Origin of the sequence: Stenotrophomonas sp. TWI273, from assembly GCF_039674765.1 — a bacterium.
In the GTDB taxonomy this organism is placed as follows: domain Bacteria; phylum Pseudomonadota; class Gammaproteobacteria; order Xanthomonadales; family Xanthomonadaceae; genus Stenotrophomonas.
Window position 1 is genome coordinate 1 of record NZ_JBDJOA010000009.1, and the last position, 57289, is coordinate 57289.

At 65.7% G+C, this 57289-nt stretch carries 51 protein-coding genes and 2 tRNA genes (1 of these 53 cut by a window edge); 32 read left to right on the plus strand and 21 right to left on the minus strand.

The features are described 5' to 3' along the window. Nucleotides 1-78 precede the first annotated feature (78 nt). Nucleotides 79-954 (minus strand): plasmid replication/partition related protein, encoded by an 876-nt coding sequence (locus tag ABE571_RS12920; RefSeq protein ID WP_070426982.1) that lies wholly within the window; start codon nt 952-954, stop codon nt 79-81. 79 nt (nt 955-1033) lie between these two features. Continuing rightward, on the minus strand, nt 1034-2386 hold the full coding sequence (locus ABE571_RS12925) for an aspartate aminotransferase family protein (protein WP_346493805.1): 1353 nt from the start codon (nt 2384-2386) through the stop codon (nt 1034-1036). Nucleotides 2387-2500: 114 nt separating this feature from the next. Between ABE571_RS12925 and ABE571_RS12930 the strand changes: the two genes are divergently transcribed. Continuing rightward, entirely contained in the window at nt 2501-4003 is a 1503-nt protein-coding gene (locus tag ABE571_RS12930; RefSeq protein WP_346464573.1) for an aldehyde dehydrogenase, read from the plus strand. Nucleotides 4004-4009: 6 nt separating this feature from the next. Here the strand turns inward: ABE571_RS12930 and ABE571_RS12935 are convergent, their stop codons facing one another. Continuing rightward, the gene (locus ABE571_RS12935; protein WP_346493806.1) at nt 4010-4387 is read right to left on the minus strand and encodes a hypothetical protein; all 378 of its coding nucleotides are present in this window, start codon (nt 4385-4387) and stop codon (nt 4010-4012) included. Nucleotides 4388-4812: 425 nt separating this feature from the next. Here ABE571_RS12935 and ABE571_RS12940 point away from each other — a divergent pair, with 425 nt between their 5' ends. Further along, nucleotides 4813-6090 (plus strand): MFS transporter, encoded by a 1278-nt coding sequence (locus ABE571_RS12940; protein WP_313217782.1) that lies wholly within the window; start codon nt 4813-4815, stop codon nt 6088-6090. On the opposite strand, the gene ABE571_RS12945 is transcribed toward ABE571_RS12940, so the two are convergent. Both ABE571_RS12945 and ABE571_RS12950 read right to left on the minus strand, forming a co-directional pair. Next, nucleotides 6091-6552 (minus strand): bacteriohemerythrin, encoded by a 462-nt coding sequence (locus ABE571_RS12945; RefSeq protein WP_313211262.1) that lies wholly within the window; start codon nt 6550-6552, stop codon nt 6091-6093. Nucleotides 6553-6622: 70 nt separating this feature from the next. After that, on the minus strand, nt 6623-7969 hold the full coding sequence (locus ABE571_RS12950) for a diguanylate cyclase (RefSeq protein ID WP_346493807.1): 1347 nt from the start codon (nt 7967-7969) through the stop codon (nt 6623-6625). Nucleotides 7970-8188: 219 nt separating this feature from the next. Between ABE571_RS12950 and ABE571_RS12955 the strand changes: the two genes are divergently transcribed. Next, nucleotides 8189-8626 carry a hypothetical protein gene (locus tag ABE571_RS12955; protein WP_346493808.1) on the plus strand — a complete coding sequence of 146 codons (438 nt, stop codon included), beginning with the start codon at nt 8189-8191 and terminating at the stop codon, nt 8624-8626. Between the two features lie 213 nt (nt 8627-8839). Here ABE571_RS12955 and ABE571_RS12960 read toward each other — a convergent pair whose 3' ends face one another. Continuing rightward, nucleotides 8840-10417, minus strand: a complete 1578-nt coding sequence (locus ABE571_RS12960) for an MASE1 domain-containing protein (protein ID WP_346493809.1) — start codon at nt 10415-10417, stop codon at nt 8840-8842. Nucleotides 10418-10918: 501 nt separating this feature from the next. Continuing rightward, nucleotides 10919-12205 (minus strand): FAD-binding oxidoreductase, encoded by a 1287-nt coding sequence (locus ABE571_RS12965; protein ID WP_346493810.1) that lies wholly within the window; start codon nt 12203-12205, stop codon nt 10919-10921. A gap of 197 nt (nt 12206-12402) precedes the next feature. On the opposite strand from ABE571_RS12965, the gene ABE571_RS12970 reads away from it, so the two are divergent. From ABE571_RS12970 to ABE571_RS13000, 7 genes are all read left to right on the plus strand, one after another. Beyond that, nucleotides 12403-13161, plus strand: a complete 759-nt coding sequence (locus tag ABE571_RS12970; protein WP_346464569.1) for a gamma-glutamyl-gamma-aminobutyrate hydrolase family protein — start codon at nt 12403-12405, stop codon at nt 13159-13161. After that, on the plus strand, nt 13158-14555 hold the full coding sequence (locus ABE571_RS12975) for a glutamine synthetase family protein (protein ID WP_123728825.1): 1398 nt from the start codon (nt 13158-13160) through the stop codon (nt 14553-14555). The genes ABE571_RS12970 and ABE571_RS12975 overlap by 4 nt, the downstream gene beginning before the upstream one ends. A gap of 131 nt (nt 14556-14686) precedes the next feature. After that, nucleotides 14687-15793, plus strand: coding sequence for a polyamine ABC transporter substrate-binding protein (locus tag ABE571_RS12980; RefSeq protein WP_346465454.1), 1107 nt, complete (start codon nt 14687-14689; stop codon nt 15791-15793). A 123-nt stretch (nt 15794-15916) separates the two neighbouring features. Continuing rightward, nucleotides 15917-17050, plus strand: a complete 1134-nt coding sequence (gene potA / locus ABE571_RS12985) for a polyamine ABC transporter ATP-binding protein (RefSeq protein ID WP_070426989.1) — start codon at nt 15917-15919, stop codon at nt 17048-17050. Next, nucleotides 17047-17958, plus strand: a complete 912-nt coding sequence (locus ABE571_RS12990; RefSeq protein ID WP_259260210.1) for an ABC transporter permease subunit — start codon at nt 17047-17049, stop codon at nt 17956-17958. The genes potA and ABE571_RS12990 overlap by 4 nt, the downstream gene beginning before the upstream one ends. After that, on the plus strand, nt 17955-18800 hold the full coding sequence (locus ABE571_RS12995; protein ID WP_313211255.1) for an ABC transporter permease subunit: 846 nt from the start codon (nt 17955-17957) through the stop codon (nt 18798-18800). The genes ABE571_RS12990 and ABE571_RS12995 overlap by 4 nt, the downstream gene beginning before the upstream one ends. A 75-nt stretch (nt 18801-18875) precedes the next feature. Then, entirely contained in the window at nt 18876-20240 is a 1365-nt protein-coding gene (locus tag ABE571_RS13000) for an NAD-dependent succinate-semialdehyde dehydrogenase (RefSeq protein WP_346482137.1), read from the plus strand. 152 nt (nt 20241-20392) lie between these two features. Here the strand turns inward: ABE571_RS13000 and ABE571_RS13005 are convergent, their stop codons facing one another. The 8 genes from ABE571_RS13005 to miaB all read right to left on the minus strand — a co-directional run bounded on the left by ABE571_RS13005 (nt 20393) and on the right by miaB (nt 28206). Beyond that, entirely contained in the window at nt 20393-21391 is a 999-nt protein-coding gene (locus ABE571_RS13005; protein WP_346493811.1) for a magnesium and cobalt transport protein CorA, read from the minus strand. Nucleotides 21392-21406: 15 nt separating this feature from the next. Then, nucleotides 21407-22663: a DUF4105 domain-containing protein gene (locus ABE571_RS13010; RefSeq protein WP_313211252.1), complete on the minus strand. Its 1257-nt coding sequence runs from the start codon at nt 22661-22663 to the stop codon at nt 21407-21409. A gap of 8 nt (nt 22664-22671) precedes the next feature. Then, the gene (locus tag ABE571_RS13015) at nt 22672-23553 is read right to left on the minus strand and encodes a transporter associated domain-containing protein (protein ID WP_313217798.1); all 882 of its coding nucleotides are present in this window, start codon (nt 23551-23553) and stop codon (nt 22672-22674) included. A 65-nt stretch (nt 23554-23618) separates the two neighbouring features. Further along, complete coding sequence (locus ABE571_RS13020; RefSeq protein WP_346493812.1) at nt 23619-24212, minus strand: hypothetical protein; 594 nt, start codon at nt 24210-24212, stop codon at nt 23619-23621. 82 nt (nt 24213-24294) lie between these two features. Further along, a complete protein-coding gene (locus tag ABE571_RS13025; protein ID WP_346493813.1) occupies nt 24295-24981 on the minus strand; it encodes a hypothetical protein in 687 nt (228 codons plus the stop codon). Between the two features lie 55 nt (nt 24982-25036). Continuing rightward, nucleotides 25037-25522: an rRNA maturation RNase YbeY gene (gene ybeY / locus ABE571_RS13030; protein WP_121041647.1), complete on the minus strand. Its 486-nt coding sequence runs from the start codon at nt 25520-25522 to the stop codon at nt 25037-25039. Continuing rightward, entirely contained in the window at nt 25519-26505 is a 987-nt protein-coding gene (locus ABE571_RS13035) for a PhoH family protein (protein ID WP_088433024.1), read from the minus strand. Before ABE571_RS13035 ends, ybeY begins: the two co-directional genes overlap by 4 nt. Before the next feature lie 237 nt (nt 26506-26742). Next, on the minus strand, nt 26743-28206 hold the full coding sequence (gene miaB / locus ABE571_RS13040) for a tRNA (N6-isopentenyl adenosine(37)-C2)-methylthiotransferase MiaB (RefSeq protein WP_346493814.1): 1464 nt from the start codon (nt 28204-28206) through the stop codon (nt 26743-26745). Nucleotides 28207-28325: 119 nt separating this feature from the next. On the opposite strand from miaB, the gene ABE571_RS13045 reads away from it, so the two are divergent. The 6 genes from ABE571_RS13045 (at nt 28326) to ABE571_RS13070 (ending at nt 33468) form a co-directional block, all read left to right on the plus strand. Beyond that, nucleotides 28326-29282 (plus strand): lytic transglycosylase domain-containing protein, encoded by a 957-nt coding sequence (locus ABE571_RS13045; protein ID WP_346482961.1) that lies wholly within the window; start codon nt 28326-28328, stop codon nt 29280-29282. 171 nt (nt 29283-29453) lie between these two features. Beyond that, a complete protein-coding gene (petA, locus tag ABE571_RS13050) occupies nt 29454-30074 on the plus strand; it encodes a ubiquinol-cytochrome c reductase iron-sulfur subunit (protein ID WP_019186259.1) in 621 nt (206 codons plus the stop codon). 2 nt (nt 30075-30076) lie between these two features. Further along, entirely contained in the window at nt 30077-31336 is a 1260-nt protein-coding gene (locus ABE571_RS13055; RefSeq protein WP_123728838.1) for a cytochrome bc complex cytochrome b subunit, read from the plus strand. Then, nucleotides 31329-32075 (plus strand): cytochrome c1, encoded by a 747-nt coding sequence (locus ABE571_RS13060; protein WP_313217808.1) that lies wholly within the window; start codon nt 31329-31331, stop codon nt 32073-32075. Before ABE571_RS13055 ends, ABE571_RS13060 begins: the two co-directional genes overlap by 8 nt. Before the next feature lie 160 nt (nt 32076-32235). Next, the gene (locus ABE571_RS13065; protein WP_019186262.1) at nt 32236-32871 is read left to right on the plus strand and encodes a glutathione S-transferase N-terminal domain-containing protein; all 636 of its coding nucleotides are present in this window, start codon (nt 32236-32238) and stop codon (nt 32869-32871) included. A 153-nt stretch (nt 32872-33024) separates the two neighbouring features. Then, nucleotides 33025-33468, plus strand: a complete 444-nt coding sequence (locus ABE571_RS13070; RefSeq protein WP_313211246.1) for a ClpXP protease specificity-enhancing factor — start codon at nt 33025-33027, stop codon at nt 33466-33468. 173 nt (nt 33469-33641) lie between these two features. Here the strand turns inward: ABE571_RS13070 and ABE571_RS13075 are convergent, their stop codons facing one another. From ABE571_RS13075 to ABE571_RS13090, 4 genes are all read right to left on the minus strand, one after another. Then, nucleotides 33642-33998 (minus strand): DUF3301 domain-containing protein, encoded by a 357-nt coding sequence (locus ABE571_RS13075; RefSeq protein WP_313211245.1) that lies wholly within the window; start codon nt 33996-33998, stop codon nt 33642-33644. An 84-nt stretch (nt 33999-34082) separates the two neighbouring features. Continuing rightward, nucleotides 34083-35210: a DUF2272 domain-containing protein gene (locus tag ABE571_RS13080; RefSeq protein ID WP_346493815.1), complete on the minus strand. Its 1128-nt coding sequence runs from the start codon at nt 35208-35210 to the stop codon at nt 34083-34085. A gap of 140 nt (nt 35211-35350) precedes the next feature. Next, on the minus strand, nt 35351-36208 hold the full coding sequence (nadC, locus tag ABE571_RS13085; RefSeq protein ID WP_313211243.1) for a carboxylating nicotinate-nucleotide diphosphorylase: 858 nt from the start codon (nt 36206-36208) through the stop codon (nt 35351-35353). Then, nucleotides 36205-36474: a Trm112 family protein gene (locus tag ABE571_RS13090; protein WP_176989579.1), complete on the minus strand. Its 270-nt coding sequence runs from the start codon at nt 36472-36474 to the stop codon at nt 36205-36207. The genes nadC and ABE571_RS13090 overlap by 4 nt, the downstream gene beginning before the upstream one ends. A gap of 59 nt (nt 36475-36533) precedes the next feature. Here ABE571_RS13090 and purE point away from each other — a divergent pair, with 59 nt between their 5' ends. Further along, nucleotides 36534-37037 (plus strand): 5-(carboxyamino)imidazole ribonucleotide mutase, encoded by a 504-nt coding sequence (purE, locus tag ABE571_RS13095; RefSeq protein WP_019186188.1) that lies wholly within the window; start codon nt 36534-36536, stop codon nt 37035-37037. Further along, the gene (locus ABE571_RS13100) at nt 37034-38182 is read left to right on the plus strand and encodes a 5-(carboxyamino)imidazole ribonucleotide synthase (protein WP_313217813.1); all 1149 of its coding nucleotides are present in this window, start codon (nt 37034-37036) and stop codon (nt 38180-38182) included. Before purE ends, ABE571_RS13100 begins: the two co-directional genes overlap by 4 nt. A 69-nt stretch (nt 38183-38251) precedes the next feature. Here ABE571_RS13100 and ABE571_RS13105 read toward each other — a convergent pair whose 3' ends face one another. Further along, complete coding sequence (locus ABE571_RS13105) at nt 38252-38833, minus strand: Fe-Mn family superoxide dismutase (RefSeq protein WP_346482963.1); 582 nt, start codon at nt 38831-38833, stop codon at nt 38252-38254. Nucleotides 38834-38995: 162 nt separating this feature from the next. Here ABE571_RS13105 and grxD point away from each other — a divergent pair, with 162 nt between their 5' ends. The 11 genes from grxD to ABE571_RS13160 all read left to right on the plus strand — a co-directional run bounded on the left by grxD (nt 38996) and on the right by ABE571_RS13160 (nt 53353). Next, nucleotides 38996-39316, plus strand: a complete 321-nt coding sequence (gene grxD, locus ABE571_RS13110) for a Grx4 family monothiol glutaredoxin (RefSeq protein ID WP_019186185.1) — start codon at nt 38996-38998, stop codon at nt 39314-39316. Then, the gene (locus ABE571_RS13115) at nt 39313-40053 is read left to right on the plus strand and encodes an SDR family NAD(P)-dependent oxidoreductase (protein WP_346481867.1); all 741 of its coding nucleotides are present in this window, start codon (nt 39313-39315) and stop codon (nt 40051-40053) included. The genes grxD and ABE571_RS13115 overlap by 4 nt, the downstream gene beginning before the upstream one ends. Before the next feature lie 301 nt (nt 40054-40354). Then, entirely contained in the window at nt 40355-43720 is a 3366-nt protein-coding gene (locus ABE571_RS13120) for a carboxypeptidase regulatory-like domain-containing protein (RefSeq protein ID WP_346482964.1), read from the plus strand. Between the two features lie 261 nt (nt 43721-43981). Beyond that, the gene (ppnN, locus tag ABE571_RS13125) at nt 43982-45370 is read left to right on the plus strand and encodes a nucleotide 5'-monophosphate nucleosidase PpnN (RefSeq protein WP_121042205.1); all 1389 of its coding nucleotides are present in this window, start codon (nt 43982-43984) and stop codon (nt 45368-45370) included. Nucleotides 45371-45532: 162 nt separating this feature from the next. Next, nucleotides 45533-46048, plus strand: a complete 516-nt coding sequence (locus ABE571_RS13130; protein ID WP_346463752.1) for a Tfp pilus assembly protein FimT/FimU — start codon at nt 45533-45535, stop codon at nt 46046-46048. Then, nucleotides 46045-46509, plus strand: coding sequence for a type IV pilus modification protein PilV (gene pilV, locus ABE571_RS13135; RefSeq protein WP_313217815.1), 465 nt, complete (start codon nt 46045-46047; stop codon nt 46507-46509). Before ABE571_RS13130 ends, pilV begins: the two co-directional genes overlap by 4 nt. 8 nt (nt 46510-46517) lie before the next feature. Next, nucleotides 46518-47699, plus strand: a complete 1182-nt coding sequence (locus ABE571_RS13140) for a PilW family protein (protein WP_346465469.1) — start codon at nt 46518-46520, stop codon at nt 47697-47699. A 7-nt stretch (nt 47700-47706) separates the two neighbouring features. Next, nucleotides 47707-48189, plus strand: a complete 483-nt coding sequence (locus tag ABE571_RS13145; protein ID WP_121041674.1) for a PilX N-terminal domain-containing pilus assembly protein — start codon at nt 47707-47709, stop codon at nt 48187-48189. Continuing rightward, nucleotides 48186-52766 carry a PilC/PilY family type IV pilus protein gene (locus tag ABE571_RS13150; protein ID WP_346482967.1) on the plus strand — a complete coding sequence of 1527 codons (4581 nt, stop codon included), beginning with the start codon at nt 48186-48188 and terminating at the stop codon, nt 52764-52766. The genes ABE571_RS13145 and ABE571_RS13150 overlap by 4 nt, the downstream gene beginning before the upstream one ends. 8 nt (nt 52767-52774) lie before the next feature. Further along, a complete protein-coding gene (locus tag ABE571_RS13155; RefSeq protein WP_313211234.1) occupies nt 52775-53206 on the plus strand; it encodes a type IV pilin protein in 432 nt (143 codons plus the stop codon). A 70-nt stretch (nt 53207-53276) separates the two neighbouring features. Beyond that, nucleotides 53277-53353: transfer RNA gene (locus tag ABE571_RS13160), tRNA-Asn, on the plus strand. 69 nt (nt 53354-53422) lie between these two features. Here ABE571_RS13160 and ABE571_RS13165 read toward each other — a convergent pair. Beyond that, nucleotides 53423-53959, minus strand: a complete 537-nt coding sequence (locus tag ABE571_RS13165) for a GspH/FimT family pseudopilin (RefSeq protein WP_346493816.1) — start codon at nt 53957-53959, stop codon at nt 53423-53425. A gap of 152 nt (nt 53960-54111) precedes the next feature. On the opposite strand from ABE571_RS13165, the gene uvrB reads away from it, so the two are divergent. From uvrB to ABE571_RS13180, 3 genes are all read left to right on the plus strand, one after another. Next, entirely contained in the window at nt 54112-56142 is a 2031-nt protein-coding gene (gene uvrB, locus ABE571_RS13170; protein WP_259260246.1) for an excinuclease ABC subunit UvrB, read from the plus strand. Between the two features lie 107 nt (nt 56143-56249). Continuing rightward, nucleotides 56250-56324 (plus strand) — tRNA-Val (locus ABE571_RS13175). 179 nt (nt 56325-56503) lie between these two features. Continuing rightward, nucleotides 56504-57289: the beginning of a DNA internalization-related competence protein ComEC/Rec2 gene (locus ABE571_RS13180; RefSeq protein WP_346493817.1), read on the plus strand. Its footprint extends 1596 nt past the window's final position; the window shows 786 of its 2382 coding nt (coding positions 1-786); it begins with the start codon at nt 56504-56506; the stop codon falls past the right edge of the window.

Consider the following 57289-nt stretch of genomic DNA (forward strand, 5'->3'; position numbering starts at 1 on the left):
GGTCGGGCGGGCGGGGGGCGGGCACCCTGGCCCCCAGCGGGACGCGGTGGGGGTGGCGGCCCCGGGGCCGGCACTACCTCAGATGTCCGCCACCTGCTTGCGCAGCGCGGCCAGCTGTTGGCGCAGGGTGTCGTTTTCCAGGGTCAGCGCGATGATGCGCTGGCGCAGCTCGGCAGGGCCTTCGCCCAGTGCGTTGAGCGCATCGGCGATCTCGGCGGCGCGGCTGGGGTCGACCTCGGCGTCGCCGTCGGCACTGTGCAGCACCTCCTGGACCGGCTTGCGCGGCTTGCGCTTGGACTCGCGCACGCGCTTGGCGGCCTGCTTGAGCTCGTCCTTGCCGGCGGCGGCCGCGGCGCGTTGTTCGTCTTCGGGCAGGTCGGCCACGGCGGCCGCGGCGCTGATCGAGATCACCCCGGTCTTGACCGCTTCCACCAGCTCCGGTGCGGCCTGCTTGTGGATGCGCTCGATCATCGTCACCTGGCTGCTGCTCAGGCGCGCTTCGCGGGCCATGTCGGCGCGGCTGACCTTCGGCGCGGCCGCCCACGGCGGGCTGTCCTCGTCACCAGCATCGGCCGGGCCGCTGATCTCGCCATCGCTTTCCTTCTGCAGCTGGGCCTGATCGGCGCGGTGGCGCTCGGCCAGGATGTCGCGCTTGCGCAGCGCCAGCACGCCACGCTGGAAATCGGAGACGCTGCGGCGCCCCAGGTGCTGTTCGATCATCCACAGGTGGACGTCATCCATCGACTGGAAGCGGGTGTTCTGGATCGTCTGGAACGGCAGGCCGTGCTTCTGGCAGATGCCGTAGCGGTTGTGGCCATCGACCAGTACCTCGCCCCACAGCACCAGCGCGTCGCGGCAGCCTTCGGCGAGGATGCTGCGCTCCAGGGCGTCGTGCTCGTCCGGGGTCAGCGGGTCGATGTAGGCCTTGAGTTCTTCTTTGACGACAATGTCCATGCAATCCGGTACGCGAGCGAAACGTGACCGACCATTGTAAGGATCGCGGCGGTCGCCGTCGTCGCCGGTGGATTCAGCCTCAGCCGGTGGCGCGGATCATCTCGCCCAGTACGTCAACGATCCGGTCGATATGGCTGCGCTCCAGGATCAGCGGGGGCGACAGGGCGATCACATCGCCAGTGCAGCGCACCAGCAACTGGCCATCGCGGAAGCAGCGCTCGAACACCTCGTAGCCACGCGCGCCGGGGGCGTCCTTGCGCGGCATCAGCTCGACAGCACCGATGAGCCCGAAATTACGGATGTCCACCACATGCGGCAGCCCGCGCAGGCTGTGCAGTCGCTCCTGCCAGTAGTCGCCCAGCGCGATGGCGCGCTCGAACAGATGCTCTTCGGCGTAGGTATCCAGCGCCGCCAGGGCCGCTGCGCAGGCCAGCGGGTGGCCGGAATAGGTGTAGCCGTGGAAGAACTCGATGGCGGCCGGTGGGCCCTGCATGAAGGCGTCGTGGATCACTTCGCTGGCCAGCACCGCGCCCATCGGCACCGCGCCGTTGGTCAGCCCCTTGGCCAAGGTCATCAGGTCCGGGGTGACCCCGAAGCGATGCGCGGCGAAGGCGTTGCCGACCCGGCCGAAACCGGTGATCACCTCATCGAACACCAGCAGGATGCCGTGCTGGTCGCAGATCTCGCGCAGGCGCTGCAGGTACCCCGGTGCGGGCAGGATCACCCCCGCCGAGCCAGCGATCGGCTCGACGAACACCGCCGCGATCGTGGATGCATCGTGCAGCGCGATCAGGCGTTCCAGGTCTTCTGCGAGTTCGGCGCCGTGGCGCGGCAAGCCGGGGCTGAAGGCATTGCGCTCCAGATCGAGCGTGTGGCGCAGGAAATCGCTGCCGGGCAACAACGGCCCGAACGTCTTGCGGTTGTTGGGCAGGCCGCCGATCGACAGGCCGCCGAAGCCGACGCCGTGATAGGCCTTCTCCCGGCCGATGAAGCGGGTGCGGTGACCCTCGCCGCGCAGGCGATGGTAGGCCAGCGCGATCTTCATCGCGGTGTCGACCGCCTCGGAGCCGGAGTTGGTGAAGAACACATGGTTCAAGCGGCCCGGTGCCAGCGCGGCCAACCGCTGGGCCAGCACGAAGGGCAAGGGGGAGGCCATCTGGAACGGTGGCGCGAAATCCAGCGTGGCCGCCTGCTGCTGGATCGCCTGCACGATCCTCGGCCGCGCATGCCCTGCGTTGCAGCACCACAGGCCGGCCGCGCCATCCAGGATCGGACGGTCGTCGATGTCGTGGTAATACATGCCCTGCGCACGCACCAGCAGGCGCGGGGCCGCCTTGAACTGGCGGTTGGCGGTGAATGGCATCCAGTAGGCATCCAGGTCTGCGGGTGCCTGGCTGGCCAGGGTCGACAACGACGAATCGGGACGAGGCATGCGGCACTCCGCAAGGGCGCGATGGTCACGACTTTATCGCACTCGCCTCACGTCATCCCGTGATGGCGACGGGTATAACCGCCTTACCCGACTGAGTGGATTAGGACGACGCCGATGACCACCGCACGCACCCGCGACGACTGGCAACGCCAGGCCGATGCACTGACCTTCCAGGGCCAGGCCTTCATCGATGGGCGCTACGTGGACGCCGCCAGTGGCGCGCGCTATGACTGCGTCAGCCCGATCGATGGCCGCGTGCTGGTGCAGGTGGCCGACGCCGACACGACGGACGTCGATCGGGCGGTCGCAGCGGCGCGGCGCAGTTTCGATGCGGGCGACTGGTCGCGGGCGGCGCCCTCTCATCGCAAGCAGGTGCTGCTGCGGCTGGCCGACCTGGTGGAACAACACGCCGATGCGCTCGCGCTGCTGGAAACCCTGGACATGGGCAAGCCGGTCCGCGACGCACGCGAGGGCGATCTGGCCGGTGTCGTGCGCTGCCTGCGCTGGACCGCCGAGGCGGTGGACAAGGTGTACGGCGAGGTTGCCCCGACCGCGCTGGATACGCTGGGCCTGATCACCCGTGAGCCGGTGGGCGTGGTGGCGGTGATCGTGCCGTGGAACTTCCCGCTACTGATGGCAACGTGGAAGATCGCGCCAGCCTTGGCGGCGGGCAATTCCGTGGTGCTCAAGCCCTCCGAGCGCTCGCCGCTGAGCGCGATCCGCCTGGCCGCGCTGGTGGCCGAGGCGGGGGTGCCTGATGGCGTGTTCAATGTGCTTCCCGGCCATGGTGAGCGGACGGGCGAACCGTTGGCGTTGCACATGGACGTGGATGCGCTGGCGTTCACCGGCTCCACCGCCGTCGGTCGGCGGTTGCTGCAATGCGCCGGGAAATCGAATCTCAAGCGCACCTGGCTGGAGTGCGGCGGCAAGAGCCCGAACCTCGTGTTCGCTGATGCGCCCGATCTGGACAAGGCCGCCCAGGCCGCTGCCACCGCGATCTTCTACAACCAGGGCGAGGTGTGCACCGCCGGCTCGCGCCTCCTGGTCCAGCGCTCGATCAAGGATGCCTTCGTGGCCCGCGTACTGGCGCATGGCCGGCATATGCAGCCGCAGCATCCCTTCGAGCCGGATGCCGCGATGGGCGCACTGGTCGATGAGGCGCATGCAGGCCGCGTGCTGGATTATGTAGCACGCGGCGAGGCCGAGGGCGCACGCCTGCTGCTGGGGGGCAAGCGGCTGGAGGTGGTGCCGGGTGGCAGCTATGTCGAGCCGACGGTGTTCGACGAGGTCGATCCGCAGCACACGATCGCCCGCGAGGAGATCTTCGGCCCGGTGCTGTCGGTGCTGACCTTCGATCATGAAGACGATGCCCTGCGCATGGCCAATGATTCGATCTACGGGCTGGCCGCCGGGGTGTGGACACGCGACCTTGGCCGTGCGCATCGGGTAGCACGCGGGCTGCGTGCGGGCAGTGTGTGGGTCAATCAATGGGATGGTGGCGACATGACCGCCCCATTCGGTGGCTACAAGCAGTCCGGCATCGGCCGCGACAAATCCCTGCACGCCTTCGACAAGTACACCGAACTCAAGGCGACCTGGATCCACCTGGGCGGCTGACGCCGCTCAGCAGTCCTGGCTGTGGCGGATCAGCGACTCGCGCAGCAGGTCGCGATCCATTTCATCCACGGCGTTGCGCAGGTAGTCGATCTGCTGCCGCGTCAGGCGGCACGGGTCCACCGTGTAGCCCGGGGGCCACGCGCCGATCAGCTGGAAGATGCCGTGCACGATCTGCTCCGGGGTCATCCCGGCCTTCATACGGAAGCGCTTGCGCTTGGGCTGGAATGCCAGGTGCACATCCCGATCCCCCAGCACGCGTGGCGCCAGCGAGGCGGCATCGATACCGCTGCCCGTCAGCGAGGCAGGCACGCGCAGCTCCAGTACGGCCGGTGGTGCTGGCGGATCCACCACCGCAGCCGGCGATGCGGTGCTGGACGTGGCCACGAGAGGTGCAGCCAGGCGCCGCGACGCAGGCGGCTGCTGTGCTGGCGGCGGGGCGGGCGAGGGTAGGGGAACTGGTGCAGGCAACGGCCGCGGCAGCCAGTACACCGCCAGGCGGGCCTCCTCCGCAGCGCCACTGGGGGCCGGAGACCGCAGCAGCACGCCCAGCATCAGCCCGTGCACAACGATCACCACCGCGATGGCGACCGGCTGCGCCCAGCGCAAGGGGGCGGCACTCTTCCGTGAGGCTGACATCCGGGACCGTCCTGGCGGGGTGACCGCGTTGAGACCCTGCGGTGCCGGGGAAGTTCCTGCCGGATGCGCAGGTCGCCGAGGCGGTCACAGGCTGACAGTCTCGTCTGCAACCATTGCGGCAGCCAGCGGAAGGCCGTGGCAGAATCCGGCAGCTGCCTTTTTCTGCGTGCCCGATGTCCACACCTGCTGTCGCCCCTGTCGTGAACTCTCCCCGCCGCATTCTGCTGGCGAGCCTGATCGGCACCACCATCGAGTTCTTCGATTTCTACATCTACGCCACCGCCGCGGTGCTGGTGTTCCCGCACCTGTTTTTCCCCGAAAGCAGCGATGGGGCGGCGATGCTGCAGTCGCTGGCGACCTTCGCGGTGGCCTTCATCGCGCGGCCGGTCGGCTCGGCGGTGTTCGGTCACTACGGTGACCGCATCGGGCGCAAGGCGACGCTGGTCGCTGCGCTGCTCACGATGGGCATCTCCACCGTGGCGATCGGCCTGCTGCCCACGCATGCCAGCATCGGGCTGGTCGCGCCGGCACTGCTCGCGCTGTGCCGCTTCGGGCAGGGACTGGGGCTGGGGGGAGAGTGGGGTGGCGCCGTGCTGCTGGCCACCGAGAATGCGCCGCCCGGCAAACGCGCCTGGTACGGCATGTTCCCGCAGTTGGGCGCACCGCTGGGCTTCCTGCTTTCGGCCGGTATCTTCCTGCTGCTGGGCCGCGCGATGAGCGAGGCCGATTTCCTGCAATGGGGCTGGCGCGTGCCGTTCCTGGCCAGTTCGCTGCTGGTCGGCATCGGCCTGTGGGTACGCCTGAACATCCACGAGACCCCGCAATTCCAGGCCGCGCTGGACCGCAACGAGCGGGTCAAGCTGCCGATGTGGACGGTGCTGCGCGAACATCCGCTGACGCTGGTGCTGGGCACCCTGGGGGCGTTCGCCACCTTCGTGCTGTTCTACCTGATGACGGTGTTCACCCTCGGCCACGGCACCACCGTGCTGGGCTACTCGCGTGAGCAGTTCCTGCTGCTGCAGATGGTCGGCATCCTGTTCTTCGCCGCCGGCATTCCCATTTCCGCGTTGTACGGCGACCGCTGGGGCACGCGCCGCACGATGATCGTGGCCAGCGGCCTGATCCTCGCCTTCGGCGTGGTGTTCGCGCCGCTGTTCCAGGCCGGCAGCCCGTGGCTGGTGTTGGGGTTCCTGGCGCTGGGCCTGTTCCTGATGGGCCTGACCTACGGCCCGTGCGGCACCTTCCTGGCCGAGATCTACCCGGTGCAGGTGCGCTATACCGGCGCCTCCTTGTCGTTCAACCTGGCCGGCATTCTCGGTGCCGCACCGGCGCCGTATGTGGCGACGTGGCTGGCCGAGCGCTATGGCCTGGTCGCGGTGGGCTATTACCTGTGCGTGACCGCATTGATCACCATCGTCGCCTTGCTGGCGATGGGGCGGCGCGGGCGCTGATCAGCGGAAGAAGCGCTTGAGCGTGCGGCCCAGCCAGCTGCCCTGCTGGTGGTCGCGCGCGAACTGGTTGAGGTGTTGTTTGACCTGCGGCGCGTACGCCTTGTCATCGCCACGGATATGGTTGAACAGCCAGCGCGACAGCATCGTGCGCAGCTCGTCGGTGATGTCCTCACCGGCCTGGAAACGCAGCCGGTACTCGCCCACGCGCTTGCCGAAGATTTCGTGCACGCGCTTGTGCGCCGCGCAGAACGGGTAGCCGGCTTCCTCCATCAGCTCTTCTTCGAAGGCGAAGTGGGACATCGTGTAGTCCACGAGTTCGTCGATGACCTCGGCCACGGCCAGCCGCTCCAGGCTCTTCTGGGCGACGTGCAGGTGGTTGAGCATCTCCACGATGCGCATGTGCTGGTGATCGATGACATCGATACCGATGTTCAGATCGTCCTGCCAGACCAGAAGTGCCATGGTGCGTTCCCCGCGCTGTTCAACTGGGGGCGACTCTAGGCAGTCGCGGCCGGGGCCGCGTTGATCTCGATCAAGGCGCCAGGGCAGGCTCGCGCTGGCGTGGGCCGGTCGCCACGGTGGCGCAATGGACGCGATTGCGGCCGCCGGCCTTGGCCAGGTACAGCTGCCGATCGGCCTCGGAAATCAGCCGGTGCAGGGAATCGCGCTGCGGCCGCAGACAGCACAGCCCGATGCTGACCGTCATGCGCAGGGTGGTGTTGCCCAGGTCGACCTCCAGCGCGGCGATGCGCTGGCGCAGTTCGTCGAAGTAGTGCACGGCCTGCTCTTCATCCATGCCCGGTACCAGCAGGCAGAACTCCTCGCCGCCGAAGCGTGCGATCAGATCGTCCTGGCGCGCATGCTGGGCGACCGCTGCGGCCACCGCGCGCAGCGCATCGTCGCCGGCCTCGTGGCCATGGGTATCGTTGATGTGCTTGAAGTGGTCGATGTCGATCATCGCGACAGCCACCTGTTCGCCATCCAGGTGCAGCTGCGGCAGCTGACGCTGACTCTGCTCCAGGAAGCAGCGACGATTCGGCAGCCCGGTCAGAAAATCGCGGGTAGCCAGGTCCTGCAGGGTGCCGATCAGCTCGAGCTGGTCCACGTTCTGCGAGACGCGGCAGAAGAACTCCTCGCGCGAGAAGGGCTTGCGCAGGAAATCGTTGGCGCCGTTCTTGAGGAAGCGCGGAATCAGCGAAGGATCGGTATTGCCGGAAATCCCGATCACGGCCAGCTTGTCGCGCGAGCGCATCGTGCGCAGGCGGCGGGTGAATTCCACGCCCTCCATGCCTGGCATCTCCTGATCGACCACCGCCAGCCGGATCGCCGGGTGCGCCTCGATGGCCTTCAGTCCCTCGGCGCCGTCAGCGGCCTCGTAGACATCGTGCCCATACATGCGCAGCAAGGAGGCGGCGTACATCCGCGCCGACATCGAGTCATCCACCACCAGCGCGGCGATGCGCCGGTTGCGCTCCAGTCGTTGCACGAGCCACACCAGATAATCGATGCTGCCCGGGGTGTTCTTGAGCACGTAATCGATGATCTGCTGCTGCAGCACGCGCTTGCGCAGATCCTCGTCATACACGCCGCTGACCACCACGGTGGGCAGCCCGCGCGACAGGAAGTAGTCCACCACGGTATCGCGGTCGCCATCGGCCAGCACCAGCCCGGTCAGGACCAGGAACCAACCCTGTTCCTCATCCAGCAGCCGCCCGGCCTCGGCCAGGCTGGTCGCCACCGAAACCGGCAGCTCCAGCCGCTGCTCGATCGCCTCACGCAGCATGCTGGTGAACGTGCGCGAGTTTTCCACCAGCAGGATCCGCTGGGGCAGGGCATCACCGGGGTCGCTGAGAACAGCGCCCTGCAACAGTGCCGGCATGAGGCGTACGCTCGGTTCCGAGTGGGTCGGGACTGGTAGCGGCGGTTTCACGCGTAACTTTAGGGAGAGGGGTGCCGCGAAATGTCGCAGCCTCCGCCTGGTTGCCGGGTGGGGCGTCGTCCTGTGCTGGCCGCTCAGGCGGCCCCGGCTGATCGATGGATGTCCGCTTACGGTTACTATCGCTGAAGTTCCCCTCAACGTTTTAATCAGGAGGTAAATGTGCGCATTCCAAGGATTGTTGGTGTTGTGGGTGTCGTTATTCTCGCGTCGGTTCCGATGGTTGGAATGGCGCAGTCAGATAATCATGGATCGCCACTGGCGAAGCGAGGGCTGGGGCAGACACAGCCGCTGGCCGCCAACCTGAGCCAAAATTCAAATTGGCTGGTATATGGATTTGAGCGCGAGGGAATCACCTATTACCAAGTGAACGATCTTGCCGGGCGCGTGCACGTGATCATCGGAAACGCAGATGATGTGTTCTGGGCATTGCCGGCTGGCGATGTTCCCGCGCGAGTGTCGCTGCCGACGCTGCGCGTTCAGGCGCCGAAAGGCGCGAGGCGCTCCGAGGTGTATCGCGGCCCACGCTTCTCGCTGGTGCTTTACGGGAGCGGCACTGATGCCGTCTGGTCGGTCGAGCCAGTGAGCGGCAGCAACTAGGCCATCTGCGGCAACATCAGGTGCAGTTTCGTTACCGCCCGACGTAGGGCGTAACGCGGGCTCGGCTGATGACTCTGTGGTGGACCTGCAGGTGATGCGATCACCTGCAGGTCCAAGTTACGGGGAACCCAACATCCTACCTGCTGTTTTTCTGACGCCGCTGTCCTGCTGTGTTCGTCCCAAGGGCGATGGATCCAAGGAGTTTGCAGAAAGTCAGGTTAACGCTTGACTGCTACCGCGCCCTGTCGTTTTTACGTATTCAACCGAGACGCTATGCGCGGCGTCGTGGGAAGCGATTGGCGGCATTTCCAGAAGCGCCATCCTGACCCGATTGCGACGACACTGCACAACACCACCATAGGCAAGAGCTCGCCCGGCGAGACGTTCAACCGCCATGGTCATGGTGGCTTCGGACAGCGCACATGTGGCATCCAGCAACGCCACGGTCACCACGATGCCCTGATACCGACCAAACCTGCCACAGCGCGCGCGGACCTCGATCTGGCCCGATTCACTCTCCAGCAGCAGCGACACGGCATCGGTCATTGCACGGTAGGCAGCCAATTGCAGGCCGATACTCAATTGGCAGGGATCCCCCTGCAGCCGCGGGCGGGAGACGCGGTGGGTCAGATCCCACGCTTCGCGGACCCCACCAGCCTGCAGGGCGACATACAGACCCAGATGATCCAGTGCTGTCGGATAGACCATGCTGGCCTGGGCGCGGAACTGCCGCGAATGCACGACAGCGGTATCGAGCAATCCCCCAGCGATCTCGTGGTGTCCGTGCAGCTTCAGCCAGCTCACAACTTCGTTGAGGGATATATCCATGCCCTCCCCGATCTTTCTCAAGTGAAGTGCGCGTTCGCGGAGCCCCATTTCGCTTGTCACATGAGAGCTTCTGGCCAACTTGATTGCATTCTTCTCGCCGTCGTCCCGAATTTTGTAGTGATGGTAGTAGTGGCTGATGCGTGAGCCGAGGACCAGCAATGCAATGCCTGTGATGGCCATGATCAACTGTGTGGTGAAGGCTGACGGATCAAACGACGATGGGTAAGGCTTTGGCGTAGTAAGGCCGATGATGAGGTTCAGCACCGGCACCGAAATCGCGGCACCTCGCCAGCCGAGGAGGCAGGTCAGAGCAATGGCAGGTAGCGCCATAAGCACCTGTAGGCTGGTTTTCATCGTCATTGAGTCTGCAGGCAGCAGCGCCGCCGATATGCCCAGGACAGTCATCAGTCCAAGGGCCATTGACGTCGGCTTCAGGAACATCGCTGCCCAGTCCGGCTCGCTGTGGCGGGTTGCCCACAAGAGTGCAAGGGGTGCCACCGTCAGGATGCCGATGAAGTCGCCGACCACATAGCGCGCGACACCAGTGAGCGCGGGCATGTCTGGTGGAATTGGCCAGAGTAATTCTGATAGAGAAATATTGAGTACGGTAACTACTAGCGCCGACGCTGCAGCAATTGATAATAGCCAGGTTTCTGTAGTGGTCGCCATCATTCGGCGATGCAGTCGAACGACAAACGCGACTGCCGGCATCAGCGAAGCAGAGCCAAGCACGACCCACGCCAGCCCGTACTTCTCCACCATCGGGTAACGCATCTGCGCGAAGTAGGCGTACTCACCCAGGAACAGATAGGGCCACAGTCGTGGTGGACAGAGCAGCAGTGCAGCCACGCGTATGCCGGCAGGCAGGTAGAACTGGTCGAGGGACAGCTTGCGTGCGCCCCAACAGGCAAGGGCATAGATGACGGCAAGGACAAGCCCGATCGGCTCGATGCGCAGATTCAACTGAAGTCCATTTTTCCACCATTCTCCTCGCACCGGCTCCCCCTGTTCGTGCCTTCAACATCCCTGTGTATCAATGCCGCGATCAGATTGGACGGTATATACACGCGCCGGATTATGCAATTGCGCAAGTGGTCCGGCGCGATGGCGCGCGCAGCGTATGGATTCACGCGCGGGCATGGGTCGGGGCCATGGGCGTGACACATATCTCATTTTCTTAGGAAACTCTTCACGCTCGTCGTACGGCCCGCAGTCGAGTTGCGCCGCGGATACACAGATGACGTCCCGTGTTCGAGGCGTGCCCATCTCTGCCACTGCAGGCCTTGATATGACGCATTCTCCACACATCGTTGCGCTGTGACGCGCGGCGTGCGCAGCAAGAGATGCGCTCTCATGCCATCTGCTTGCACTCCCGGTCTGGCGCTGCCGGGAAACGGAGCGACCGCTTTCAGATGTCGCACCATGTCTCACTTTACCCGTGGTCGCCGAACGCCCCTTGCGCCCTCACCACAACGCATCCCGCAGCTTGTACCAGGACATCGCCGCAACCAGCAGCGGGGTTCGCAGCATGCGCCCGCCGGGGAAGGGGCGGTGCGGAATGCGTTCGAATACATCCAGGCGCTCCGCCTGGCCGGCGATGGCTTCGGCCAGCACCTGGCCCGCCAGGCCCGCTGCGGCAACACCGTGGCCCGAGAAGCCCTGCGCGAAATAGACATTCGGGGTCAGTCGGCCCCAGTGCGGGGCGCGGTTGCGGGTGATATCCACATAGCCGCCCCACACGTACTCCAGCTCCACGTCGGCCAGCTGCGGGAACACCGCGCGCATGCGCCGGGTCATCACACCGCGCAGGCCGGGCGGGGGCAGGGCGGAGTAGCTGGCCTGGCCGCCGAACAGCAGGCGGTGATCGCGGCTGAGGCGGAAGTAGTCCAGTGCCCAGCTGACGTCGGCCACGGCCATGTCATTGCGGATCAGCGATTGCGCCCGTGCTTGCCCAAGGACCGCACTGGCACCGATATAGGTGCCGACCGGCATGATCCGCGATTCCAGCTCCGGCGCGATGCCCTCCAGCCAGGCATTGCCGGCGATCACCACGTGGTCGGCGCTGACCGTGCCGTGCGCGGTGCGCAGCTGCGGCCGGGGCCCGCGGATCAGCTGCAGGACCGGGGACTGCTCGTGGATCACCGCGCCGGCCGCCTCCGCGGCACGGGCCAGGCCCTGCGCGTAGGCCAGCGGATGCAGGTGGCCGCTATGGGGATCGAACATCGCCCCGCGATAGCGGGGGCTGTCCAACTGCCCGCGCAGCTGCGTGCGGTCCCACCATTGCAGCGGATAGTCGTAGCGCTGGGCCAGATCGATCAGCCCGGCGCGCAGCATGCGCTCCTGGCGGGGTTTGATCGGCACGCTGGCATGGCCGTCGCGCCAATCGCACTCGATCTGGTGGCGGACGATGCGGTCACGCAGCAGGCGCATGCCATCGCGCGAGAATTCGAACAGCGCCCGCGCGTCTTCAGCGCCCACCAGATGCTCGAGCGTATCCACCTCGCAGCCGTAGCCGACGATCGCCTGGCCACCGTTGCGGCCGGACGCCCCCCAGCCCACGCGGTGCGCCTCCAGCAGCGAGACGCGATAACCGCGCTCGGCCAGGGTCAGGGCGGCGGACAGGCCGGTGTAGCCGGCACCCAGCACGCACACGTCGGCGCTCAGATCCCCCGTCAGCGGTTCACGTAGCGGCGCGCCCGGCACGCTGTCGGCGTACCAGCTGGGTGCATGCGCCTCGCCGGCAGCCGTCATGCCGGGCACCGGCGGGGAGAGGACAGGACAACAATCATGGACAAAGGATGCCAGCAACCGGCGCGCGGGACAGGGGTCAGTCTGTCGCAGCTACTGCCGCAGGCGTGTGAGGGGCGCGCGCACCGCCGATGCGGCGCTGTGTTGCGCGAGGTCTGCGCACGGGGGTAACGTGGCTGCAGGTCATCCGAGCATGACGCATGGTCTCGCCCCCTTGGGTCGGACTGCCCACCGACAGCACGATGCTGGGCCATCATCCCTTCGCGGCGGCGGGTGAGAAGTACGTCCGCGCGCTGGCCGAGGCGGCCGGTGTCACCCCGGTGCTGCTGCCCAGCCTGCAGCCGCCGTTGCCGGCCACGCATTGGCTGGACCGCCTGCAGGGCCTGCTGCTGACCGGCGCGGTGAGCAATATCGAACCGCATCTGTATGCCGGGCCGCCGAGCTGGCCCGGCAACCGCCATGATCCGGCGCGCGATGCGAACGCGCTCTCCCTGTTGCAGGAGGCGCTGGCCCGCGACCTGCCTGTGCTGGCGATCTGTCGGGGTTTCCAGGAATTGAACGTCGCGCTCGGTGGCAGTCTGCACCCGCGCGTGCACGCGGTGCCGGGCATGAACGATCATCGTGAAGACCCGGAGGCGCCGGTGGCGGTGCAATATGGGCCGGCGCATGCGGTGCACCTGTGTGAGGGCGGTTGGCTGGCCGGCTGGGCCGGCGCGCCCACGGCACGGGTCAATTCCGTGCACGGGCAGGGCATCGATCGCTTGGCCGAGGGCCTGCAGATCGAGGCCGTTGCTGAGGATGGCCTGATAGAAGCCGCCCGCAGCACCGCGCATCGTTTCGTGCTCGGGGTGCAGTGGCATCCGGAGTGGCGGGTGGCCGACAATTCGTTCTATCACAGCATTTTTCACGCTTTCGGCGATGCTTGTCGCCGCAACTCTCTTACAGCAGACCGGTCATGACCACCCGAACGCGTTCGCGCAAAGCCGCCGCCCCCAAGCCTGTTCCGCAGGAGAGCACGCTGCTGCGCTGGCTCAAGGACCGGCGCATCACCGAGGTGGAGTGCCTGGTGCCGGACATCACCGGCAACGCGCGCGGCAAGATCATTCCGGCCGACAAGTTCTCGCACGATTACGGCACGCGCCTGCCGGAGGGTATCTTCGCCACGACGGTCACCGGCGAGTTCCCGGACGATTACTACGAGCTGACCTCACCGTCGGATTCGGACATGATCCTGCGCCCGGATGCCGACACCGTCCGCATGGTGCCCTGGGCGACCGATCCGACCGCGCAGGTCATCCACGACTGTTTCACCAAGACCGGTGAGCCGCATGAGCTGGCCCCGCGCAACGTGCTGCGGCGCGTCCTCAATGCCTATGCCGAACTGGGCCTGCGCCCGGTGGTGGCACCGGAGTTGGAGTTCTTCCTGGTCCAGAAGAACACCGACCCGGACTTCCCGCTGCTGCCGCCGGCCGGCCGCTCCGGGCGTCCTGAAACCGCGCGCCAGTCCTACTCGATCGATGCGGTCAACGAGTTCGATCCGATCCTCGATCTGATGTACGACTACTGCGATGCGATGAAGCTGGACGTGGATACGCTGATCCATGAATCCGGCGCGGCGCAGCTGGAGGTCAACTTCACCCACGCCAATGCGATGGATCTGGCCGACCAGGTCTTCCTGTTCAAGCGCACCATGCGTGAGTCGGCCATGCGCCATGGCATCTACGCCACCTTCCTGGCCAAGCCGATGGAGAACGAGCCGGGCAGTGCGATGCATATCCACCAGAGCCTGCTGCGGATCAGCGACGGCAGCAACGTGTTCACCGGCGAGCATGGCGGTGAGGATTTCAGCCCGTTGTTCGGGCACTACCTGGCCGGCCTGCAGAAGTACGTGCCGGCGGCGATGGCATTTTTCGCGCCGAACGTGAACTCCTACCGTCGGCTGATGTTCGGCGAGGTCTCCCCGAGCAACGTGCACTGGGGCTTCGACAACCGCACCTGCGGGCTGCGCGTGCCGCTGGATACACCAGAGAACATGCGGGTGGAAAGCCGGTTTGCCGGCTCGGATGCCAACCCCTACCTGGCGATCGCTGCCACCCTGGCCGCCGGCCTGCTCGGCATCCGCGAGCAGGGCTCCCCCACCGCGCCGATCAGCGGCAGCGCCAAGGAACTCGGCTATGACCTGCCGCGCTCGCTGGGCGAGGCGCTGGACGGGCTGGAAGGCTGCCCGGAACTGCGCGAGATGCTGGGCGAGCGCTTCTGCCGCGCCTATGTGTCGGTCAAGCGCAAAGAATACGAGACCTTCTTCCGGGTGATCAGCTCCTGGGAACGTGAGTTCCTGCTGCTCAACGTCTGACCGAGCCACCGGATCCGGCATGGCCGTGAGGGCCATGTGCTGGGAAAATGGGGGCATGCCCGGTAGGCTGGCACCCGTTGCGCCGGTCCGGCCGGTTCCCCCCAACTCGCACCTGACCTGTGGAGAGTCCGATGAAGCTGCGAATCCTCACCCTCGGCATTGCCGTATCCGTGCTGACCGCCTGTGGCGGCGGTGACAAGCAGGACGACGCCAAGGTCCTGAACGTCTACAACTACAGCGATTACATCGCCGAAGACACCATCCCGAACTTCGAAAAGGCCACCGGCACCAAGGTGACCTATGACGTGTTCGACAGTGATGAGATGGTCGAAACCAAGCTGTTGGCCGGCAACAGCGGTTACGACGTGGTGGTGCCGACGCTGAACTTCTTCGGCCGCCAGATCAAGGCCGGCGTGTTCCTGCCGCTGGACAAGAGCAAGATCCCGAACCTGGCCAACCTCGACCCGGACGTGATGAAGCGCATTGCCCAGCAGGACCCGGGCAACGAATACGGTGTGCCGTACATGATCGGCACCACCGGCATCGGCTACAACGTGGAGCTGCTCAAGCAGCGCTTCGGTGGCAGCACCGACATCGCCAACAGCTGGGATCTGGTCTTCAAGCCCGAAAACATCGCCAAGATGAAGGACTGCGGGATCACCATCCTGGATACGCCTTCGGACATGATCCCGATCGCGCTGCACTACCTGGGCGAAGATCCGCACAGCCAGGATCCGGCCACGCTGCAGAAGGCGGCCGCGCTGCTCAAGAGCATCCGCCCCTACGTGCAGAACTTCCACTCCTCGCAGTACGTGGGCTCGCTGGCCAACGGCGGCACCTGCCTGGTGGTGGGTTGGTCCGGTGACATCATTCAGGCCCGTGACCGTGCAGCTGAAGCTTCCAATGGCGTGACCGTGGCCTACTCGATCCCGCGCGAAGGTGGCCCGCAGTGGTTCGACATGCTGGCCATCCCCAAGGATGCCAAGCACCCGGAGGCCGCCTACGCCTTCATCAACTACCTGCTGGAGCCGAAGGTCGCCGCGGCCAACACCAACTTCATCCATTACGCCAACCCGGTGACCGCGGCCACGCCGCTGGTGGACGAATCGATCCGCACCGACCCGACCATCTACCCGCCGGCCGATGTGGCGGCGAAGATGTTCACCTACTCGATCAACACGCCGGAGGTGGACAAGCTCTACACCCGGTTGTGGACCGAGGTGAAAACCGGGCGCTGACCGCCCCCTGCGACGCCGGCCCCGTGCCGGCGTCGTCGTTTCAGGGGGTAGGACATGACGCGGCCACCACCGGTAAAATGGCATTCTCCCCCCGTCCCGCCGCCGCTCCCGGAGCCGCTGACCATGCCATTTGAAGCCAAGCCGGAAGGCGCGGTCCTCCCGGTCCTGGAACCGGGCTACCTGTCCATCCGCGCGCTGCGCAAGGAGTTCGACGGTTTCGTCGCGCTCGACGACGTCACCCTGGACGTGCGCAAAGGCGAGATCTTCGCGCTGCTCGGTGGCTCGGGCAGCGGCAAATCGACGCTGCTGCGCTGCCTGGGCGGCTTCGAGACCCCCACCCAGGGGACCATCGACCTGGACGGCCAGCGCATCAACGCGCTGCCCCCGTACCAGCGCCCGATCAACATGATGTTCCAGTCCTATGCGCTGTTCCCGCACATGACGGTCGAGCAGAACATCGCCTTCGGCCTCAAGCAGGACGGCATGGCGCGCGATGCGATCAACCGCCGCGTCGGCGAAATGCTGGAGCTGGTGCAGCTGGGCAAGCTGGCCAAGCGCAAGCCGCACCAGCTCTCCGGTGGCCAGCAGCAGCGCGTGGCGCTGGCGCGGTCGCTGGCCAAAGGGCCCAAGCTGCTGTTGCTGGATGAACCGATGGGCGCGCTGGACAAGAAGCTGCGCTCGCAGATGCAGCTGGAGCTGGTCAACATCATCGAGACCACCGGGGTGACCTGCGTGATGGTCACCCACGATCAGGAAGAAGCCATGACCATGGCGACCCGGATCGCGGTCATGGATGCCGGCTGGATCCAGCAGGTCGGCAAGCCGGATGAAATCTACGAGCAGCCGGCCAACCGCTTCGTGGCCGAGTTCATCGGCTCGGTGAACCTGTTCGATGGCGTGCTCGATGAGGACCTGCCCGAGTACGTCACCGTGCGCACGCCGCTGTTCCCCGCACCGATCTACGTCGCCCACGGGATCACCGGTTACGAAGGCCAGCCGGTGGCGTTCGCACTACGCCCGGAAAAGGTGATGATCGGCAAGGACGAGCCGGCGGGGGATACCAACAAGGCCCAGGGCGTGATCGAGGAGATCGCCTACTTCGGCAGCCATTCGGTGTTCCATGTGCGCCTGCCGAGCGGGGCCAAGGTGCTGTCCAATTTCGCCAACTCCCAGCGCTGGGCCAGCGATGGCCTGACCTGGGGTGACACCGTCTGGGTGCACTGGCGCGACAACGATGGCGTGGTGCTGACCTCATGACCGCGACCGGCTGGAAGCGCTGGCTCCCGGGCACGCGCGCCGGCGTGATCGCCGCGCCGTACCTGTGGCTGCTGCTGTTCTTCGCGGTGCCGTTCGTGATCATCCTGATGATCTCCTTCGCGCGCACCCAGGTCGGTTCGCCGCCGTATACCTGGCTGCTGGAGTACGTGGATGGCGCCTTCTCGCTCAAGCTCAACCTCGGCAGCTACGCAGCCCTGGTCAAGGACAACCAGTACGCGCTGGCGTACCTGAGCTCGATCAAGATCGCGGTCATCTCGACCCTGCTCACGCTGCTGATCGGCTACCCGATGGCGTACGTGATCTCGCGGATGAGCCCGGCCGCGCGCAACGTGGCGATGATGCTGGTGGTGCTGCCCTCGTGGACCTCGTTCCTGATCCGGGTGTATGCCTGGATCGGCATCCTGGACCGCAACGGCCTGCTCAACCAGCTGCTGCTCAAGCTCGGCCTGATCGATGCGCCGCTGCAGATCCTGTATACCCCGACCGCCGCCTACATCGGCATCGTTTACTGCTACCTGCCGTTCATGGTGCTGCCGCTGTACGCCAACCTGGTCAAGCTGGACAACCGCCTGCTGGAAGCGGCCTACGACCTCGGCGCCAAGCCGTGGCAGGCCTTCGTGCGGATCACATTGCCGCTCTCGCGCACCGGCATCATCGCCGGCTGCATGCTGGTGATGATCCCGGCGGTAGGGGAGTTCGTGATTCCGGAAATGCTCGGCGGGCCGGATACGCTGATGATCGGCCGCGTGCTGTGGGGCGAGTTCTTCAACAACCGCGACTGGCCCACGGCCTCGGCGGTGGCGATCGTGATGCTGGCCCTGCTGCTGGTGCCGATCCTGCTGTTCAACCGCATGCAGCAGCGCGAGCTGGAAGGAAAGCTGGCATGAGCATGGTGCGCAGCAACCGCTGGCTGGGCTGGAGCCTGCTCGGGCTGGGCTTCGCCTTCCTGTACCTGCCGATCCTGTTGTTGATGGTGTACTCGTTCAACGCCTCCAAGCTGGCCACGGTATGGTCGGGCTTCTCCACGCGCTGGTACGGCGAGCTGTTCAACAACCGGCAGATCCTGGATGCGCTGTGGATCAGCCTCAAGGTCGCGTTCTGGACGGCCTGCGCGGCCACCGTGCTCGGCACGATGGCCGCGATGGTGATGACCCGCATGCGCCGCTTCCCGGGCAAGACCCTGTTCGGTGCGTTGATCACCGCACCGTTGGTGATGCCCGAAGTGATCCTGGGCTTCTCGCTGATGACCCTGCTGGTGGCGATGGGCGGCATTCCCGGCTTCCCCAGCCGCGGCGTGACCAGCATCTGGATCGCGCACGTCACCTTCACCCTGTCCTTCGTGACGGTGGTGGTGTCCTCGCGACTGCAGGAGCTGGACCGCTCGCTGGAGGAGGCCGCGATGGATCTCGGCGCGAGCCGGTTGAAGGTGTTCTTCCAGATCACCCTGCCGATCATCGCCCCGGCGCTGGTGGCCGGCTGGCTGCTGGCGTTCACGCTGTCGCTGGATGACGTGGTGATCGCCAGCTTCGTGGCCGGCCCGAACTCGACCACCCTGCCAATGAAGGTGTTCTCCTCCGTGCGGATGGGCATCAAGCCGGAGATCAATGCCCTGGCCACCTTGATGGTGCTGGCGGTGTCGATTGCGGCCGTGGTGGGCTGGTACATCACCTCCCGCGCCGAGAAGCGTCGCCAGCGCGACATGCAGATGGCGCTGCAGGACCCCGGCTGAACGTCATCCCGATCCGGCAACATCCGGATCACGGGGCGGGGCGCACACTGCGGGTCTGACTTTTGGAGACCCGCGATGACCGCTGACATCATCAATCCCGCGACCGGCCAGGTCACGTATCGCCATGAACTGCTCACCGCCACGGAGGTCGAGCAGCGCCTGGCCGCTGCCGCCGAGGCGTTTCCGGCCTGGTCAGCGCGTTCGCTGCAGGAGCGCGGGGCTATGCTGCGCGCCATCGCGGCCCAGCTGCGCCAGCGCAAGGGTGACATCCAGCAGGCGATGACCACCGAGATGGGCAAGCTCAAGGGGGAAGCGCTGGGCGAGATCGAGAAATGCGCCGAGGCCTGTGAGTTCTACGCCGATCACGCGGCCGATTACCTGAAGCCGCAGCTGATCGACACCGAGGCCCAGCGCAGCTACGTGCGCTACGAGCCGATCGGCTGCGTGTTCGCGGTGATGCCATGGAACTTCCCGATCTGGCAGGTGTTCCGTTTCCTCGCGCCGGCGTTCATGGCCGGCAATGTGGCGCTGCTCAAGCACGCCAGCAACGTGCCGCAATGTGCGGACCTGATCCTGGCGGTGTGCCGCGATGGCGGCCTGCCCGAGGGCGTGTTCGACGTGCTGCATATCGACAACGACCAGGCCGCCGAGGTGCTGCGCGACAAGCGCGTCAAGGCGGTCACACTGACCGGCAGCGAGCGCGCCGGGCGGTCGATTGCGGCCAATGCCGGTGACCAGCTCAAGAAGTGCGTGATGGAACTGGGCGGCAGCGACGCCTTCGTGGTGCTGGACGATGCCGATCTCGAGAAGACGGTGGCCGCAGCAGTGAAGTCACGCTTCGACAACAGCGGGCAGACCTGCATCGCGGCCAAGCGGTTCATCGTGGTCGACGCGATCGCCGATGCGTTCGTGGAGAAGTTCGTCGCCGCTGCAGGCAAGCGCGTCTACGGGGATCCGCAGGACGAGAAAACCACACTGGCGCCGATGGCACGCGCGGACCTGCGCGACGAGCTGCACAAGCAGGTGCAGGACAGCATCGCCAAGGGCGCCACGCTGCTGCTGGGAGGCGAGCCGGTGGCGGGCTCGCATGCCGGCTATCCGGCGACCATCCTGGACAACGTCACCCCCGGCATGCCGGCCTACGACGAAGAACTGTTCGGCCCGGCCGCCGCGATCCTGCGGGTCCGCGATGACGCCGAAGCGCTGCGCGTGGCCAACGACACCACCTTCGGGTTGGGCGGCAGCGTGTGGACGACCGATGCGGCGCGCGGCGAAGCCATCGCCCAGCAGCTGGAGTGCGGTGCCGCCTTCGTCAACGCCATCGTCAAGAGTGACGTCCGGCTGCCGTTCGGCGGCAGCAAAAGATCCGGCTTCGGTCGTGAACTGGCCGAGCATGGCATCCATGAGTTCATGAACATCAAGACGGTTTACGTGGCGTGATGCCACGGATCGGGTAGGAGCCGACCGTTGGTCGGCTCGCGCCGTGGTGGCTTACGGTCGCCCGCCATGGCGGCCAACGGTCGTCGCTGTAGCGACCAACGGTCGTCGCCGTAGCGACCAACGGTCGTCGCCGTAGCGACGAACGGTCGCTACTACAGCCAGCGTGCGCGCTTGAACAGGCGGTACAGCCCCACGCACACCGCACCGACGCCGATGATCATCGCCGGGTAAGCCCACGGCTTGTCCAGCTCGGGCATGTTCGTGAAGTTCATGCCATACCAGCTGGTGATCAAGGTCGGGGCGGCCAGCAGCGCCGCCCAGGCACCCAGGCGCTTGACCGTCTCGCCCTGGGCCAGGGTCACCAGCGACAGGTTCACGCTCAGCGCGGTGCCCAGCATTTCGCGCAGGGTGTCGATCACATCACTGATCCGCACCGCGTGGTCGTGCACGTCGCGCAGGTAGAGCTTCACTTCGTCCGGCACCAGGTCGCCCTGGTAGCGCTTGATCTGCGAGAGCGTGTCCTGCAACGGCGCGACCGCCATGCGCATCTTGTTGAGCTCGCGTTTGAGCTCGTACAGGCGCACCACGGTCTGGCGCTTGTAGTTGTCGGAAAAGATGTCCTTTTCCAGCAGCTCCAGCGTGTCGCGGTAACGCTGGGTGATCGGCAGGTAGTTGTCGACCACGAAATCCAGCACCGCATACAGGCAGTACGACGGGCCCATCGTGCGCAGCAGGTCCGGTTCGCGCTCCACGCGGGCGCGCGGGGCGGCATAGGACAGCGATGCGCCATGGCGCACCGTGACCAGGAAGCGCGGGCCGAGGAAGGCGTGGGTCTCGCCGTAGCGGATCCGCTCGTCCACCATCTGCGCGGTCGTGACCACCACGAACAGCGAATTGCCGTAGGCCTCCACCTTTGGCCGCTGATGCGCATTGCGGGCGTCTTCGATGGCCAGCGAGTGCAGGCCGAATTCTTCCTGCAGCTTCAGCAGCACGCTGTCGTCGGGCTCGTACAGACCCACCCACACGAAGCCGTTGTCGCTGGCGATCACATCGCTGATCGCATCCAGGCCGATGTCGTGGCGCTTGCCCTGGTCATCGTAGTGAACGCAGTTGATGACGCAGGCGGGGTTTTCAGGTGTGACGGTATCCATGGCGGGCATCGTGCGTCAGCGGCCCGTGACGGGCAGGTCACGGCGGCCCAGCACCCATGCCAGCGCCACGTGGATGGGCAGCAACAGCACGATCCACTGCAGGTTGTACTGCGCCTGCAAGGTCAGCCAATGCAGCACCAGGCCGAGCAGCGACACGCCGGCGACCGCCCACAGCACGAACCGGAACCACGCGCGCGGCACGCGGCCGCGCAGCAGGGTGATCGCAGCGGGAACGAGCAGCAGGCACAGCGGCGAGAGCTGCAGCAGGTTGCGGTTGGCCCAGGCGGCCTGGTGCGCACTGAAGCCCCACAGGTAGGTCAGCAGGGCGCCGCCAATGCCGCAGAACAGCCAGAACGGCAGCGCCAGGCCACCCAGCAGCCGGCGCCGGCGGCGCAGTGCAACCACACCCGCAGCGGCGATCAGGCCGCACAGCAGCCACGGCCACCAGCTGCGCGGGGACTCGGTCGGCTCCGGGGCGATCCGGTGCGGCAGCAGTTCCTGCTCGGCCTGCACCAGCGGGCGACCTTCGCTGTTGCGCACCTGGCGCAGCGCATCGGCCAGGCGCATCGGCACGAAGGCTTCCTGCCAGCGCGACAGCGGCTGGTCGGCGAACGGGCCCAGGCCGATATCGAAGCCCAGCCACATCCACGGCGACGGCGAGGCCAGGCGCACCGATTCACTGCGGTAGGTGTTGCCGCGCGAGCGCCCGGACAGCTGCGAATGCAGCCCGCCACCGAGGGCACCATCGATCGCATCGCGGACCATGGTGGCGCAGTTGGCGGTGTAGTAATCGTAGTGGTAGCGCGCGTTCTCGGGCTTGGCACGCTCGGCCAGCGACGCGGCCAGGGTGCGCGCCTGCGCGGGCGTCAGATCCAGCCACTGCACGCTCGCACCGCGGCCGCTCTCCTGGTAGTACGACAGGTCCTGCCCGAGCGGCAGTGCGACCAGGTAATACATCATGTCGCCGCGCACGAAGTTGCCGATGAAATCGGACTCGCTCGGGTCGAAGTAACCGAAGTTGTACGAGGTGGCGTCGCCGGTGACCGGATCGACCACGACCAGCGCGTCATGGCCGAAGCGTTCGAAGAAGATCTCGCCCGGCTGCATGGTGACCACGCCGATGCGTGGCGCCTCGGCGGCAGGGGCCGGGGCGGCCGTGGCAGGCACGGCATCCTGCGCGGCCAGCGCCCCGAAGGGCAGGCTGGCCATCGCAAGCAGCGACAACACGAACAACAGGCGGCACAGCGACCACCGATTCAAAGGGGGCCGCATGGCGTGGGTCAATCCTCGTTGTGGGTGTCGGGCGGCAGCACGGTCACATGGAACGCCTGCACGCGCCGGGCATCGGCACGCGCCACCCGGAACACGAAGCGGTCCAGGGTGAGCTCATCGCCGGTTTCGGGCAGGTGCCCGATCGCCTCGGTGACCAGGCCACCGATGGTGTCGTAATCGTCGTCGGGGAACGTGGCACCGAAGCGCTCGTTGAAATCCTCGATCGCGGTCAATGCATCGACCACGTACTGGCCGTCGGCCTGGATCGCGATCTGCGAGGTGTGGTCCTCGGCCTCGTCGTGCTCATCGTCGATCTCGCCGACGATCTGTTCCAGCACGTCCTCGATCGTGACCAAGCCGGCGACACCGCCGTACTCGTCCACCACGATGGCCATGTGGTTGCGCGAGAGCCGGAACTCCTTGAGCAGCACGTTGAGCTTCTTGGCCTCGGGGATCAGCACCGCCGGGCGCAGCAGCTCACGGATGTTGGCCGGCCCGTTGTCGGCAACCACGCCGCGCAGCAGGTCCTTGGCCAACAGGATGCCGAGGATGTCGTCCTTGTTGTCGCCGTGCACCGGGAAGCGCGAATGGCCGGATTCGACCACCTGCTTCATCAGGTCAAGGAAGGGGGCTTCGACCGGCAGGGAGACCATCTGCGAGCGCGAGATCATCACGTCGCCGACGGTGAGCTCGGCCACCGAAATGGCGCCTTCCATCATCCGCAGCGTGTCGGCGGCGATCAGGCCGTCTTCGTGCGCGGTGTGCAGTACCGCCACCAGCTCGTCGCGGGTGTGGGGTTCGCCGGAGAAGGCAGCGGTCAGGCGTTCGAGCCAGCTGCGCTTCTTTTCATTGTGCTCCAGGGTGGAGCTACTACTGTCGTCTTCAGACATCTCTGGAAAAAAAGGCACCCGGCGTGCCGGGCGTTGGATTTAGTCTATCAGGATGCGGGCGCCTGTCAGCGCCCGGCCGAGGGCGGATTCACGCCCGGCAAGGGGGCCGGGGCGGCGCCCGGTGGCGGGGTGTCTTCCTCCGGTGGCAGGTCCAGGCTGTAGGTACAGCCGGCCAGGGTCTTGCCGGGGTGGGATTTGACCGTGGACAGGCTCAGGATCACCGACTCGATCAAGGCCTCGCCGGTACGCGGGTCGGTGACGTCGCGGCTGACCAGCTCGCGCCCGGCCATGAACTTCACCGGGGTGTCCACGCCATCCTCCAGCGCCAGGCGCTTGGCCAGCGGGCGCGGGTCGGCCAGATCCAGGATCGCCATGATGCTGGCCCCGGCCACCGTGATGTATTCGGCACGCTCGCCGAACACCGTGATCGGGGCGGCCAGGCGGAACTCGCTCATGAACTGGTTGGTCTGCGGCAATGGCTGAAGGCCGTTGGCGACCGCCTTGAGCGGGTCGGCCACGACCGGGGCCGCCGCGTCGTAGTCACTCACGCTCTGGCGGCATTCGATCAGGGCGGTCAGGTCCAGCGGCGCCGCCTCGGCGAAGGCCGGGGTGGGCAGCAGGGCGAGCAGGCCCAGGCAGGCGCATCGGAACGGGGTCATCGCAACAGGTCCATCAACTAAGGCGTGCACGGCACGGACGCGGCACCGATGATAGCGGGCGCCGGTTCGCCGTGGCAGGGCATCAACGGCGGCGGAACAGCCAGCGCAGGGTGGTGGTGAAGGAAACCACCGCGATGCCGGCCGCGCACAGCACCAGCGCGGAGGCGCCCAGGTGGATCACCCCCGGGCCGCCGGCGGTGACCGCCATCAGCGCGCGCCCGAACACCAGTGCGAAGGCTGCGGCGAGCACGAACAGCAGTGCCACCTGTACGGGCCGTGCGCGGAATATCGATGACTGGGCAGGCGGTGCTCCATCGCGTCGCGCCCATCGATACAGGGTGCGCCACCCCAGCGGGGCCGCCAGGGCAGCGGCCAGCCCGGACCAGCCGACCACGTTCAGGGCGGTGGCGCTGAGCGTCGCCCCGGCCGGACCGGCCAGCAGATGAGGCAGGATCAGGCCGGTGACCACGCAGGTGAGCGTGCCCAGCACCAGCGTCGCCGCCGCCAGCGCAGACAGGCGCCTGGCCGAGACAGCCGATAGCGGCGCGCGCTGTTGACGTGCGTTCCACCAGCTGCGTGCGGGCGTCAGTGAGAGCGATGCGATCACCGCGGACAGTGCGAGCATTCCCCACCGCAGCGCGATGGGATCGCGGCCGGCCGGGGTCAGCCCGGCGAGGCCCGGCGCACCGACCGCGCAGTAAAGCAGCGCGATGACCGACACGGCAAGCAGTACCGGACCAAGTGCGGAGCGGCGATCCGGAACCGGCATGACGACATACCTCCTTGTATGACGGGGAAATCAGCAATCGCAACGACCGTTCGGTTCAGCGCTCGCCGGCATACGGATCGGCAATGCCCAGTTCGGCCAGGATGTCGCGCTCCAGCTGTTCCATGGCGTCGGCTTCCTTCTCGTCCTCATGGTCCCAGCCGAGCAGGTGCAGCACGCCGTGCACGGTCAGGTGCGCGTAATGGGCGTTGAGCGCCTTGCCCTGCTCGTCGGCCTCGCGGGCGACCACCGGGGCGCAGATCACCAGATCGCCGAGCAGCGGGAATTTCACGCCCTTGGGCAGGCCCTCCGGCAGTTCGGCCGGGAAGCTGAGCACGTTGGTCGCGTAGTCCTTGCCGCGGTAGTGCCGGTTCAAGGACTGGCCCTCCTTCGCATCGACCAGCCGGATCGCCAGGTCGGCCTCGCGGATGCGGCCCTTCAAGGCGGCGGCCACCCACTTGCGGAAGCTCACCGCCGAGGGCAGACCGGCGCGGGGCAGGGCGTAGCTGATGGCGACGTCCAGTCGCACGGGACCACGGGTCATGGGGTCGCTCCGGGTTGGACCTGCTGCAGATCGCGGCGGTCGTAGGCGCTGACGATGCGGGCCACCAGCGGGTGACGGACCACGTCGCGCGCTTCGAAGAAGGTGAAGCTCACGCCCTCGACATCACGCAGCACATCGATCGCATCGCGCAGGCCGGACTTCACGTGCTTGGGCAGATCGGTCTGGGTGAGGTCGCCGGTCACCACGGCCGTGGAGCCGAAGCCCAGGCGGGTCAGGAACATCTTCATCTGCTCGACCGTGGTGTTCTGCGCTTCGTCCAGGATCACGTATGCATCGTTGAGCGTGCGGCCGCGCATGTAGGCCAGCGGCGCGATCTCGATGACGTTCTTCTCCAGCAGCTTGAGCACCTTCTCCACGCCGAGCATTTCATACAGCGCGTCGTACAGCGGCCGCAGGTACGGGTCCACCTTCTGGCTCAGGTCACCGGGCAGGAAGCCCAGCTTCTCGCCGGCTTCCACCGCCGGGCGGACCAGGATCAGGCGCTGCACGCGCGCTTCATTGAGCGCTTCCACCGCGCTGGCCACGGCCAGGAACGTCTTGCCGGTGCCGGCCGGGCCGATGCCGAAGTTGATGTCGTGCGTGGTGATCTGATGCAGGTAGCGGGCCTGGTTGGCGCCGCGGCCGCGCACGGTGCCGCGCTTGACCTTGATCGCCACTTCCTGGGCCTCGTAGGCGCGCTCGACCACATGCTCCACGTTGGCCTGGTTCAGCCGCAGGTGGATGGCATGGCTGTCGAACACCACGTCGCCGGCTTCGGCGTACAGCGCTTCGATCAGGGCCTGCGCATCGGCCACCACGGCCTTGGGGCCGGTCACGCGGAACACGTGGCCACGGTTGGCGATTTCCACGCCGAGTTTGAGTTCCACCTGGCGGAGATGTTCATCGAACGGGCCGGCCATGTTGGCCAGGCGCTCGTTGTCTTCCGGGGTGAGGGTGAAGTCGCGTTGTGCGAGTGCGGTCATTGCGTCCGGCGGCCGCCGGTCCAGCCGACCGGGCCGCAAGCAGGGAAAGGGAGAACAGGGTAGCGCGGGTGTGGGGCCGCCGCTACAGCACCGGCGGAAAGTGGTTTTCCACAGGGGCTGTGCAATGCCGGTGCAGCAACCTGTGGATAGGTGGCGCCAGCCCTACTGCGGCAATGGGTTCAATTGCGTGGTCAAAAAAGCGTCAACGATGGCCGGACCGACGTCCGGCCATCCCGCTCAGTCTGCCGTCACCATCCGCGCCCGCAGCGAGTTGCTGTACGCCTCGGTGATCACCACATCCACGAACTGGCCGACCAGGCGCGGGTGCCCCGGGAAATTCACCGAGCGCATGTTCTCGCTCTTGCCGGTCAGCTCGTTCGGGTTGCGCTTGGAGGGGCCTTCCACAAGCACGGTCTGCACGGTACCGACCATCTTTTCCGAAATGGCCGCGGCCTGCTCGTTGATCCGGGCCTGCAGGCGCGACAGGCGCGCGTGCTTTTCCGCATCGGTGGTGGTGTCTTCCAGATCCGCCGCGGGGGTACCCGGGCGCCGTGAATAGATGAAGGAGAAGCTCTGGTCGAAGCCCACGTCCTCGATCAGCTTCATGGTCTTCTCGAACTCGGCGTCGGTCTCGCCGGGGAAACCGACGATGAAATCCGAGCTGATCGAGATGTCCGGACGCACCGCGCGCAGCTTGCGGATCTTGGATTTGAATTCCAGCGCGGTGTAGCCACGCTTCATCGCCGAGAGCACGCGGTCGCTGCCGGCCTGCACGGGCAGGTGCAGGAAGTTGGCCAGCTGCGGCACGTCGCGGTAGGCATCGATCAGCGAATCGCTGAACTCCAGCGGGTGCGAGGTGGTGAAGCGGATCCGGCCGACGCCGTCGATCTCGGCGATGGTGCGGATCAGCAAGCCCAGGTCGGCGAACTCGCCGTCGCCATACGGGCCGCGGTAGGCGTTGACGTTCTGGCCGAGCAGGTTGATCTCCAGCACGCCCTGGGCGGCCAGCTGCGCCACTTCCACCACCACGTCCTCGAACGGGCGGCTGACCTCGGTGCCGCGGGTGTAGGGCACCACGCAGAACGAGCAGTACTTCGAGCAGCCTTCCATGATCGAGACGAACGCGGAGGCACCCTCGGCACGCGGCTCGGGCAGGGCATCGAACTTCTCGATCTCCGGGAAGCTGATGTCCACCTGCGATTTGCCCGATTCACGGCGCTGGCGGATCAGCTCCGGCAGGCGGTGCAGGGTCTGCGGGCCGAACACCAGATCCACGTGTGGCGCGCGCTTGATGATCGCCTCGCCTTCCTGCGAGGCCACGCAGCCGCCGACCCCGATGATCACGCCACGGCCGTTGTTCTTCAGCGCCTTCCAGTAACCGAGCTGGCTGAACACCTTCTCCTGGGCCTTCTCGCGGATCGAGCAGGTGTTCATCAACAACACGTCGGCCTCGGCCGGGTCGTCGGTGAGTTCCAGCCCTTCCGAGGCGGCGAGCACGGCGGCCATCTTGGTCGAGTCGTACTCGTTCATCTGGCAACCGTGGGTCTTGATGTACAGCTTGCCGCGCACCGGACCCGTCACCTGCGGCTTGGCGCCGGGCAGGGGGAGCAGATCGGGGCGGGGGGCGGAGCTGGGCGGAGCAGAGGCAGGCAAGGCAGAACCGGCCGAAGTCGGCGCGGTCGAAGCTGGCGTCCCGGTCATGGCGCTTATTCCAGTCGGGTGGGCGGGCAGGCAGCCGGATGGCTGCGGTGAGCAGGTCATTGTAGCCGGGTCGGGCTCCCCCCTTGGCAATCCCCGGCGAATTGGGGACACTCCCGCTCATGAAGGGGATGTTGGGGATCGCTGCGCTGGCCTTGGCTGCGCTGACCGCTATGCCGGCCAGTGCGGGCACCCTGTACAAGTGCGTCGGCAGTGACGGCATTCCCAGCTATGTGAGCAAGCGTGTGGCCGGGGCCGCCTGCAGCGTGATCAGCAGCTACCGGCCCGACCGCAGCGCGGCGCCCCGCCGGGCCCTGGCAACCCCTCCCGCGCCGACGCCGGCGGCGCCGATCGCCGGTGCCACGCCCGCCCCGGTCCGGGCCGATACCGCCACGACGGCGACCGCGATCACCCCGGCTCCTGCCCCGGCCACCGCCCCGGCCACGGTGCTGAGCGCGCCGTCCGCCCCGGCAGCGGCCGCTGGCAAGGCAGGGAAGGTCCGCAGCGGCCAGCTGTATGCCTATATGAAGGATGGCGTTCGCCATTACACCAGCGCACGCCCGGCCGCTATCGCCAGCATTGGCCAGGTCCGCACCATCCACTACAGCTTCATCGAGCGCTGCTACGCCTGCGGGGCGAACCCGGCCGTCAACTTCGGCTCGGTGCGGCTCAACACCACGGCCTACCAGAGCGAGATTGCCGCCGCCGCCCGTGAGTTCGGGGTGGAAGAGGCGGTGGTCCGCGCGATCATCCATGCCGAATCGGCCTACAACCCGACCGCGCTCAGCCGCGCCGGCGCACAGGGCCTGATGCAGCTGATGCCACCGACCGCGCGCCGTTTCGGGGTCAGCGATTCCTTCGATGCTTCGCAGAACATCCGCGGCGGCGTGCAGTACCTGTCCTGGCTGCTCAAGCGCTTCAACGGTGATCTCACCCTGGCTGCGGCGGGCTACAACGCCGGCGAGGGCGCGGTCGACCGCCATGGTGGCGTGCCGCCTTACAGCGAGACCCGGTATTACGTGAAGCGGGTGGCCCTGTTGGCCGACCGCTATCGCGGCGCAGTGGCCAGCCATCAATAACCCATGGCGCCGGTGGTACCTGATGCCGTACTGTCGGGGTAATGTCGTTCCGTAGTACCGCGTTGTGTGGCCGACTTCGGTTCAGCTACACTCGCGGCTGATTCAATGTGGACTGGCCCCCACCGGTCTGCTGGCAGCCTCAAGCTACCTAAATCAATATCGGAGTGCCGGATGGCCAACGATGGGGTAAACGATCCAGTCAACACTGGACGTCGGCGGTTTCTCTCAGCAACCACTGCGGTGGTCGGAGCGGTCGGCGTCGGATTTGCAGCGGTACCGTTCATCAAGTCCTGGAATCCCAGCGCCCGCGCCAAACTGGCCGGTGCCCCGGTGATTGCCGACATCAGTGCGCTCCAGGAAGGCCAGCGTCTGGTCATGGAGTGGCGTGGGCAGCCCATCTGGATCGTCAAGCGCTCCAAGGCCATCCTCGATGCACTGCACGGGCTGGACGGCCGCCTGAAGGATCCCGAGTCGGGCGAGAAAGAACAGCAGCCCGAGTACGTGCTCAAGCAGAATCCCGAATTCCGTTCGATCAAGGCCGAGGTATCGGTGCTGGTCGGGCTGTGCACCCATCTGGGCTGTTCGCCGGAAATGGTCGCCGAGATCCGCCCCGAGCCCTACGACCCGCAGTGGAAGGGCGGCTACTTCTGCCCCTGTCACAAGTCGCGCTTCGATATGTCCGGTCGCGTGTTCAAGGATGTTCCGGCACCGATCAACCTGCTGGTGCCGCCGCACCATTACCAGGACGACAACACCATCATCATCGGCGTTGATCCGCAGGGGGCGGCTTGATCATGGCCAATATCCTTTCCCGCACCGCCACCGGACTGGCCGACTGGGTCAACGCCCGCGCGCCGGGCCTGATGCCGGTCTACCGCAAGCACGTCAGCGAGTATTACGCGCCCAAGAACTTCAACATCTGGTACTACTTCGGTTCGCTGGCGCTGCTGATCCTGGTCAACCAGATCGTCACCGGCATCTTCCTGACGATGCACTACAAGACGAACGCGGCCGAAGCGTTCGCCTCCATCGAATACATCATGCGGGACGTGGAGTGGGGCTGGCTGATCCGCTACATGCACTCCACCGGTGCCTCGCTGTTCTTCATCGTGGTCTACCTGCACATGTTCCGCGGCCTGCTCTACGGCAGTTACCAGAAGCCGCGCGAACTGGTCTGGATCCTGGGCATGCTGATCTACTTGGTGCTGATGGCCGAAGCCTTCATGGGCTACGTGCTGCCTTGGGGCCAGATGTCGTTCTGGGGCGCCAAGGTGATCATCTCGCTGTTCGGCGCGATCCCGGTGATCGGGACCGGCCTGACCGAATGGATCATGGGCGACTACCTGCCCAGCGACGCCACCCTCAACCGCTTCTTCGCCCTGCACGTGATCGCACTGCCGCTGGTGCTGCTGCTGCTGGTGGTGCTGCACCTGGGCGCGCTGCATGAGGTGGGCTCCAACAATCCGGACGGCGTGGAGATCAAGAAGGGCCCGAAGGGCAACCGCTGGTCGGCCACCGCGCCTACCGATGGCATTCCCTTCCATCCGTATTACACGCTCAAGGATGCGGTCGGCGCCGGCTTCCTGCTGATCATCGCCGCCTTCATCATCTTCTTCGCCCCGGCCTTCGGCGGGTTGTTCCTCGAGCACGACAACTTCACCGAGGCCAACCGCCTGGTGACGCCCGAGCACATCAAGCCGGTCTGGTACTACACCCCGTACTACGCCATGTTGCGCGTGGTGCCCAACAAGCTCGGGGGCGTGATCGTGATGTTCTCGGCGATCGCCATCCTGTTCCTGGTGCCGTGGCTGGACCGGGCGCGGGTAAAGTCCTACCGCTACCGCGGCCTGCTCTCGCGCGGCCTGCTGGGCATGTTCGCGGTGTGCTTCGTGTGGCTGGGCGTGATCGGCTCCGGCCCGGGTACGGATGCGCACGAGACCTACATCGGGCGCGTGCTGACCTTCCTGTATTTCGCCTTCTTCATCACCATGCCGCTATGGACCAAGCTGGACAGGACCAAGCCGGTACCGGACCGGGTGACCACGCATGACTGACCACTGGATTGTCCGGCTGGCCTGCGCGGCGGCCCTGATGCTCGGTGTCGCGGTGGCCGATGCCGCCGAGGGCGCCAAGACCCTGCAGGCCGGCAATGACCTGAGCGATCGTGCCTCGCTGCAGCGCGGCGCGCAGCTCTACATGAATTACTGCTCCGGCTGCCACGCGCTGAAATACCTGCGCTACTCGCGCATGGCTGCCGATCTCGGGTTGAGCGAAGAAGAGGTCATGAACAACCTCAACTTCACCGGCACCCCGGTGGGTGAACCGATTCCGGTGACGATGCCCAAGGCGCAGGCCGAGAAGTGGTTCGGCAAGATGCCGCCGGACCTGAGCCTGATCTCGCGCGTGCGGGGCAGCGACTGGGTCTACACCTACCTCAAGTCGTTCTACCTGGATCCCACGCGGCCGCTGGGCTGGAACAACACCGTGTTCCCCAATGCCTCCATGCCCAACCCCCTGTGGGAAATGCAGGGGCTGCAGCATGCGGTGCATGGCAAGGCCGAGGGCCCCGGGCTGGATGCACCGGTGGTCGGGCTGAAGATCGAACAGCCGGGCAACATCGATGCCGGGCAGTACGATCAGGCGGTGCGCGACATCACCAACTTCCTGGAGTATGCCGGCGAGCCGGCTGCCCTGAAACGCCAGAAGCTGGGCGTGTGGGTGATTCTGTTCCTGGCGCTGCTGACCTTCCTGGCCTATCTGCTCAAGAAGGAATACTGGAAGGACGTCCACTGAGCGGTCGGACGCCTTCCCGCGTCGATCGTTCCTGCCGTGGGACGATCGACCTATTGGCTTTTGTGATGTGCGGTTGCACACTCGGGTACTGTGACGACCGTTGGCAATGGGCTGGCGGCGCCGATACGACCGGCGGTTACCGGACGTTGGAGAGCCTTTGATGGCGGCGAGCGTACGCATGCGGAATACCCTGACGCTGTTTTCCTCGAACGACGATGTGCTGTGCCATCGCGTGCGGCTGGTATTGGCGGCCAAGGGCGTCACTTATGACTCCGTGCCGGTCGACCCGCAGAACCCGCCCGAAGATCTCATCGATCTCAATCCGTACCACTCCGTGCCCACTCTGGTGGAACGCGAGCTGGTGCTGTACGCGGCGTCGGTGGTCAGCGAATACCTGGACGAGCGCTATCCGCACCCGCCGCTGATGCCGGTCGATCCGCTTTCGCGGGCCCGCATCCGCCTGGCGATGTTGCGCATCGAACACGACTGGGTGCCGCAGGTTCAGGCCATCCAGCTGGGCAACAAGACCCAGGCCGAGGCCGGGCGCAAACGGCTCAAGGAACTGCTGACCAGCGCGGTGCCGTTGTTCAAGGCCAGCAAGTTCTTCCTCAACCCGGAAATGAGCCTGGCCGACTGCGCGATGGCGCCGATCATCTGGCGACTTCAGGCACTGGACGTGCCGCTGCCGAAGGATGGCAAGTCCATCGAAGACTATGGCAACCGCATTTTCCGGCACCCCGGCTTCATCCGCAGCCTGACCGACCAGGAAAAGAAACTGCGCGATCTGCCGGTCTGATCGGCGGGATGTGTGCCGCATGCGGCACACCCGTGTACTGAACGAAATCGCGGTGCCGGTACGCGCCATGGCTGACCTGCGGGTAGGCGGGCGCGTACACTTGCATCAGGCAATCCGGATCAAGAGCAGCCGAGCACGGCTCGGCTCTACCACATGACTGAAGACACTTTTCGCATGACCAGCCACCGTCCGTACCTGTTGCGGGCCTTGGTGGAATGGATCAATGACAACGACCTGACGCCGCATATCCTGGTCGACGCCGGCATGCCTGGCGTGCAGGTGCCGCAGAGCGCGGTCAAGGACGGCCGCGTCGTCCTGAACATCGCCGAGCGCGCCGTGGTGCGCCTGCATATCGACAATGACAGCGTGAGCTTCTCGGCCCGCTTCTCCGGCACCAGCTACCCGGTGCAGGTGCCGATCTCGGCCGTGCTGGCCGTGTACGCCCGCGAGACGGGGCAGGGCATGGCGCTGCCGGATGACATCCCGGGCCATGAGCCGGGTCCGGACGATGCGCTGCCGCCGGACGATTCACCGACCCCGCCGGACGATGCACCGCCCAAGCCCAGCGGTCGCCCGCATCTGCGGGTGGTCAAATAAGACCCACCATGGCCGCCGCAAGGCGGCCATTTCATTGGGGATCCACGACACCGACCCGGTAGAGCCGACCGTTGGTCGGCTGCGGTTGGTTGGCTGCTGTTGGTCGGCTGCCGTGGGTCGGTTGTCTTGGATGTCCGTAGAGAGCAGCCGACCAACGGTCGGCTCTACCGGGCTCAGACGTCTTCGGCATCCCGTGTATCGATATCGCGGCGGATCTCACTGATCCGCGCCGCCGACGGCCCCACGAACGTGATCAGCTGATCACCGCGCAGCACCATGCGCCCGCTGTGGCGGTCCACGCCATCGTGCGAGTACTCGAACTTGAAGGTGCGCTCCCAGCCCAGCCAACCGTTCTCCTTGCGGCATACGCGCAGGCCGGTGGCGTGCACGCTCTGGTCCAGCCACTGCACATCGGCAGCGCGGCAGGCATTGCGCCCGAGCACGCCTGCACGTTCGGCGGCGGCACGCGAAGAATTCCAGAAGGCGTAGGCAAACGCGCCGGCAATCATCAACAGGATCAAACTGGGCATCGGTGACTCGGCGCGGTCAGGGAGGTCGGTCCTCCCAAGATGGCGACGAATGCGGCGCGGATCAAGCCATCCGCGCGATCGCGATCAGGGCGTGCGCGGTGGCGGTGGCGGGACGGGTATCGGTGTCGGTGTGGGTGTCGGCGTCCGAGTCGGGCTCGCCGGCGGGGCCGGAACCGGGTTCGCGCTCGGGACCGGCGGACGGGGCGGCACCACGATGGGCGCTCGCATCGGTGCCTGGGAAGCCGGGGCCGCCATCGGCGGTGCCGTCACGCCGGGAGCGGGCAGGGTCGCCGGGTCCGGAGTTCCCATCGGCACCGTCGCCGGCGCGGTCGCCACCAGCTTCAGCAGTGCGGCCCAATCCTGGCGATTGAAGCTGCATTCCTCTTCGCGGCCCGGCGTACAGCCCAGATCCACCCCATCGCCTGCACCGGCCTTCGCGGGCGGCAGCTCGATCCGGCCGCTGCGGTCCAGCGACAGTTTGCGCAACGCCACGGTGTTCATGACGTTGCCGCCGATCAGATACAGCGTGCGGTCGCCGCCCATGTTGGCCGCGATCACCACTTCGCAGTGCGATTTCCAGTGTGTCACCGCGCCGCTGCCCAGCGACTGCACCAGCCCGCTGTAGCTCAGGGTCTCGCGGCGGTCGCGCAGGTAGCACAGCAGGTCGCCGGGCGCGGGTTTCTCCTGCGCCGGGTCGGTCATCCGGTACGGCCCGCTGTTCTGGTAGGCAGCGCGGATGTAGTCGATGTGTCGGGGCGAGCGGGTAAAGCCGGGTACCGAGGCGCGGGTCATCACCCAGGAAATGAAGGCGGCCGACCACGGGTTGTCTATCAGGAACGCACGGCAGTCGCTATCGGTGTAGCGCGTGCCCGGTGGGGCCAGGCAGCTCGATGCGCCGGGCTGGCTGCCCATCGGCGACAAAGTGCCGCTCTGCCGCCAGTAGCCGACCACCCGCTGCCACGCGACGAGGCCGTTGTCGGCCAGGTGGACGTCCTCGGCTTCGGTCACGCTGAGGCTGGCCGCGCGGCCATCGCGGTCGATGAAGGGGCGGTACCAGAGGCGGTGTTCGTTGCAGGCGGTCTGCACGATGGCCACGGCCAGCGGGCTCAGCCCGAACCGCGGGGGCACATCGCAGACCTCGGCCGCGGATGCGGTGGCCGGCAGCAGCGTCGCCAGCGGCGACAGACATGCAAGCAGGAACAAGGGGCGCATACGCGCTCTCCGGGTGGGGGCAGGGCAAGCCTCGCAGACCCGGTCTGCCGATCCCGTGAACACCGCGCGCCGACGCCGCGCGACCAACGGTCGTGCGCTACCAGCCCGGCAGGTGTCGACCGTTGATCGACACGCGCGCCTCAGCCCGGGGGCGGACCCAGTTTCAATGACAGGTCGATTGCCTGCACATGCTTGGTCAGCCCGCCGATGGAAATGCAGTCCACGCCGTCCTCGGCGATCGCGCGCAGGCCGTCCAGGCCGACACTGCCAGACACCTCCAGCGGAATCCGCCCGGCCGCGATGCGCACGGCCTCGCGCCGCGTGGCGGCATCGAAATCGTCGATCAGGATGCGGGTGCAGCCCACCGCCAGCGCCTCGCGCAGCTGGTCCAGGTCTTCGACCTCGACCACCAGCGGCAACGCCGGCCACTGCGCACGCGCCGCCAGCACCGCAGCGGTCAGCGAGCCGGCCGCGCGGATGTGGTTTTCCTTGAGCATCACCGTGTCGAACAGGCCCAGGCGATGGTTGTCACCGCCGCCGCAGCGCACCGCGTATTTCTGCGCCACGCGCAGGCCGGGCAGGGTCTTGCGGGTGTCCAGGATCCGCGCGCCGGTACCGGCCACGGCCGCGACGTACTGCGCGGTGGTGGTCGCCGTGCCGGACAGCGTCTGCAGGAAGTTCAACGAGGTCCGCTCGGCGCTCACCAGGCTGCGGTTGCGGCCTTGCAGCAGCGCCAGCACCGTGCCGGCAGCGACGCGGTCGCCCTCGGCCACGCGCCACTCGATCCTGACCTCCGGATCGAGTGCCCGGTGGGTCGCATCGAACCATGGGCGGCCGGCGATCACCGCGTCCTGCTTGCACAGCAGGTAGGCGCTGTCGGGGCGGTCCGGAAGCAGGGCGGCGGTGACATCACCGCTGCCGATGTCCTCGGCCAGCGCACGGGCCACATCGGCGGCCACCAGGGCGGCCTCGGGGGCCGGCACGGGGAGGTGGCTCATTTTTCCGGGAAATCGGCGATCTGGGCGGTGGCGATGGCCTCTTCGGCCAGCAGCACCGGGATGCCGTCGTCCACGCGGAACACCTGCTTGCGGTCGCGGGTCAGCAGGGCCTCGCGCAGCGCCTGCGCCTGCGGGCTGCCATCGGCCTTGAGCACGGCACCGCTGCCGATCGCGCGGTTGAGCGCGTCCAGGCCGGTGGCGTCGAGCAGGGACAGGGGCTGGCGCGTATCGGGCGAGCACAGGAGGTCGAGCAGCTTGCGATCCATGGATTCTTCGTCTTGCGTGGAAGACGGCTAGAATACGTCTTTAAGGCAGGTGACGGCCAATGACCCTCAACCAAACCGCGCCGCTCGTCGGCATCGTCATGGGATCCCGCTCGGATTGGGAAACCATGCAACACGCCGCCCAGAAGCTGGATTCGCTGGGCGTTCCCTATGAAGTGAAAGTGGTCTCGGCGCATCGCACGCCGGACGTGCTGTTCACCTACGCCGAGCAGGCGGGCCAGCGTGGCCTGCGCGCGATCATCGCCGGTGCCGGCGGGGCCGCGCACCTGCCGGGCATGATCGCCGCCAAGACCGCCGTGCCGGTGCTGGGCGTGCCGGTGCAGTCCAAAGCCCTGAACGGCATGGATTCGCTGCTCTCGATCGTGCAGATGCCGGCCGGTATTCCGGTCGCCACCTTCGCCATCGGCAACGCCGGCGCCTCCAACGCGGCGTTGTTCGCAGCCGCCATGCTGGCCTCGGACCAGCCGGCGATCGGCGAAGCGCTCGAGGCCTTCCGCGCCCGCCAGACCGAAGACGTCATGGCCCACGACGACCCGCGTCAATGACCCCCAGGACCGTTGGCATTCTGGGCGGCGGTCAGCTCGCCCGCATGATGGTCCTGGCCGGTGCGCCGATGGGGCTGCGCTTCGAGCTGTTCGACCCGGCCGCCGATGCCTGTGGTGCCCAGGTGGCACCGCTGCAGGTGGCCGCGTTCGAGGATGAGGCGGCCCTGGCCGCGTTCGCCGCCCGCGTGGACGTGGTGACCTTCGATTTCGAGAACGTGCCGGCGCGCAGCGCCAAGTTCCTGGCCGAGCGCGTGCCGGTGTATCCCAATCCGGATGCGCTGGCCGTGGCCCAGGATCGGCTCAGCGAGAAGACCCTGTTCCAGTCGTTGGGCATCCCGCTGCCGCCCTTCGCCGATATCCGCAGCCGCGACGAACTGGCGGCCAAGGTCGCCGAGTTCGGCATGCCCTGCATCGTCAAGACCCGCCGGCTGGGCTATGACGGCAAGGGCCAGTTCCGGATCCGCAGCGCGGCCGACATCGACGCTGCCTGGGACACCCTCGGCAGCCAGGTCGAGAAGACCGGCCTGATTCTGGAAGGCTTCGTCGCCTTTGATCGCGAGGTCAGCGTGGTGGCGGTCCGCGGGCAGGATGGCGAGTTCCGCGCCTGGCCGATCACCGGCAACTGGCACGTCAACGGGGTGCTCTCGGCCAGCCTGGCCCCGGCGCAGCTGCCGGCGCTCCAGCACGAGGCGGCCATCGGCTACGCACGTACGCTGGCCGAGCGCCTGGACTATGTCGGCGTGTTCGCGCTCGAACTGTTCTGCCGCGGCGATGAACTGCTGGCCAATGAGATGGCACCGCGCGTGCACAACTCCGGCCACTGGACCATCGAAGGCAGCGAGACCTCGCAGTTCGACAACCACCTGCGCGCCGTGCTCGGCCTGCCGCTGGGCGATACGCGGATGCTGGGCCATGCCTGCATGCTCAACTGGATCGGCCAGATGCCCGATGCCAACGCGGTGCTCGGCCAGGCCGGCGGCCATTGGCACGATTACGGCAAGCAGGCGCGGGACGGGCGCAAGGTTGGCCATGCCACGCTGCGCGATGACGATGCGGCGGCGCTGGCCGGTGCATTGGAAAGCGTCGGTGCGCAGCTTGATCGCGGTGAGCAGGTCGCGCCGGTCATCGAGATCCTGCGCGGTTGAAGGCGAGGGGTGCCGGCCAGCGGCCGGCACTACCTGGACGCACGACCAACGGTCGTGCGCTACCGGGCCTCAATCGCGCAGTTGCGCGGTGACGAAGTCCCAGTTCACCAGTTTCCAGAACGCCTCCAGATAGCGCGCGCGCTCATTCTGATAGTCGGTGTAATACGCGTGTTCCCACACATCGCAGGCCAGCAGCGGGGTGCTCTCGCCGGTCAGCGGCGTGCCCGCGTTGCGCGTGACCTGGATCGCCAGCGCGCCATTGGGGTGCTGTACCAGCCACACCCAGCCCGAGCCGAACAGACGCAGTGCGGCGCTGTCGAAGGTATCGCGCAGGCGCTTGGCATCCCCGAAATGACGGGTGACCAGTTCACCCAGCCGGCCCTGCGGATCGCCACCGGCGCGCGGGTGCAGGCATTGGAAATAGAACTGGTGGTTCCAGGCCTGGGCCGCGGCATCGAACAGGCTGCCCTGGCTCTGGCGGACGATCTCCTCCAGCGGCAGCTCGGCCAGCTCCGTGCCTTCAATACGTGCGTTCACCGTATCCAGGTAGTCACGGAAGTGGCGCCCGTGGTGCAGGTCCAGCGTCTCCGCCGACAGGTGAGGCTGAAGGGCGGCGCGGTCGTAGGGAAGGCGAGGTAGTTCGAGGGGCATGGGCACGACAGATTGGGAAGGGAGAGCGCCGATCCATGGCGGGTCGTCATCAGTGTGGCGGATGGCAGGGTGCCCACCACCCGAAGGTAGGGCATACAATGGCGGCCAGGGAAGTCTATCCGACCGGTGAGGCCGGGTTGTCCCATTGGAGGGAGAGTCGTTGTGGCGGTGATGCAGCAGATCCAGTCCGAAGTCGAACGTTACCCCCTCGTGTTGTTCATGAAGGGCACTCCGCAATATCCCATGTGCGGCTTTTCCAGCCGTGCCATCCAGGCGTTGATGGCCGCCGGCGCGATCGCGCTGCGCACGGTCAACGTGCTGGAAGAACCCGAGATCCGCGCCAACCTGCCGCGCTTCTCCAACCTGCCGACATTCCCGCAGCTGTTCATCCACGGCGAGCTGATCGGTGGCTGCGACATCGTGCTGGAGCTGTTCGAATCCGGCGAGCTCAAGCGCATCGTCGAAGAGGCTTCCCAGCCGTGAGTGCGGTCCCGTCCGTGGTGGTCGGGACCGGATCGCTCGCCGATCGCGTCATTCTTATCGCCGGGGCCGGGGGAGGCTTTGGTAGCGCGGCCGCTGTCGCCTGCGCGCAGGCCGGGGCAACCGTGGTCCTGCTGGGGCGCAAACCGCGCCGCCTGGACCGGGTCTACGCCGCCGTCGAGGCGGTCGGCCCCGAGCCGTTGCTGTATCCGCTGGATCTGGAAGGCGCCACCCCGGACGATTACGCCACCCTGGCCGAGCGCCTGCACTCCGAGCTCGGTCATCTGGATGGTGTTCTCTATTGCGCAGCTGATTTCGCCGGGCTGACCCCGTTCGAGCTGGCCGACCCGGCCGCCTTTGCCCGCGCCGTGCATGTGAACCTGACCGCGCCGGCCTGGCTGGCCCAGGCCTGCCTGCCGCTGCTGCGCCAGAGTGACGATGCCGCGCTGGTGTTCACCGTGGATGACCCGGCGCGGGTAGGGCAGGCCTATTGGGGCGGCTACGGCGCGGCCCAGCACGGCCTGCGCGGCCTGATCGCTTCCCTGCATGACGAACTCGGCCGCAGCCCGGTGCGGGTCAGCGGCCTGCAACCCGGCCCGATGCGTACGGCGCTGCGCGCCCGTGCGTTCTCCCTGGATGAAGACCGCACCGCCCGTGACCCGGCCGAGTGCGCCGCCGCGGCGGTCCTGCTGCTGTCCGCTGCGGGCGCCGCCCACCGCGGCCAGATCCTCGAGGCCTGAGAGCGGCAAAGGCGTCACCGCCTCTTTCACGGTAGTGCCGGCCGCTGGCCGGCTCCCCGGCTCCCCGGCCAACTTGCGGGCACCCATCTCGACACAGCTGAGGGCCCCACTGGCCCGAATTCAGCCCGTCACACTCAGATGTGAAGATAGCGTCACGATCCCGTTGTGATGGCGTGTGTTTTGTCGCCAAACCGTCACAATCCGGGGCTACCGTGTTAATCTAGTGTTAACCGTTGCGGCTGAAACCAGCTCGCGGCTAGGGAACCCAGATAAAAGTCCAGTCAGCCGCCAGCAAGGCTGCTTGGGCGCGTTTTTTTCTCCGCCATCGCCAATCTCGCATCGAGGCTACTCCCCAATGACCCACTCCCGTTGTCTCCGGATGTCCAAGCTGACGCTTGGTCTCGTGGCTGCACTTGCCGCCGTACCCGCCTTCGCCCAGAGCACCTCTGCCGGTGTCGGCGGTCAGGTCACGTCGGCCGCAGGTGCGCCTGTCGTCGGTGCCGAAGTCACCATCACGCACACCGAGTCGGGCACGGTCAGCCGTGCGACCACCGATGCGTCGGGTCGTTACAACGCGCGCGGCCTGCGCGTGGGTGGTCCGTACACGATCACCATCACCAAGTCCGGGGAGGGCACCCGCACCGAAGAGGGCGTGTATCTGAACCTGGACAAGGTCACCAACGTCAGTGCCGCCTTGACTGGTGACGTGGCAACGCTTGATTCGGTCAGCGTCGTTGCCTCGCGCATGCCGGAAGCCTTTACCTCGGACAACAAGGGCGTTGCCACCAATCTGAGCCGTCAGGATCTGGACCGCACGCCGACCCCGGATCGCTCGATCCAGAACGTGGTGCGTATGGATCCGCGCGTGGTCGTCACCGATCGCGACCGCGGTGCGTTCTCGGCAATGGGCCAGAACAATCGTTACAACAGCATCACGATCGACACGATCAACGCCGGTGACCCCTTTGGTTTGAATGACAACGGCCTGCCGACGAAGGGTACGCCGATTTCGCAGGACGCGATTGAAAGCTACAACATCTCGACGGCCAACTTTGACGTGGCTACCCGCCGCGGCGTCGGCGCTTGGGTCAATGCAGTCACCAAGAGCGGCACCAACGAGTTCCATGGTTCGGCGTATTACGTCTACCAGGATCCGGATGACATGGTCGGCAAGAGCCAGAATGGCGCGAAGTGGACCGGTTTCACCAAGGACACCACGAAGGGTGCAACGGTGGGCGGCCCGATCCTGAAGGACAAGCTGTTCTTCTTCGCCTCCTATGAAGAAAGCATCAAGGAAAGCCCGGGTTCGCTGTGGGGCACCGCTGATTCCGGGGCTGCAAGCACCGTTACGGGTGTTACCACGGCCGACCTGAATCGCATTACGGCCGCTGCTGATCGTTTTGGCGTTGTTGCTGGTGATACCTCTTCGGCAAATGCTGATATTGAAAGCAAGCGCTACCTGGCCAAGATCGACTGGAACATCAATGATTTCCATCGCGCCAGCCTTCGCTTTAGCCGTACCGAGGAAGACGAGCCGATCGTCACCGCCAGCTCGACCGACCAGCTGAAGCTCTCCAGCAATTGGTACACCGTAGCCAAAGAAAACACCAGCTACGCCCTGAGCTTCTATGACGACTGGAGCGACACCTTCTCGACCGAAGCATCGGTGGGCTACAGCAAGTTCGATCAGAGCCGCGTGCCGCTGGCTGGTGGCTACCAGCCGGAAATCACCGTTCGCACCAGCGGCCGGGACACCGGCCCGAGCGTCGTTCTCGGCACTGAATACTCCAGCCAGGCAAACGTACTGGGCACCAAGTCGCTGACGGCTTACTTCGCCGGTAGCTGGTTCCTGGGTGATCACGTGATCAAGGCCGGTTTCGATTACCAGCAGGACGAGGTGTACAACCTGTTCCTGCAGCGTTACAACGGCACTTACGAGTTCAACTCGATTGCTGATTTCGAGAACGGCACCTATCGTCGCTATCGACTGGCCCAGCCTGCAGCTGGCTATGGCTTGAGCAACGTGGCAGCCGAATTCAAGCTGAAGCAGTACGGTCTGTTCCTGCAGGACACCTGGCAGGCAACTGATCGTCTGTCGGTTCAGTACGGCCTGCGTTATGACATGCCGAAGGTCAACCCGCTTCCGACGTTGAATGAGTGTTTTGCTGCGGATCCGGGTACCTTGGGCAATCTGGGTTCGTGCGGCCTGCGCAACAACCCGGCCAATCCGGCTGCGGCGACCGGTGGTTTCGGCTATGCAAACACCGGCACCATCGATGGCAATAGCGTGGTGCAGCCTCGCGTGTCGTTCAACTATGAGTTCGACAGCGAGCGCCCGACCCAGCTGCGTGGCGGCGCGGGTCTGTTCGTCTCCAACACGCCGGCCGTGTGGATTGGCAATCCGTACTCCAACAACGGCGTTGCTGTGACCAGCTATGACATCAACCGTCTCCGTCTGCCCAGCGATCCGCTGTTCAGCGGCGACGGCGCCAACCAGAACGTGCCGGGTGGCGTCATCACCCCGCCTGGGCTGGGTACCTCCAACATGACCGTGAACGTCGTCGATCCGGACTTCAAGCTCCCGGCCGTGTGGAAGTACACTTTGGGCCTGGACCATCAGCTTCCGTGGTCTGACCTGGTGTTCACTGCCGAGTACCAGCATCTTGAAGTCGACAAGGGCATCATCTACCGCGATCTGAACACCGGTGCTCCGACCGGCACGCTGCCGGACGGTCGCTTCACCTACGCCCGCAACCCGGCTGGTGCTCCGGCCAGCGCCAATACGCCCAACTGGAACAAGAACCCGTCCTTCGGCAATGTCATTGAACTGGCAAATACCGACAAGGGCAGCTCGGACAACTTCACCGTTTCGTTGAAGAAGCCGTTCAATGGTTCGTGGTCGGGCATGCTGGCGTACACGTACAGCCGCGCCAAGGAAGTCAATCCGGGCACCTCGAGCGTTGCCTACAGCAGCTATCAGAACAACGCGTGGTACAACCCGGGCGAGGACGTGTTGTCGACGTCGAACTACTCGATCCCGAACCGCATCATTGCGTCGCTGAGCTGGGAACGTAAATTCTTCGGCGACTATGCAACCCGCGTTTCTGCCTTCTATGACGGTCATACCGGCGCGCCGTACAGCTGGGTATTCGGCAACGATGCGCAGGGTCTGGGGATTTCGGGTCGTTCGCTTGCTTACGTCCCGGGTGGTCCTGACGACGTGGTCTGGGCGAATGCCGCATCGGCTGCGATGGCTGATTCGTTCTGGGATTACCTTGGCAACAGCACTGACCTGAGTCGTGCAGCTGGCTCGGTGGCCAATCGCAACGCCAGCCGCGCTGGCTGGGTGAATCAGATCGATCTTTCCTTCAGCCAGGAAATCCCTGGTTTCATGAAGGGTCACAAGGGTGAGATCCGCCTCGACATGTTCAACGTGTTGAACATGATCGACAAGAACTGGGGTATCGAGCACCGCGCTGACTTCCCGCTGATCCGTCGCCTTGCCGACGTCTCGGGTGTGAGCGCCGATGGTAAGTACATCTACGATATCTCCGGCACCAACTACAACGCTGGTGGCGTTTACTCGCCGAAGGCGCTGGCGGTCAACGAAAGCCTGAGCCCGTCGCAGCGCTGGTCTCTGCTGCTGACCCTGCGTTACACCTTCTGATTGCTGTACTGATGTGAAGGTGACGGAGACGGCTGGGGGGCATCCCCAGCCGTTTCTTTTTGCGCGGACCAGACAAGCCCTTGTGCCTTGGGGTCAAGGCGTGTAGGCTTCGCGGGCTTGGCGCCTTCGCGTGCAGGGCGGTATGGGGCAGATGTCAGGCTCCTCGAATTGGTGTCCAAACGGTCGGGTTTCCCGGCCGTTTTGCTTTTTAAGGGGGCAGCGGTACAGTCGGTAACCTTGAGGAAAGCGAAAAAGATGGACATGACGATCAACGAAAAGCCGGCGCGGACGCTGCCGGTGCAGGACGCGCGGATCTACCCGCGCGGTGGGCTGGATGTGTTGTCGCGCGCGGAAGTTGCGCGCCTGCGCGATGCCTCCGGTGGTGGTATGCACGAACTGCTGCGCCGCTGCGCGCTGGCCGTGCTGACCAGCGGCAGCGCCTCGGACGATCCGCGCGCGGCGCGCGATCTGTATCCCGATTTTGATATCCAGGTGGCACAGCAGGACCGCGGCGTGCGCATCGATCTGGTCAACGCGCCGGCGATGGCCTTCGTGGATGGCGAGATCATCCGCGGTGTGGCCGAGCTGTTGTTCGCGGTGGTCCGCGATCTGGCCTACATGGCCATCGAGATGGGCCCGGCCTACGCGGCGGAGCTGGAATCTTCGGAAGGCATCACCAACGCGGTGTTCGGGCTGCTGCGCAACGCGCGCATCCTCAACCCGGGCGACCCGAACCTGGTCGTCTGCTGGGGCGGCCACTCGATCGGTCGCGATGAGTATCTGTACACCAAGCAGGTCGGCTACGAGCTGGGCCTGCGCGGGCTGGACATCTGCACCGGCTGCGGCCCGGGAGCGATGAAGGGCCCGATGAAGGGCGCCACCATCGCCCACGCCAAGCAGCGCAAGACCACCACGCGCTACATCGGGCTGACCGAGCCGGGCATCATTGCCGCCGAGTCGCCGAACCCGATCGTGAACCACCTGGTGATCATGCCGGACATCGAGAAGCGTCTCGAAGCGTTCGTGCGCATCGGCCACGGCATCATCGTGTTCGCCGGTGGTGTCGGCACCGCGGAGGAGATCCTGTATCTGCTGGGCATCCTGCTGCGCGACGAGAACAAGGACCTGCCGTTCCCGCTGATCCTGACCGGCCCGACCGTGGCCGCGCCGTACTTCGAGCAGATCGACCGCTTCATCCGCCTCACCCTGGGTGAGGAAGCCGCCAGCCGCTACGAGATCATCATCGGCGATCCGGTCAACGTCGCCCGCAAGATGGCCCAGGGCATCAAGCGCGTGCGCGAACATCGCCTGGCGCAGAAGGACTCGTTCTTCTTCAACTGGTCGATCGAGATTCCGTGGGAATACCAGCAGCCGTTCGTGCCGACCCACGAGGCGATGGCCGCGCTGGACCTGCATCACGGCCGTCCGCCGCATGCCCTGGCCGCCGATCTGCGTCGCGCGTTCTCCGGCATCGTGGCCGGCAACGTGAAGGAAGACGGCATGCGCCGCATCGAGCAGTTCGGTCCCTTCGAGATCCATGGCGATGCGGACATGATGCAGGCGCTGGATGAGCTGCTGCGCGCCTTCGTCGAGCAGCGCCGCATGAAGATCTCGGGCGAGTATCAGCCCTGCTACAAGGTCATGGCCTGAGGCCCTGGCCGGGCCAGCGGCGGGCAGGGGGCCTGCCGTCGGCCTGGATCTGCGTCAACTGATTGACGCCTGTCGCCTCCGGGCGACCGTTCGTCCTGCCGCCCCTTGCTGATCGGCGGCGGGACGTTCATCTTCTGTGTCATCAACGCTGGGGAGCGTTTCATGTCTTTGCGCCGGTCCAACGGCTTCACACTGATCGAGTTGATGGTCACCATCGCGGTGCTTGCCATCCTGGCAGTGATTGCGTTTCCGAGTTTCCAGGGCGTGCTGCGCTCGAACCGGGCGGCCACCACCACCAACGAGCTGATGGCTTCATTGGCGCTGGCGCGCAGCGAAGCGCTGAAGAACACCCGTGGGGCCGGGGTATGCGCCTCATCCGATGGCACCAGCTGCAACGGCGATACCTGGGGCGACGGCTGGATGGTCTGGTCCGATGCCGACGGCAGTGGCAGCTTCGATTCCGGCGAGCCGGTGCTGCGGTACTCGGCCGGCTCGACCAAGATGCTGGGCAGCCAGGACAACCTGACGCTGGCCTTCGACGGCCGGGGTCGCAATCGCGCCGCATCGGCGCTGGACATCACCCTCAAGCCCGACGAGTGCGGGGACCTGCCGCTGCAGCGCACGCTGCGGCTGTCGGCCGTTGGGCAGGTACGTGTGGAACGGGAGAGCTGCAAGTGACGGCAAGACATCTTGGCGCGCGGCGCGCAGGGCAGGGCGGCTTCACCATGATCGAGGTGCTGATCGCGATCGTGGTGATGAGCATCGGCCTGCTTGGTTTCGCGCTGTTGCAGACGATGAACGTGCGGTTCGTGCAGAGCGCGAATTTCCGCACTCAGGCGACCAACCTCAGCTACGAGCTGCTGGACCAGATCCGGATCAACCGCGTCGCCGCGACGACCTACGTAGGCAGCTACGCGGCGACCACCAAGGCGGCCGATTGCACATCGCCGATCGGCGCCAAGATCACCAAGGATCAGTACATGACGGACTGGCGCTGCCGGCTGGGCAAGGCCCTGGGCGATGAAGCCAGTGCCAAGGTGACCCGCAGCGGCGATGAAGTGACGGTCAGCGTGAGCTGGGGAGACGAGCGCTGGCTGGACGCGGCGGACACCACCTTTGCGGCGAGGACGCAGCTGTGATGCGCGCCATGTCACCCCGTGAACGCGTACGCGGTCTTTCGCTGATCGAGTTGATGATCGCCATGGTCATCGGCCTGGTCCTGCTGTTGGGCCTGATGCAGGTGTTCGCCGCTTCGCGCACGGCCTCGCGCCTCTCGGAGGGGCTGGCGCGCGTGCAGGAGAATGGCCGCTTCGCGATGGACTACCTGCAGCGTGATCTGCGCATGGCCGGCCACTTCGGTTGCGTCAACGACCAGAGTCACAATGTGCAGAGCCCTGGCTCGATGCATACAACGTTCGATGCCGGCGGCCACCCGGCGCTGGATTTCATGCAGTCCATCCAGGGCTTCGAGGCCGCCGACACCGAGCCTGGCAAGCCGTTGACCCTGAGTGCCACACCGTCGACCGGCGGCATCGAGTACACCCCGGCGCTGCCGACGGAATACGCCGAAGCGTTGACCAATCGGGTGGACGGCAGCGACATCGTCGCACTGCGGTTTCTGGTGCCCGATGGTGTCCCGGTCACCTTGGTGGGGGGCACGGACGATAAACCGGTGTTCAATTTCGACAGCAGCCGTTGGGCCGTTCTCCAAAGTGGTGTGGAAGCGCCGGGCCTGTTTGGTGTCGCCGACTGCCTGACCGCCACCATGTTCCAGGCAAGCGAGGTGAGTGGGTCTGCCGGTACCGTGACATTCGAGTCCGCGCCGAACAACACCGGCAGCTTCACCAGCCTCTATACGCCGGGCCAGGCCATGCTGTATCGCGCGGAGAGCGTGGTCTATTACATCGGCTACGACGCCACCACCAAGCAGAGTTCGCTCTATCGCGTGCGGTTCTCGGCCAAACCCGGTGAAGCCCTGGTCGCGGGTACGCCGGAAGCACTGGTCGAGGGGGTCCGCAACATGCAGCTGCTGTATGGGCAGGATCGCTCGCTCAGCGCCGCCTCGCCGCCCACCGGCTACATCGATCGGCAGGGAACCGCTGCCGACGTGGAGGCCTCGATCACGCCGGCCGCCGATGCGTGGCGTCGGGTCGGGGCGGTGCAACTGGGCCTGGTGCTGGAAAGCCCGGATCCGTCAGCCGCAGCGCAGGCCAACGCGGATGCGGCGTTGACGGCCATGGGCGTCACCTTCACCGCGCCGACGGACGGTCGTTTCCGGACGGTCTACCAAACCACGATCGCCGTACGTAATCGCCTTTATGGCAATTGAGGCTTCCATGGCATCGCGTCCAAAACCTTTTGTCGCACCGCGCCGCCAGAACGGTGCCGTGCTGTATGTCGCCCTCATCATATTGATCCTGCTTGCGCTTCTCGGCGTAGCAGGCATGCAGGTGACCGGCATGCAGGAGCGCATGGCGGCCAACTACCTGCGCACCAACCTGGCCTTCCAGAATGCCGAGGCGGATGCACGCACGCTGGAGAACACCATCGATACCGACCTGGCGGCCGGCGGAACCTACACGGCAAAGCAGGAAGAGTGCAGCCCGATCTTCGATCCCCTGACCTGGGCCGACGGCACCTCCGACGCCAAGGCAAGCTATACGCGGCGCCTGGACAAGTGCTTCGCCGCCTCCAGTGCGCGCGTGGGTGAGCGCCAGAACGAAGAGACCGGCAACATCTATCAGATCACTGCACTGGCCAGTGACGAACCGACCAATCCCTCGGCCAGTGCGGTCGTCGACACGATCTATATCCCATGACCTCTGATCGCTTCCATTTCAGCAAGCGCACGATCAACTGGCTGCGCATTGGCGTCCTTGTCATCGTGGTGGGCTTCCTGCTCAGCCGCGTCGTGCCGCTGCGCGCCGCGTTGGGCGACTACGACATCGCGCAGGAGCCGCTCTATACCAAACAGAGCCAGCCGCCGCTGATGATGATGGTGATGTCGCGCGATGAGCAGCTGTTCAACAAGGCCTACAGCGATTACAGCGATCTGGACGACGACAAGATCATCGATACCACGTACCAGGACAAGTTCCCGTACGAAGGCTATTTCGATTCGAATCTTTGCTACAGCTATGACGCCGGAGTGTTCAAGGCCGCCAACGCAGCCACCGGCGACAACAAGCACAGCTGTGGTGGCAAGGGCTGGTCGGGCAACTTCCTCAACTGGGTGACCATGAGCCGGCTGGACGTGATGCGCTACGTCCTCTATGGCGGGCAGCGTTCCACCGATGATGCCAACAAGACCGTGCTGGAGCGCGCACAGATCCCCAATGACCTGCACGCGTGGGTCAAGGTTTATACCGGCAACGATATCAACAGCTTCACGCCCCTGACGGCGAGCGCATCGTTCTGTAACGCGAGCATCAGTGCGGATGGTGCGCCGCTCATGCGCGTGGCGGGAGGGGTCTGGTCGGAATGGGCGTCAACGGCACTTTATCAATGCGGCGTGAGCCGCACGGGTGATGGCGGCTCGGATACGCCTAAAAAAACCACCGACTACAACGTCCGGGTGGAAGTCTGTAATCCAGGCAAGGATGCGCACCGCGAGAGTTTCTGCCGCAAGTACAACGACGGTACCAACGATCACTACAAGCCTAGTGGTCTGCTGCAGAGCTATGGTGAGAGTGGCCGTCTTCGTTTTGGCCTGGTGACCGGCACCTACTCCAGTCCTCGCGATGGCGGTGTGCTTCGCCGGAACATCGGCAAGATTGCTGGCAATGGCAGTACGCTTTGTGACGCGGGCGATGAGATCAACCTGGCCACCGGGCAGCTCTGCCTGGCGAAGAACAGTGGCGCCGAGGGCATCATCAATACGATGTCCAACTTCCGGATTGACCAGTGGAACTGGAGCAACAATTGGAACGACTGCAACGACTACAGCATTCTGAACCGCCAGGGGTTCAAGGGGCGCGGCCATTTGCTCGATCCGGGCAGTTCCGGCGACGGTGCCAAGAACTGCAGTGCCTGGGGTAATCCGCTGGCCGAGATGTATGCCGAGGCGCTGCGTTACGTGGGCGCTGGAACCAAGGTTTACGGAGATACCGGTGATCTTTCGGGCCTGCCAACCGGGGTCGAATGGAAGGATCCTTACCGGAGCACGGCAACGGGGGGGAACTCGTACTGCGCCACCTGCAACATCCTGGTGATGTCCTCGGGGCTCCCGTCGTTCGACAGTGACAACGTCGGCTCGGTGCCCCATCTGGCTTCGGCGGTGTCAGCAACGGATGCGCTCGGTGCTGCGGAAGGGATCAACGGCAAAAGTTATATGGCTGGGCGGGTCGGACTCACTGGCCGCTACGAGTCGATTCGAACCCACGAAGACATCTGCGAAGCCCGCACCGTCGACAACCTCAGTCTGGTCCGCGGTATCTGTCCGGACATTCCTTCCACCGAAGGTAGCTACCTGATGGCAGGGTTGGCAAAGGCCGCCGCGGAGACCGATCTGCGCCCGGGCCTGACAGGCAAGCCGGCGGACTACAAAGTGACCGCGACCACCTATACGGTGGCCATGGCGGAGAACCTGCCCAAGTTCGACATCAGCGTTGCCGGCGGCACGATTTCGTTGTCGCCGCTGTGTCAGGCAAACAACACCGGCAGTGCCAAGATCAGTGATTCGGGTTGGCGCAGCTGCTTCCTCGGCGCCGTCGGAATCGGCACCAAGCAGTCGACGGTAGGTGCCAAGCATGTCTATGGTCGTCCCTATCGTGCCGACGGCAAGTCCGGCAGCTTCTCGCTGGTGTGGGAGGATTCGTTGTGGGGCAACGATCATGACAACGACGTCGTGACGATGATGAGCTACTGCGTCGGTGCTGCCTGCGGGGACAAGGCGGGCGTGGCTGACATGTGTTGGCGATCGGAGAACAAGACGGAATGCGCCAATGGCTTGTTGAGCGCGACCATCGGCGAAGATGAGGTACTGGTGCGCCTTGAGAATCTTTCGGCGTACGCAGGCAATGCGATGTTGACCGGTTACACCATCGTTGGCTCGAGCGCGACCAACGTGCAGCGCCTGCTGCTGCGTCCGGGCGACAGCAATGGCTCGGTGATCAGCACCTCGGAGAATCCGCCGGACAACTGGACCAAGCCTTCTCTGGTTCGCTACAAGTTGAGTGGTGCGCAGGCCAGCCAGCTGGAAAGCCCGCTGTGGTACGCCGCCAAATACGGCGTGCCCAGTGGCAAGTGGGACACCAAGGTGCCAGGTACGCCGGATAACTACTTCCTCGCACGCAATCCAGCCAAGCTCAAGGCCGCGCTCGAGGCGATCTTCGCAAGTGCTGCGGAAGGCGACGCGCCGGTGGCGGGCGGTGGCTCCGGTGCGCGTATCAATGCGGGCTCGTTCACGGTATCAGCCAGTTACAAAGTGACCTCGGGCACCAACGACTGGGTGGGTGATGTCGTTGCCAGCAAGGTGTCCGACACGGGTACCGATGACATTGAGCTGTGGCGCGCCTCGACCAAGATGAGCTCCAGTGGTCGCACCATCGTCATGGCGACTTCGCCGACCACGGTCGATGGGAGCGGGGCGTTGGTGCCGGTGGCGGCTGCACCGTTCGAGGCGAACAATGTCCCGGGTGCGGACCGCAAGGCGCAGTTGGCCAGTATGGGTTTCAGTAGCTCTATCCCCGATTGGTTTGGCTCGCACAGCGTGGCCGACCTGGTGAACTACCTGAAAGGCTCGGCCATCAGCGGCTTCCGCTCGCGTGGTTCGATTCTTGGCGATATCGTCAACTCCACCACCGAGATCGTGTCCACGGCCGACAACTACGGCTATGGCACGTGGGGCTCCACGCCCGCCTGGAAGGCGACGCTGGCGACCCGATACAAGGACTACCTGACCGCGAAGAAGAGCCGGCGCACCATGGTGTATGTCGGCGCGAACGACGGCATGCTGCACGCCTTCGATGCCTCCACCGGCACAACGGCCGGCAATGAGCTCTTCGCGTTCATTCCGTCCGCCTCGCTGCAGCACATGGCCGAGCTGGCCAATCCGAAGTACTCGCATCGTTATTACGTGGATGGTGCGCTGACCTCGTCGGACGTCTATTACGGCGATGCCTGGCATACCGTGCTGGTCGGCTCCACCGGTGCCGGCGGCGCCACCCTGGCGCCCAATGCGAAGGCTGTCGGCAACGGCGCGATGTTTGGCTTGAACATCAGCAATCCGGGCGCTTTCACCAAGGATGACGTGCTGTGGGAAGTCTCGGGCAAGACCGATTCGGACATGGGCTTCGCGCTGGGCAAGCCGGTGATCGTGCCGGTCGCTGGCAGTGCGGCTGAGAGCGCGCCGCGGTTCGTGGCGATCTTCGGCAACGGCGTCAATGCATCCAGTGGCAAGCCGGTGCTGTTCGTGGTGGATATCCAGACCGGGCAGGTGCTCAAGCGACTGTCGCCCAGTGGCAGCGGCTATGCGTTGCGCAACGGCCTGATCAACGTCGCGCCGGTGGCGGCCTACAACAGCAACGGGATCGCCGACACCGTCTATGGCGGTGACATGCAGGGCAACCTGTGGAAGTTCGACCTCCGCGATCCAGACCCCAGCAAGTGGGCCGTGGCCTACAGTGGCGCACCCCTGTTCACCGCCAGCCGCAACAGCGTCGCCCAGCCGATCATGGGGGGGCTGGAGGTCTCCAAGGCGGCCGGGCGTGGCTACAACATCGTGTTCGGTACCGGCCAGTACTTCACCAATGACGACAATTCCGTGAGTTCGTCTTCGCCGGTGCAATCGCTGTACGGCGTCTGGGACAACATGACCTCGACGATTGGCGGACGCGGTGATCTGATCTCGCAGCAGATCACCTCGCGTGCCGGAAGCGGGGGTTACTCGCTGCGGGATGTCAGCAGCAACGCCGTCAATTATGTGAGCCAGCGCGGCTGGTATACCGACCTGATCGTCGGCGACGTGGTGGCCGGTGAGCGCTTCGTTGGCTATCCGACCATCCAGGATCGGAAGGTGGTGTTCACCACCTACGAGCCGGGTCAGGCGATCTGCGGCGGCGGCGGCGGTACCAACTGGATGTACTCGCTGGATCTGCTTACAGGCGCTGGATCGATGACCGGCCTCAGTCAGGAGATCGGGGGCGATTCGCTGTGCACAGGCAACTGCGGCGGCATCGCGCTGACCAAGGGCGGGGCCACCAATAGCGGCCCACCGGTGAAGGACAGCAACATCTTCGTGCCGAAGTTGACTCCGTGCGACCCGACCAAGGCCACCTGCACGGTGGATGAGCTGATCAAGGCCAACCAGTGCACCTTCGTGCTGCGTGCACCGGGTGCCGACCCGCTGTACATGCCGCGCCCCTGCGGACGCCAGTCCTGGCGGCAGGTGCGCTGATGACCTTCATGACGAGAGCCCCCATGCAGACCGCCTTCCGCCGCCGTGTCGCCGGTTTCACCCTGATCGAGCTGATGATCACGGTGGCCGTGGTGGCCATCCTTGCCACCATCGCCATGCCGGCCTATCAGGACTCCGTGCGGAAATCCCGGCGTGCCCAGGCCAAGGCCGATCTGGTGGAGCTGGCCCAGAACCTGGAGCGTTACCACACGGTCCAGAACACGTACGCCACCGCCAAGCTGCAGTTCACCCAGTCACCGCGCGATGGCACCGCACATTACACCCTGTCTTTCGACAAGGATCCGACAGCGAGTACGTTCGGTATCCAGGCCGTCCCGGTGGCCGGCGGAAGCCAGGCCAAGGACACGTGCGGCACGTTGGCGCTGGATCAGGCAGGGCGCAAGAAGCCCACCGAGAAGACCGTCTCCGGCTGCTGGTAACGTTGCCCTATCGCCGGTTGTACCGGAGTGCTTGCATCCCCCTGCCGATGCTGGCTAGAATGCGCACCCCGCCCGAATAGCTCAGCCGGTTAGAGCACTTGACTGTTAATCAGGGGGTCGTTGGTTCGAGTCCAACTTCGGGCGCCAGATCTGCAAAAGCCGCGAGCAATCGCGGCTTTTGCTTTTTGTGTTTCCGTCCGGCGGGCGATGACGGCCTCAGCAGGCCACGGGGCGCCGCGGGCGCTCGCTGCGGATGCGGCCTGAAAGGCTGACCACCACCTTGCCCTGGGAGGCGCCGTCCAGGCAGAAGATGACCGACTGGTTGCTGCCATTGAGCCGCCCATCCGGCCGGAACTGGAGGCGCGGCTTGGCCTGGCTGCCCCAGGCGCTCAGCCTGGAGCGGGCGTGCTGCTGCACCAGCAGGGGGCCTGCGGAACGCGCCTCGCCCGAGGAAGGCGTTGCGGGGGCATAGAGCATCCAGCCCCGGGCCCAGTCCCGGCCGCACGTCACGCCATCGTCAGTGGGGCAGACCGCGATCGGGCGCCGTTCGGTGATCGCCGTGTTGCGCGCGGTCGCCAATGCGGAGGCCAGCTGCATGCGCAGGCTGTCGGCCTGCAGGCGATCCCGGGTCTGCTGCATGGCCGGCAGGGCCATGCCGGTGAGGATGGCCAGGACCGCCATCGCGATCAGCGACTGGATCAGCGTCACGCCGGCGCAGTTGGCCGGGCAGGGCAGGGGGCGGGCGTGTTCCACGGCAACGGTCCGGGGTGCGTGCAACCTTCACTCTGGCGGCCCGACGGCCCCACCGCCGCCGGTTCATGCCGCGTTGTGCTGTCGGCCCTCCCCTCAACAGGCCGTCACCAACCCGGCCGTTATACTGAAGGCTTCCCGGCAGTGGCGGCACCATGAGCGATCGTTTCCAACTTGAATCCCCGTATTCGCCGGCGGGCGACCAACCGGCGGCCATCGAGAAACTGACCGCCAACTTCGAGGCGGGCATCGCCAAGCAGACCCTGCTCGGCGTCACCGGTTCCGGCAAGACCTACACGGTCGCCAACGTGATCCAGCGGGTCCAGAAACCGACCCTGGTGATGGCGCCGAACAAGACCCTGGCCGCGCAGTTGTACGGCGAGTTCAAGTCGTTCTTCCCGCACAACGCGGTCGAGTATTTCGTCAGCTACTACGACTACTACCAGCCGGAGGCCTATGTGCCTTCTTCGGACACCTTCATCGAGAAGGACAGTTCGATCAACGAGCACATCGAGCAGATGCGGCTGGCGGCGACCAAGACCCTGTTGTCACGCCCGGATGCGATCGTGGTGGCGACGGTATCGGCGATCTACGGCCTCGGCGCGCCCGAGGACTATCTGTCGATGCGCCTGATCCTCTCCACCGGTGAGCGGATCGACCAGCGCGACCTGATCAAGCACCTGACCCAGCTGCAGTACACCCGCAACGAATTCGAGCTGCACCGCGGCACCTTCCGCGTGCGCGGCGAAGTGATCGATGTGTTCCCGGCCGAATCGGACAGCGAAGCGGTGCGCATCGAACTCTTCGAAGGCGAGGTCGAGCAGATCAGCATGTTCGATCCGCTGACCGGCGAAAGCCTGCGCAAGATGATGCGCTACACCATCTATCCCAAGACCCACTACGCGACCACCCGCGAGCGCGTGCTGTCGGCGGTGGACACGATCAAGGCGGAGTTGAAGGTCCGCCTGGAACAGCTGTACGAGCAGAACAAGCTGGTGGAAGCGCAGCGCCTGGCGCAGCGTACTCAGTTCGATCTGGAGATGATGGCTGAGGTCGGCTACTGCAACGGCATCGAGAACTACTCGCGGCATCTCACCGGCAAGAACGCCGGCGATCCACCGCCGACGTTGTTCGATTACCTGCCGCCGGATGCGCTGCTGGTGATCGACGAATCGCACGTGACCATTCCGCAGATCGGCGCGATGTTCAAAGGCGACCGGTCGCGCAAGGAAACCCTGGTCGAGTTCGGTTTCCGCCTGCCCTCGGCCCTGGACAACCGTCCGCTGCGATTTGAAGAATGGGAAGAGCGTTGCCCGCGCAGCATCTATGTCTCGGCCACGCCGGGGCCGTATGAGCTGCGCGAGACCGAAGGCGAGATCACGGAACTGGTGGTACGCCCGACCGGCCTGATCGATCCGGTCGTCGAGATCCGCCCGGTCGGCACCCAGGTCGATGACCTGATGTCCGAGGTCAACGAGCGCATCAAGCTGGGCGACCGCGTGCTGGTCACCACGCTGACCAAGCGCATGGCCGAGAACCTCACCGAGTACCTGACCGAACACGGCATCCGCGTGCGTTACCTGCACTCGGATATCGACACCGTCGAGCGCGTGGAGATCATTCGCGATCTGCGTCTGGGCAAGTTCGATGTGCTGGTCGGCATCAACCTGCTGCGCGAAGGCCTGGACATGCCGGAAGTGTCGCTGGTGGCGATCCTTGATGCCGACAAGGAAGGCTTCCTGCGTTCGACCGGTTCGCTGATCCAGACCATCGGCCGCGCCGCGCGCAACCTGCGCGGCAAGGCGATCCTCTATGCGGACAAGATGACGCGCTCGATGCAGGCCGCGATCGACGAGACCGACCGCCGTCGCGCCAAGCAGGTCGAATACAACGAGCTGCACGGCATCGTGCCCAAGTCGGTGCTGCGTCCGATCACCGATGTGCTCGAAGGCGCGCGTTCGGAAGCGGCCGAGAAAGAGTCGCGCGGCAAAGGGAAGGGCAAAGGCAAGGGCGGGCGTGTGGCCGAAGAGTCCACCGATTACCGCACGATGGAGCCGGCCCAGATCGCCAAGCGCCTGCAGGCCCTGGAGCAGCAGATGTACCAGCACGCCCGCGATCTGGAGTTCGAAGATGCGGCCCGGGTACGTGATCAGATCCGCCAGTTGAAGGAGGCCAGTCTGGGCTGAACAACACATTGGGAAATATCTTCACAAAAGTGTTGCGCTTTCCGGGGGGCGTCCGTAATATACGCGGCCTGCACCGACGCATTCGCAGCGGGGCAGGAAAGCAAAACGGGCGGTTAGCTCAGCGGTAGAGCACTACCTTGACATGGTAGGGGTCACAGGTTCGAACCCTGTACCGCCCACCACTTCAGTCCCGGAGACTGTCGTGGCACAACAGAAAAGCCAGCCCTCGGGTTGGCTTTTTTGCTATGTGCGTTTCCTGACAACGGCCTGCATGGCGCACTGATACCCCGCACTGCGCCCGCCGTCGACACTCAGGGTTTGCTGGGTGCTGCACATGCGGCGAGTGCTACACAGCGGCGGCATGGCTGCACACGCGTCGCTTCCCATTTTCGGCAAGGCGTGTGTCGTCGCTTTGCTGGCAGGCATCTGCACGATCGTCTTCTCGCCCCGGCTGCTGCCGCTGGGGTGGGGCGTTGCCGCAGCAGCTGCCGGCAGCCTGCTCTGGGTCCTGCCCTGCCGCCTCCGCCTCCTCGGCGCTGCCTTGTTCGGTCTCGGTTGGGCCGCCGTGCACGGTCACGCCGGGCTGGCGCAGCAGCTGCCCCCCGGTGGCCCGCCGGTGGACCATGTGCTGCAGGGGCGCGTGATCAGCCTGCCTCAGCAGGGTCCCGGCGGTACCCGTTTCCGCTACCGGGTGGACGACGGCCCGACGATGCCAACCGGACTGCGCGGCCGTGACCTGGCGCTGGGCTGGCATGACGCATTCCGTGGCCCAGCCGATGAGCGCCGGCGCACGCTCCAGGCCGGCGAACGCTGGTCGCTCACGGTCCGGGTCCGGCCGCCACGCGGGCGGGTGAACCCCGGCGGGTTTGACGCCGAAGGCTATGCGTTGCGGCAACGGGTGGCTGGCAGCGGGTACGTGCGCGAGCCTGCCCAGGCGCACCCGCTGGGTGAGCCGACCGGACTGCCTGCGTGGCGAGAGCAGATGGCTGACGCGATCGCCACGGCAGTCGAGGGCGATGGTCGTCGCTTCGTCCAGGCGCTGGCACTGGGCGATACCCGCGGCCTGAGCCAAGCCGATTGGGATGACCTGCGTGCGCTGGGGGTGACCCACCTGGTGGCGATCTCCGGCTTCCATGTCGGCGTGGTG

Excerpts from the sequence above, each read along its gene's own strand:
- ABE571_RS12920 (WP_070426982.1), bottom strand. The coding sequence starts at position 954 with ATGGACATTGTCGTCAAAGAAGAACTCAAGGCCTACATCGACCCGCTG.
- ABE571_RS12925 (WP_346493805.1), bottom strand. The coding sequence starts at position 2,386 with ATGCCTCGTCCCGATTCGTCGTTGTCGACCCTGGCCAGCCAGGCACCC.
- ABE571_RS12930 (WP_346464573.1), top strand. The coding sequence starts at position 2,501 with ATGACCACCGCACGCACCCGCGACGACTGGCAACGCCAGGCCGATGCA.
- ABE571_RS12940 (WP_313217782.1), top strand. The coding sequence starts at position 4,813 with ATGTCCACACCTGCTGTCGCCCCTGTCGTGAACTCTCCCCGCCGCATT.
- ABE571_RS12945 (WP_313211262.1), bottom strand. The coding sequence starts at position 6,552 with ATGGCACTTCTGGTCTGGCAGGACGATCTGAACATCGGTATCGATGTC.
- ABE571_RS12950 (WP_346493807.1), bottom strand. The coding sequence starts at position 7,969 with ATGCCGGCACTGTTGCAGGGCGCTGTTCTCAGCGACCCCGGTGATGCC.
- ABE571_RS12965 (WP_346493810.1), bottom strand. The coding sequence starts at position 12,205 with ATGACGGCTGCCGGCGAGGCGCATGCACCCAGCTGGTACGCCGACAGC.
- ABE571_RS12970 (WP_346464569.1), top strand. The coding sequence starts at position 12,403 with ATGGTCTCGCCCCCTTGGGTCGGACTGCCCACCGACAGCACGATGCTG.
- ABE571_RS12975 (WP_123728825.1), top strand. The coding sequence starts at position 13,158 with ATGACCACCCGAACGCGTTCGCGCAAAGCCGCCGCCCCCAAGCCTGTT.
- ABE571_RS12980 (WP_346465454.1), top strand. The coding sequence starts at position 14,687 with ATGAAGCTGCGAATCCTCACCCTCGGCATTGCCGTATCCGTGCTGACC.
- potA (WP_070426989.1), top strand. The coding sequence starts at position 15,917 with ATGCCATTTGAAGCCAAGCCGGAAGGCGCGGTCCTCCCGGTCCTGGAA.
- ABE571_RS12990 (WP_259260210.1), top strand. The coding sequence starts at position 17,047 with ATGACCGCGACCGGCTGGAAGCGCTGGCTCCCGGGCACGCGCGCCGGC.
- ABE571_RS12995 (WP_313211255.1), top strand. The coding sequence starts at position 17,955 with ATGAGCATGGTGCGCAGCAACCGCTGGCTGGGCTGGAGCCTGCTCGGG.
- ABE571_RS13000 (WP_346482137.1), top strand. The coding sequence starts at position 18,876 with ATGACCGCTGACATCATCAATCCCGCGACCGGCCAGGTCACGTATCGC.
- ABE571_RS13005 (WP_346493811.1), bottom strand. The coding sequence starts at position 21,391 with ATGGATACCGTCACACCTGAAAACCCCGCCTGCGTCATCAACTGCGTT.
- ABE571_RS13010 (WP_313211252.1), bottom strand. The coding sequence starts at position 22,663 with ATGCGGCCCCCTTTGAATCGGTGGTCGCTGTGCCGCCTGTTGTTCGTG.
- ABE571_RS13015 (WP_313217798.1), bottom strand. The coding sequence starts at position 23,553 with ATGTCTGAAGACGACAGTAGTAGCTCCACCCTGGAGCACAATGAAAAG.
- ABE571_RS13020 (WP_346493812.1), bottom strand. The coding sequence starts at position 24,212 with ATGACCCCGTTCCGATGCGCCTGCCTGGGCCTGCTCGCCCTGCTGCCC.
- ABE571_RS13025 (WP_346493813.1), bottom strand. The coding sequence starts at position 24,981 with ATGCCGGTTCCGGATCGCCGCTCCGCACTTGGTCCGGTACTGCTTGCC.
- ybeY (WP_121041647.1), bottom strand. The coding sequence starts at position 25,522 with ATGACCCGTGGTCCCGTGCGACTGGACGTCGCCATCAGCTACGCCCTG.
- ABE571_RS13035 (WP_088433024.1), bottom strand. The coding sequence starts at position 26,505 with ATGACCGCACTCGCACAACGCGACTTCACCCTCACCCCGGAAGACAAC.
- miaB (WP_346493814.1), bottom strand. The coding sequence starts at position 28,206 with ATGACCGGGACGCCAGCTTCGACCGCGCCGACTTCGGCCGGTTCTGCC.
- ABE571_RS13045 (WP_346482961.1), top strand. The coding sequence starts at position 28,326 with ATGAAGGGGATGTTGGGGATCGCTGCGCTGGCCTTGGCTGCGCTGACC.
- petA (WP_019186259.1), top strand. The coding sequence starts at position 29,454 with ATGGCCAACGATGGGGTAAACGATCCAGTCAACACTGGACGTCGGCGG.
- ABE571_RS13055 (WP_123728838.1), top strand. The coding sequence starts at position 30,077 with ATGGCCAATATCCTTTCCCGCACCGCCACCGGACTGGCCGACTGGGTC.
- ABE571_RS13060 (WP_313217808.1), top strand. The coding sequence starts at position 31,329 with ATGACTGACCACTGGATTGTCCGGCTGGCCTGCGCGGCGGCCCTGATG.
- ABE571_RS13065 (WP_019186262.1), top strand. The coding sequence starts at position 32,236 with ATGGCGGCGAGCGTACGCATGCGGAATACCCTGACGCTGTTTTCCTCG.
- ABE571_RS13070 (WP_313211246.1), top strand. The coding sequence starts at position 33,025 with ATGACTGAAGACACTTTTCGCATGACCAGCCACCGTCCGTACCTGTTG.
- ABE571_RS13075 (WP_313211245.1), bottom strand. The coding sequence starts at position 33,998 with ATGCCCAGTTTGATCCTGTTGATGATTGCCGGCGCGTTTGCCTACGCC.
- ABE571_RS13080 (WP_346493815.1), bottom strand. The coding sequence starts at position 35,210 with ATGCGCCCCTTGTTCCTGCTTGCATGTCTGTCGCCGCTGGCGACGCTG.
- nadC (WP_313211243.1), bottom strand. The coding sequence starts at position 36,208 with ATGAGCCACCTCCCCGTGCCGGCCCCCGAGGCCGCCCTGGTGGCCGCC.
- ABE571_RS13090 (WP_176989579.1), bottom strand. The coding sequence starts at position 36,474 with ATGGATCGCAAGCTGCTCGACCTCCTGTGCTCGCCCGATACGCGCCAG.
- purE (WP_019186188.1), top strand. The coding sequence starts at position 36,534 with ATGACCCTCAACCAAACCGCGCCGCTCGTCGGCATCGTCATGGGATCC.
- ABE571_RS13100 (WP_313217813.1), top strand. The coding sequence starts at position 37,034 with ATGACCCCCAGGACCGTTGGCATTCTGGGCGGCGGTCAGCTCGCCCGC.
- ABE571_RS13105 (WP_346482963.1), bottom strand. The coding sequence starts at position 38,833 with ATGCCCCTCGAACTACCTCGCCTTCCCTACGACCGCGCCGCCCTTCAG.
- ppnN (WP_121042205.1), top strand. The coding sequence starts at position 43,982 with ATGACGATCAACGAAAAGCCGGCGCGGACGCTGCCGGTGCAGGACGCG.
- ABE571_RS13130 (WP_346463752.1), top strand. The coding sequence starts at position 45,533 with ATGTCTTTGCGCCGGTCCAACGGCTTCACACTGATCGAGTTGATGGTC.
- ABE571_RS13140 (WP_346465469.1), top strand. The coding sequence starts at position 46,518 with ATGTCACCCCGTGAACGCGTACGCGGTCTTTCGCTGATCGAGTTGATG.
- ABE571_RS13145 (WP_121041674.1), top strand. The coding sequence starts at position 47,707 with ATGGCATCGCGTCCAAAACCTTTTGTCGCACCGCGCCGCCAGAACGGT.
- ABE571_RS13150 (WP_346482967.1), top strand. The coding sequence starts at position 48,186 with ATGACCTCTGATCGCTTCCATTTCAGCAAGCGCACGATCAACTGGCTG.
- ABE571_RS13155 (WP_313211234.1), top strand. The coding sequence starts at position 52,775 with ATGACGAGAGCCCCCATGCAGACCGCCTTCCGCCGCCGTGTCGCCGGT.
- uvrB (WP_259260246.1), top strand. The coding sequence starts at position 54,112 with ATGAGCGATCGTTTCCAACTTGAATCCCCGTATTCGCCGGCGGGCGAC.